This is a genomic window from Ruegeria sp. AG1, assembly GCF_056541705.1.
The window spans coordinates 1-53,062 of record NZ_JBQFYU010000019.1; the positions used below are offsets into that span (position 1 = coordinate 1).

Below are 53,062 nucleotides of genomic sequence, written 5' to 3' on the forward strand. Positions count from 1 at the left end.
CCTGATGATTTTGCCGGACCGGTGGTCTTTCTGGCCTCTGCCGCGTCGGACTTCGTCAACGGTGAAATCCTTGTAGTCGACGGGGGCTGGATGGGGCGGTAGCACCGCCAAAATGCACGGCATTTAATCTGACTGAGCATGCTACCAAGGGGCCTACTTGGCTTAGACTTGGAGGAAGAATTTCCTTCGTTGTTCTGACAGAGGGCCTGTTCGAACAAGTTTGGCCTGACCATCGAAACAATAAATACGCGCAAAACGCTAAGATGTTGAACTCAATGGGAGGCGAGTCTCAACAATTCCATCCCATTATTTACGCATTCCGACAGATGTGTCGGATCACTTAATTGCTGGAACTGTGGTCCCAACAAAATCAGTTACTTAGGGTTTTGAGTTTCTGAGACTCTAGAATTCATGGTTTTCTAGCTACCCCAACGCTTCTCGTAGGGCACCTTTGATGCAAGAACTAAGATCCGAGCTCGAGCCGGAGCAGAACAATGAACTTGATCGGCTGTTGCTACGGTTCCCGGCAAAGTGGTTTTGAAAACAGGGTGGAATTCAGACATACGCCGCCTGCGCTAACCACGCGAACTGTCGCGTCAAATGCCGACGTTCATATCACTAGGAGCGTTCGCCTAAGCTAAATCGCCAATTCCAACGAAAGCACCATCTAAAACTTGCGAAAAAACCAGCCAAACCATCAAAATTTAGTCGCCCGCTCGGTAGAGAATTGTGCCTCTCTGGTTGATCAGGCGCACTTCTCCAGTGGAAGGGTGGAAATAAGCTTCAACACGTTTGCCATCTGGCATGCTTCCATAAACTTCCCAACAACCACCATCCTGTTTCATGCGGTTCACGGTCCAACCGTCCGCAGTGATCTTCTCGGTCAGTTGCTCTTTAGTCAGCCAGTTTTCAGCTTCCACCGGCTCACACTGATACATGCCAGTAGCCTGAACCGTTGTCGGAAGTGCAATCGATATGGCCAGAATCCACGTCTTCATTTGCTGTCCTTTCGTTAAGCAGCGCGTGCGCGTCTGCGACTGAGGTTTTTCCAGATTCTGAACGCTTCGAGTCCAGCCAAGGGCACAAAGTGCACAAGTGCAGGTCCAAGGTTGTTGTGGACGAAAACCCAGTGCAGCAGCGTCGCAACTGCTGCCACATAGACCCAGCGTTGGAGCGATTTCCAAGCCGGGCCTAACCTTCGGACGGACCAGTCATTGGAGGTCACCGCAAGTGGTATAAATACGAAGAAAGCGAGCCAGCCGGTCCAAATCCCCAGAGCCAATGCCTCTCCAAGAATGGCCCGAACACTACCCATATCAAACAGATAGAGAACGGTATGGAACGCCGCATAGGCAAACGCACCCACTCCAAAATACCGGCGTCGTTTCATCATCCATTTCCAGAATCTAGAGGCCGGAAACAGCATACGCATCGGCGTGAGTATCATTGCGACAATCAGAAAACGGGCTGAGAATTCACCAGTCGGATGCAGGAGCAGCTCGGTAACAGGTTCACCTTCTCTTCCAGGTTGACCAGATATCAGGGCAAGAACCATCGGAACTGAAGGCAGCGCGATAAGACCCCAAACAAAGTAACGAGAGTTTAATACTTGCCTAAGCACTGAGAACCTCATTGTTGGAGCGTCCACGTTCTAGTTTGAACCTGTCAATAACAGTGTTCCGTCGAAAATTCGCGCGGCTAGTTTCTTCACTTCAGATTGAAGGGACAGAGGGTCAATTCAGTTTGATGATAAGCCCAGGCCCGTCACAAACTCGTATGATGCCTGGACCAGATCAAAAACCACTTCCAATTCGTCCGTGTTCATCGGCGTGAAGATCATGACAAAGCCGCCCCAACCTGGTCTTTGATCTGCCCAGGGATGGCTGACGGCCCATCCTTTTTCGGCTGCCATCTTAGCGAGCGCCGGTGACAGGGACGCATGAAGGCTGCCGTCGGGATGTATGTGGGCAAACTCGCGACCGCCGACGATGACGTCCGGTCGGGCCAGCTTTGTATCTTCAGTGATCCAAAAGCCCAACGCTCCTGGCAAGGACACGACCGTTTGCCTGATCTCAACACCGGGCAATTCCGACACCTTTCCTAGGAGGGCTTCGGATAACTCGGGGACTGGCTTTACGCCAATCTGAACATGCGGGACGCCGTCCGTTGTCCGCGGAATTGGTGTCTCACGCATTGGCAAGTTCGTGATGTCGGCCAGTGCGTGGGAAGCCCCGAAGGTGCAAACAAAGGAAGCTGTCCAAATCAGGCGGTGAACTTCCATGATCCAATCTCCTTTTGACAAGCTTTATCCATGATAGGCTTGGCTGACCGCGAAACTGTCTTCGAACCAATGCCACAAGACGACTTGCCCGTCGCGAACCTTGGCGCGAAGCGCGAAGGAAAACTCGCCGATGTCCTTGCCGGACTTTGTCGTTTTCCCGTTCATCTTACCGAAAACCGCGACAGTGTCGCCGGACGCGAAAGCGTCGGTATTTTCCCACATTGTGGTTTCAAAGTTTGACGAGAATACACTGAGAAACTCAAAAATCGCCTCTTTTCCCTCGGCGCCGCCTACCCAAGGCAATGTAGTGTCACCTTCGTTGTGCCATACCATGTCATCTGCCATAAGGTTGGCCATGCTCTCCATGTCGCCGCTACCCATAGCGCCCATGAATGCCATCACGGTATCAAAACTTGACTGCGTGTCCGCATCACCATCAGCGGCAGTCACCTGATTGCCCAGGGTGGTTGCCAAAGCAGAGAGCCCCAGAACCTTCAAAGCATTTCTACGTTCCATGTCCATTTTCCCTTCAAGACGTCCTGTCCAATTGCTCAGAACCGGAGCTCAATTGATTGTCAGACTATCGACCCGCGAGTTGCTGCAGCGCACCCGCCCAGTCTTCGACGTGGTAAGAGCGAATGATCTTGCCGTCGTTCAATTCGTGGATATCGATTGTCATGATGTCGAAGCTCCGGCCCTCACCGTCGACACCAAACATTGGTCCAACAGGCGTACCGGTGGCGCGGCTGCGGACGGTCACGAAATCCCCGGCCTGATGCATGGCTTGTACAGACCATTCAAGATCCGGAATCAGTTTCCCGAAACCTCCGATTTGGCTTAGGAAGGCTTCGCTGGACTTGCTGGACCCTGAATAGTCGCCGATGCTTTCCCAATTTTCAGAGACTGACGCCTCAAAGGCTGCCACGTGATCTTGTGACGTTGGATTGCTAAGCAAATCATAGAATTTTTGCACGGTCGCGGTGTCGTCCGCCATTGCTCCACCTGCAACTGAAACGAATGCGGCCGAAAGCGCTAGGTTTTTGATCGTCATGTGATGCTCCAATTTAAGGATGAGGGGTGAATTCACTCGTGGTGTCGGGCTGCGTTCCCGCGGTGTGGATCCATTCCAATTCCGGGTTTTCACGGAATGCGAAACGTTCGAGATGATTGGTGACTACTTGAACCACCCGTTCTAGGTTCGCCTGAGAACTTGCGCTGACCAACACGTGCAGACCCGAAGCATCTTGGTTGAGGTCACATCGACCAAATGGGAATTTCACCCAGCCGGTATCCTCGTCGCAACATGCTTCAACCTTACGACCGAAATGGTGACACAAGGCCGCCATATACCGCCCGCCCCGTTGAGTAATAAATGTCGCGTGCAGTTGCATCGGTTTGCTCCGTCTGACTTGCACACAAAATATTTTCGCCGCACTGTTATGAAAATTGTCTAAACTCCGATAAGATAGTTCTGTTTAGCCGAACAATGATTGAGCATCTTAGACATATGGCTATCTTCGCCCGCGTCGTGGATGAGGGCTCGTTTCGCGCGGCAGCAAAAAGTATTGGCCTGGCGCCGTCACGCATCAGCGAAACGGTAACGGAACTTGAGAACTTTCTGGGTGCTACTTTACTCTATCGCACAACACGCAAGATAGCGCTGACCAATGAAGGCCGAGTGTTCTATGCCCGTGTGGTCGACATGATACGAAGCGCTGAAACCGGTTTGAATGAGTTGAACGCGCTGTCGCTTGAGCCTGTTGGCGCGCTTCGAGTTTCTGTACCGGCCTTCATGTCGTCGTCAGAGCTTTTGACCACCATGGGTGAATTTGCAAGACAGTACCCGCATGTGGCGTTGTCTCTGTCGTTTACCGATCATCCTGTAGATCTGATCGATGACGGGTTTGACCTGAATATTCGGGTAGGTTGGCTTGATGACAGCTCGATGATGTCTCGAAAACTGGGTGAAATTGACCGAGCTCTTGTTGCTGGCGCTGAATATGCTGCGTCTCGACCTGAGCCAAAGCAACCCAATGATTTAGAGGACTGGGATTGGATCAGCTATGCCCAGCGGTCTGACACCATCGAGTTTATCGCTCGAAACGGAAGGATCGCGAAGGTGGCAGGTAACCCTCAGATCCAGGTCGATAACGTTGATGCGTTACACCATCTAACACAACAGAACCTTGGTGTTACTGTGTTGCCTCAATATCTGGCCGAACGTGGCTTGAGATCGGGAAACTTTGCACGACTTCTGCCCGATTGGAGGCTGCGCCCACTCGGGATTTATGCGGTGTGGCCAGATCAGTCACGGCGCGAGAATCTGACCGTGCACTTTGTGCGTTTTCTGGCAGAGAACCACCAATATTGAGATCGTTGCGGAACCGAGCAACCCTACTGCTTCCAAACCCGGCTGGCATAAAAACTGATCTCCAAGCAATATTGGTGGTTCCCCTTCTACTCAAGAGCTTGCAATTGAATCCCTATGCCCCACAGATTCTCGACGGACCAGGACTGCTTCTTCGAGATACCCGCACCTAGGGGCGTCCAGATTTTGTATATGGTCCAAGAGCAGGTTTGCCAGTTTGGAACCAGACTTTCGGTAGTCGACCGAATAACTCGTCAATCCAGGGGAGATGCAATCGATCAAAGTGTGATTTCCGAATCCAATTACCGAGACTTGATCACCAACTGGAATCCCGAGTTCTCGGCACGCCGCATACACCCCGAAGGCAACCGTATCACTTGCACACAGAAAAGCGGTTGGGGGGTTGCTTGACGACAGCAGGACTTGAGCAAATTGTTTAGCATCTTGCACGCTTGAACTGCCGTTACTCTGAAAGCCTGGTACTACGGTCAAATCAGATTGGCTCATCGACCGATGGAAGCCATGCAACCAATGATCGGGTTTGATATTGTTTTTATTGAGCTCTACAAACGCAATTCTGGTATGTCCGCTGTCTTTAAGAATGGACAAAGAGTTTGCGATACAACCATCGATATCGACATCGCAATACAGGCTGTCTAAGCCGTCAACATGGCCATAGGTGACAAAAGGCACCCCAAATTCAGTTAACATCTCAATGCGCGAATCGTTAGTCGCCGGAGCGGGTATGATGCAACCATCGACGCGTTTTTCTTGAATGATTAGGCGCTGAATTTCTGAGAGACTATCAAGACCGTTCGTCGAACAAACAGTCAACGTCCAATCGTTTGACAGGAGCTCATTGCTAATCCCTTCAATCAATTCGAGCGTTGCTAGTGCATTAGCTTCCTCATACCACTGCGGCAAAATAATGGCTGCAGACTGGCTCGTACCTGTCTTAATGGATCTGGCGATTGCTGACGGATGGTAACCAAGTTTTTTCGCAGCATCTTGTACTCTTTGCTTTGTTTCCTTTGATATGTCGGAATAGCCGGAAAGTGCTCGTGAGACGGTGCTCTTGGAAAGTCCAGTATGTTCGGACAGGTCTGCAATGGTTGTTACCCTTTGGCCAACCTTCCTTGAGTGCTTTTTCTTGTTTCCATCTGACATAAGGCTGTTCGATAACTACAGGGAAAACGATGTCGATATGCCAGGGTGCAACGCAACGCAAACTAATCCTTCGTTCCACGCGCTGTACGAGTATCGACCTGCTGCTGTAACAGTCTGAGCTGAAACGTTTTTAAGGGTTGGGCACGACTCCTGAAGTTTCTCGCACTTTCAGCGTTGCGGAGTATTCGAGATGCCGAACGGGGAGATTTGGTGTACGCATTCGGTCCAGCAGGATCTCGGCCAAGCGCGTGCCTAGCATTTTGGGATTGATCGCCATGGTAGTAAGGCCAGGGGTAGAGATACTGGCATCCTCGATGTCATCGAAGCCCACGACCGAAAACTCCTGTCCTGGCGTTAATCCGGACCGGATCAATCCCAAGCAAGCTCCAAGTGCGGCAACATCACCATTGCAGACGATGCTTGTCACCTCGGGGTGCTGCTTGCGGAGTGCAGCGATTGCGTCAAAACCGGCGCGCTTGTTCTCCTCACAAGGCCAAACAATTGGCTGAACGCCATCCAGCTGCTTAAGTGCGTCTAGGTATCCCGATATACGCTCTTCACGTACTGATGTTTGCTCGGTACCGCCAAAATAGGCAATGTGCCTGTGCCCTAAGTCGATCAAATGCTGGGTGGCTTGACTCAGAGCTTCGGTGTTCAGAACGCCGACGTAGTCAAGAGACTTTGATACCTTTCGCATGAAGGTGACCGTGGGTACGCTATGAGCCTTTATAAGCTCTAATGATTCTTCGTTTGTGTCGATCGCCGGAACCCATATCAATCCACCTCGACCGAATCTGATACACGCTTCCATAAGACGAGCCTGGCGTTGAAGTTCGTCTTGCGCATCGAGAATCGAAACCATGAAACCTTCAGTTTCAAGAAGGTCTACAGCGCTGCTGACTACTTCAGAATTAAACGGGTTTGCCAGGGTGTTAAGCATAAACCCTATTTCGCGATTTTCACCTGACCGCATGGTGGCCGCCGCATGGTTTGGAACGTAGCGCAGTCGCTTCGCTGCGCTCAGGACTTTCTGGCGTGTCTTCTCTGAAATCCGACCGGTGTCGCGCATCACCTGACTGACGGTGGGAACCGATACGCCCGCTTCTTTGGCAACGCTGGATAGGGTGGGCTTTTTCATCGTGGCAGCAGTTTCTAGATATAACGTTCTTTTAAAATTGCAGGAGGCTAAAAAAATATCAAGTAAATTAAAGCGAATACGAAATGATCTCAGACTTGACTCGTGATATAACGTTGTATCATAGTGCCTCCATTCGCCATAGGCTAATCCAAGTTCGTCGGCGAGGGAGGGAGGTTGCCAGTTTTCGGTCAACCTCAGGCATAACGGAGGAAAACATGTCTATTCATTCGAAACTGGCGGGTGCCGTATCCGGTGTTGCCATGCTTGTTGGTGCCGCTGCCGCACAAGCGGAAACTCTGTTCTGGTCGACGCAGGCCCGACCTGCTGAAGAAGCGCAGGCGATGCGGACCGAGGTCCTCGGCGGTTTTGATGGCGAAGTTGATTACCAGCCGAACGAAGATGGGCCGTGGTTGACCCGTCTGCAAGCCGAGTTGCAAGCTGGTTCGGGCAGCATTGATTTGCTGGGGTCCTTGCATGGCAACTTCTCAGCGATGAACCCCGAAGACCTGATGGATCTCGGCGATCTGGGCGTCACGTCGGCCTCAGACACTTTTAACGACCTGGCCAAGCTTGGAACCGACAGCCTTCACTACATGCCCTGGATGCAAGCGAGCTATATCATGGCCGCGAACACCGAAGCGCTGCAGTACTTGCCTGACGGTGCTGACATTAATGCGTTGACCTATGACCAATTGATTGCCTGGGCGGCCAATGTTGAAGAAGCGACCGGCCAAAAAAAATTCGGCTTTCCTGCGGGTCCCAAGGGGCTGAAGCACCGGTTCTTCCAGGGCTACCTCTATCCGTCCTACACAGATGGTGTTGTGCGTACTTTTGCGTCGCCGGAGGCCGTGACGGCGTGGGAGAAATTCAAAGAACTGTGGAGCCACACAAACCCTGCATCGACCAACTTTTCTTTCATGCAGGAACAGCTGTTGAATGGCGATGCCTGGATCGTTTTTGATCACACCTCACGTCTGGCGCAAGCCTTCAACGAGCGCCCTGACGACTTCGTTGCCTTCCCGGCACCTGCGGGTCCGACTGGTCGCGGTTTCATGCCTGTTCTGGCAGGTGTTGCCATCCCGCGTACCGCGCCAGATGCCGAAAGCGCGAAAGCTCTGGTAACTTTTCTGATGCAGCCTGAGACGCAGATCGCAACCCTAAAGGCAACCAACTTCTTCCCCGTGGTTGATGTTGAACTGCCAGACGATCTGCCGCCTTCGGTCAAGGCAGCAGGCGAAGCAGTTGCAACAATGAGCGGTTCAGCAGACGCCAATCCTGGACTGCTGCCTGCAGGTTTGGGCAGCATGGGTGGTGATTTCAACCGTGTCTATGTGGACACGTTCGAGCGCATTGTTTTGGCGGGGCAACCCATCGAACAGGTTCTGGAAGATCAAAAGAAACAGCTTGAAAAGATCATGAACGAAACTGGCGCTCCCTGCTGGGCCCCTGATGCGCCTTCAGACGGCCCATGTCCCGTCGAATAAATCCAAACAAATAGCTGGGCCGTTTTGACGGCGGCCCATTTCCCAGCATTTTCCCAATTCTAAGGAGCGGTCCGATGGAAGCGCGGCTATTGCCATACTTTCTGATCCTCCCGGTGACCCTGTTTCTCTGTCTATTTTTCCTCTACCCGTTTGTGCTGGTTGCGCAGGAGGCGTTTGGAACTGAGAACGGTTTTTCACTGGATAACTTTCGTGAGGTTGTGAGCTACTGGAAGTTCCCGATTTCGATGAAGAATACATTCCTTCTGGCCGCCGCTGTCGTGCCAATCCAGCTGGCACTGTCCCTTCTGATGGCCACGATGGTTACAAAGATGCAAAAGGGCCGCGATCTGGTCCTGTACATTTGGACCATACCGCTTGGCATCTCTGACCTTGCCGCCGGTATCATCTGGTTGGCGATCTTCGAGCAATCGGGTTTCCTGAACTCGATGATGGTGGGACTTGGTGTCACGGACCAACCTGTGAGCTTGCTTAGCTATCAATCCCCGTGGATCGTCTTCCTAGCGATCATGCTGGCTGAGATTTGGCGCGCGACCGCGATCATGCTTGTGATCCTGGTGGCGGGCATCGGTTTGATCCCGAAAGAATATTATGAGGCCGCCGATGTGTTTGGAGCCTCCCGGTGGAAGCAATTCACACGGATCACCCTGCCAATGTTGCGTCCTTCGCTGCAAACAGCATTGATCCTGCGCGTCATTCTGGCTTTTGAAGTCTTTGCAGTGGTCGCAGCGCTCGGTGGCACGCTCTTCCCGGTGCTCATGGGCGAAATCTATGCCTACCAATTTGACCTGCAAAATGGCGGTGGAGCAGCTGCACTGGCGATCATCGTTCTGATCATCTCGATCGTCTTTACTCTGCTCATCATGCGCGCACTACGTGTCCCGAAAGGAGCAACGATATGACCGCTGTAGCTGATGTTGTAGCCCCTGACGCCCGCAAGGCGGGCAGGGGGATCTACCGGGCCGGAGTGATCTTGTTGTGTGCCTGGGTGATCGTACCGCTCTACCTATTGTTCGTGAACACGATGTCTTCACCGGAAACGGTGAACAGCTTCCCGAAAAGCTTCATTCCGGAGTTCAATATGGGATCCATAAACTTCTTCATGGGGTTCCAGGGGATGCTGATGGCTTTGTGGAACTCGGTGGTGGTTGCAGTGCTGACGATGGTGATGTCAATCACCATCGGAGCGCCGGCTGGCTACGCCCTCTCTCGGTTTGAGTTTCGCGGGAAAGAGCTGTTCCGGCTGCTGATCTTGCTGACGCGGGCTTTCCCGCTTCCGCTTCTGGCGCTTCCGCTTGCGGTTCTCTTTATCCGCACCGGGCTGGATGACACAGCCTTTGGCCTGTCTCTTGTGCACACGACCCTGGCGATTCCGTTCGCGGTGCTGATCACCTTCTCGCTTTTCTCGGGCATTCCGTTGGAGCTGGAGGAAGCTGCCTGGACATTGGGCTGCACGCGTTTGACCGCATTTACCAAGGTGATCCTGCCTTTGGTGCTGCCAGGTATCACGGCCTCGGCGATCTTTGCCTTCGTGATTTCTTGGAACGAAGTATTCGCGGCCGCCGTGCTGACCATCGAGAACCGGACGCTTCCCGCGTTCCTATTGCAGACATTGGGGGAAGCTCCGTTGCACCTGAAATTCGCAGGCGGCTTCATCCTCGTGGTGCCTGCGCTGATCTTCATCTTCGCTGTGCGCAAATATCTCTTTGCCATGTGGGGCATCGCCAACCGCTGAGCGGTGGCTGAAAGGAAACTGTTATGGCTGAAATTCAGATCAAGAACGTCGCCAAGAGCTTTGGGTCTTACCAAGCTCTTCACGACATCAACCTGACCATCGCAGACCAGGAATTTATGGTTCTTCTTGGGGCCTCGGGCTGTGGTAAGTCTACTCTTTTGCGTATCATCGCCGGACTTGAGACAGCTACTACCGGTGAAGTTTGGATTGGAGGGCGTCGTGTGGATCACCTATCGCCCAAGGATCGCGGCATTTCGATGGTGTTCCAGAATTATGCGGTCTTTCCACACCTGACGGTGTTCGAGAACATTGGCTTTGGTCTGCGGATGCAGAAACTGCCTGATGACGAGGTCAAGCGCCGGGTCGAGCGTACCGCTGGTTTGATGCATATCGAGCAGCTCTTAAAGCGCTATTCGGGCGAGCTGTCAGGCGGACAACGTCAGCGTGTGGCGGTTGCCCGGGCGTTGGCAATGGAACCTGATGTGATCCTGATGGACGAACCGCTTTCGAACCTCGACGCACTGTTGCGGATGGAAATGCGGGCTGAGCTAAAAGGTGTTTTGGCCGAAAGCAAAACCACCGCCATCTACGTGACACACGATCAGGTCGAAGCCATGTCAATGGCTGACCGGATAAGCGTTATGCATCAGGGCAAAATCGTTCAGGCAGCCTCGCCTATCGAGGTGTATAGGGATCCAGCGGCCGAGTTTGTGGCCAGTTTTATCGGCAATCCACCGATGAATTTCCTCCCCGCTGAAGCTGCGGGCTCTGGTCGCTGGACAGTGGCGGGACAGAGCTTTGATGGACCGGCAAGTGGCAAAAATCTGAAGTGGGCCATTCGCCCGGAAGATCTGCGCATCACGGATGCAGGCTTTGCAGCACGCGCCAAGGTTGTTGAGCCCTTGGGCGCACATCTGCTGGTAACCTGTGATGTCGACGGGCACCAGTTCCGCGCTGTTCTGGACAGTGAGCTTAGCGTGAAGCCCGGCGATGTACTTACGCTGGCGCCCCAAGAGGGCAGGGGGCGTTGGTTTGACCCAGAAACCACTTTGGCCGTCGCCTAAAGGAGAAGCACAATGAGCCAAGCGCTGATTGATCAGGCCCGCAAAGTCATGGACGGAAATGACCGGGGCAGCTACACCGTGCCCACCCATGGTCTCTACCCCTTCCAGTGGAATTGGGACAGCGCTCTATCTGCGCTTGGCTTTTCACACTACGATATTGATCGGGCATGGGTCGAAATCGAGACCTTAATGGCTCATCAATGGGCCGACGGTATGGTGCCCCATATCATTTTCCATGAACCTGATGATGGGTATTTCCCTGGCCCCGACGTTTGGGGAACAAACCGAGACGTACCCACGACAGGTATTACGCAGCCAGCCGTCGCTGGCTTTGCCTTGCGCAAGATTTTTGATCGCTCGGAAGACAAAGTTCTAGCGCATAGGCGGCTTGCTAATCTACTGCCCAAGATTCATGCCTGGCATAAATGGTTTTACGAGCATCGTGATCCCGAAGCCTCTGGTCTCGTTGCGATCATCCACCCGTGGGAATCTGGGCGAGATAATTCAGTAGATTGGGACGAGGCGCTAGAAGGCGTTCCCATGGAGGGGGTCGCATCATTTACACGGCGCGATACAACACACGCCAACCCTGATCATCGTCCGACGGACGAGCAGTACCGAAGGTATATCTGGTTGGTCCAAACCTTTCGACGTTTGGGTTGGGACAACGCACTACTTCATGACGCTTCGCCTTTCCGCCTTGTTGATCCGGGGTTTAATGCCATCCTGATACGATCCTGCGACGATGTCGCGGAGCTCGCCGAACTCATAGGTGATCCCGATATGGCCCTTGAAGCACGTGCGATGGCGGCAAAGGGTCGTGCGGCGATGGAAAGTCTTTGGAACCCAAAGCTTGGGCAATACACATGCTACAACCGCGCTGCGGGAATTTTGCAGGACACGCCTACGGTCGGCGGAATACTTGCGGCGTTTGCACAAGTGCCAACTGCACGTGCTGAAGCTTTGGTGGCAAGGATCAACTTGTTGTCCCAGCGGTGTGTTTACTTGGTGCCGAGTCATGATCCTGCGGATAGCTCCTTTGACAGCAGGCGCTATTGGCGAGGACCATCATGGCTCATTGTGAACTATATGATCGCCGATGGTCTGATCCTGGCGGGCCAAGAGGCTATGGCACAACGTCTATTAGCAGATAGCATGCGTCTGATCGAGAAAAGTGGCTTTGCGGAATACTATGATCCGATCAGCGGCGAACCGTGTGGTGGCGGAGACTTCACCTGGACGGCTGCAATGGTAATCGAAACCCTTAAAATTCAAAAAGTTCCCGCATGAAACGCTCGCGCATCAACGAGATTATGGCGCATGCAGACGACGTAATTCGCTCTCACGGTTTCACGTTGCCACCTTTCGCCTATTGGACACCCGAGGAGTTCAAGGCACGCGAACGTGACGCCCGACACGTCATAGACGCGCGTTGCGGCTGGGATATCACTGACTATGGTGACGGTGATTTTGATAGGATGGGCCTGTTTCTCTTTACGCTGCGTAACGGTCTACAGAGCGACTTAGCCAAGGGCGGTGGCATGTGCTACGCCGAGAAACTGTTGATATCACGGCAGGATCAGCTGTCGCCTACGCATACGCATGTTCTGAAAGCCGAAGATATCATCAACCGCGGCGGCGCAACTTTGGTCGTGGAACTTTACGGCTCGGATGATACCGGTGGGTTTGCAGAAGACTGTGGCGGTGTGGTCTGGTTAGACGGCATCCGCCACAACTTTGGTCCGGGTGAGAAACTGCGCTTGGAGCCCGGTGAAAGCGTCACTTTACGCCCTGGTGATTGGCACGCGTTCTGGGGCGAAGGTGGGGATGTTCTGATTGGTGAGGTCTCGACCGTCAATGACGATGAAACAGACAATGTATTTCGTGAGCCCATTGGACGTTTCTCTAAGGTTGAGGAGGATGCTTCACCAACACATCTTTTGGTCAGCGATTACTCAAAATGGCTTGGCTGATTGATGAAACCGACAGCGACGATCTGGCTCTGGAATTGGAGAGTTCCTTATTGAACGATCTGAGCCGCCTGCTGTCACAAGGCGTCAATTTGGCATTTGAACTTGTCTACCAAAAAGATGGAGTTCTGAAAGGCGGGCTTCCGAGTACAACATCTGGCGGTTGATTCTCCGTGCGAAGCCTAAGAGTGCATTGTCGGCTAATCACAACGGATTTGCTGGAGGGTTTAGTAGAGGTGTCTCACATCGCGACTGCAAAGCGCATACAACAGTTATTCGAGAGAGAAACACCGAGGCAGGTTTTGTCCGCAGACCGTTGGTTCGCCGGGCACTCAAGTTTGCAGCTGCGGCGAATGGCGGCTTTGTTGGACCACATTGAAGCGATCACCGATTTTGTTTAGCGGCAGGTTTGGGCCCAGTGCTGGCGCAGAGCATTGTGCTGATCAACCAAACTCAAGTAAGATACACTGCGCCGGTTTCCAGGTTGCTAAGAGGCTCACTGGCGTTCATTTGACTGAGACTTGAAGCGCCTGAACCATCGAAACATTAAACAAGCGAAAAAACCTAAGGTGTTGAATTCAATGGGAGGCGAGTCTCAATAATTCAGTCCCATTATTTACGTACTCCGACAAGATGGTTATGAAAACAACCCAAAACGCAGAAGCTAAATTATGTTAAATATTTAGGAGATATACACCATGCAGGCCGCCCAATGTTTCGGCGCAAGTTTCTATCTCAGGCGGCCTCGTAAAACCGGGATCGAATGACCCCAGCTCCAAAGTATCGAGGCGTAGGAAGAACCAGCCGAGTACATTCTCGCCGGCGGTTTCCGGAGCGCCACTGATACCGCACTTACGGCGATGAATTGAGGTCAGGATTCACCAACTCCAATCTACTTTCATTTCGACGAGGATTCGTCGCCCGTCACCGAAGTCCTTCGGACGTGCGTCACATGGATCTTCGGACCTGCTATCATAGTAACAACTGCTGGGAACAAACCCCGGGACACGGGCGCGCTCAAGTGACATCAAAGTGTCTTCGTGAGGTCTGCTGAGGCCCTGGCGGAAACTTGCGCCAGTCTCCAGGTTATGTCGCAGCCAATATCCGATTTCGGCTTTTTTGCCTGATTTCACATAAGCGTCTATGAGGGGTGCTGGCAGACTGGTGCAATCGGCAAGAATTTTGGTGAACGAAGCTGTCCAATCATCGTTCTCTTCGGACGATTCAGAATGCGAACTCCAGCCCAGATACTTTGACGTATCGAGACGTTCCGACGCGATCCATTCGAGTTCGATCGATTCATCGCCCAAATCGTCATAGGGAGCGATCTCATCATAGATTAGATCATACAGGGCGCTTGTAATTTCATCGAGCGTTGCGCCCGATTGGACGTTCAGTTGTGCCTCATCGAACAAGACGAACTTTGGCGTGTTTGGGTTACCCATCGATTTACACTGTGTATACAAGTGGTTAAGGGTGATTGCAAAGACATGCTCTTTGCTGCAGGAAGAAAGTTGGTGTGTTTGGATTTTCCGGAAATCGATTTCGGAAAAAATTCAACTTTTTTGAACGTGGTCTTACTGGCGGCCACATCGCGCAGATGGCGCAACTGGAAGATTGCAGGAATAGGAAAACGAACTGACCAATCACTGGACCTCACAAAAACGGGGTCAGGTGAATGATCAGTTCGCGTCTCTATCCCTGTCATCCGATCATCAGACAGAACCTCTGATCCGGATCGCAGAAACATCAGACCAATGGCGGGGTTGTCCTAATTCGACCAACCCAAAAAAGCGTCAACGGGCAGCTTTAGATCGGGCAATCCACATCTTCATCCACTTGGGCGATTTCGCTTTCTGAAATGATCTCGCCAATCTTGAGCATTGCGTCCAACGCGGAATCCAGTCGATCGGTCATCTCAGACGGATCATCCGGCAAATTGTGATTGGGGGGCATGGTAGGCGACTGTTGTAAATGGGATAGCCATTCAATTTTTTTCATTTCTTTTCATTAAGTTATCCCTTGTGCTTTCGCCTGAGAGAAATCAATTAGGGGTAAGGGGGAGGATTTTTTGAACCGTCGCGGGTGAGGTTCAAAAAATCCTCCCCCTTACCTCCTTGAGACAAGAGTATCTGATGATGCTTCCTTAGCAGATAAGCAGGTCGCGCTTTTCTGTTCAGGTGTGTTCGAAATCATGGATCCGTGGGCCCCATCGCCCGAGGAGTCGATCAAGCTAACGTTGATCGAACTCTGGCGCGTCAGAAATCCGTGTAATTTCCTGATCGATGTCCAGCAACCATTCTCTAACGACATCGGCACGCCAACCAGGCAATAGGCATGGTAGAGCCGTGTAGATCATGGATCTTTTCGGATCTTGAACCCCTGTCAGATGGATCCCAATTCGCAGGCGTGCAAGCCAGTCAGGTCTTTACAGAAACCTACAGCCGCTCAAGCCAAGCCAGACCGACTTCAATCGGCCAAGACCGGAGAGACTCGAGCTCGAAGGTGCAAAACGATGAAAAGGTTCTTTAGCCAGACACCAGTTCATTCAGCAAATGATACGGTGCTGTTTCGCGGAACTCGGATATGAGATCAGGATCTTTGATGCGACCCCGTCCAGCGGTCTCGAGCAGATGACGCACATAGACGAACCCGGCGATGGTAATGCCGGCACCTGCGATGTTCAGTGCGATTTCTAATACCGTCATCTGACTCTATCCTTCAAAAATGCACGTGCGCATAATTCCCTTGTTGCACCAAGCCCGTAAGGCGTCACCAAATTATTTCTATTTATTATAGCGGCATGACATAGGAGCACAAAGAGAACAGCGTTGTCAGCAAGTGCTTGAAAGCAGCGCTCAAGGGCAAACTGTCGCCAAATGACCTCACCGAGGAGGAACACGGAATATGGGCGGGCGAGTTCATTGAAAAGATGGCATGTCCGAGTTCAGAAGCAATAGTTTTCTACGCCGATCTTCGGCATCGCGGGATCGAAGTCGGGATGGACGGCGACGGAAAGTTCAAACACGGGTTAGATAAATGAACGATCGAGCAAAATGGGTCTCAGAAGCGCGGGCCGGTGTAGAGGCTGAGCACCGACGTCTGGAAAAAGATGGACCCTCACTGGATCGGTATCGACGTCCGGTTGCCGAGATTTCTGCCGCAGATCATAAAAATGGATCTTTGTAGTTCGAATGCTTTGCGCAGCGTTCGTGCATTTATCACTTGAGCCACCCTCTTCACCCTTGGCAGCACCTTCGGCAACGACGCTACGGAGATACTCGATCTCAGCCCCAAGCATCTCATCAGGCAAGTTTGGAAATGCTTCGAATACATTCTCGCCTGTGTCACTCGCAGCAAAGTTCGCCATCTCGTGAATGCCTTTGATAGTTAGAATGTCGCCGCAGGAGGAGTTGTCCTGCGTCTTCAAACCGCCGATCGTTTACTTCGTAAAAAAATTTTGGTGTTGAACCTTGCCCCGACTTGGCCTGGCGCGTTGAGGAAGTTACGGCGGTCAACGGATTTTGTTGAATAGGGGCACCGATCACCCCATGCGGGTGATGTCCTCCCGTTTTCAACAGGGTGCGGAAGATGTGGAAATTCCGGCGATATGCGGCGATGGGCGAAGCGCTAAAACGTTGGCGCGACAGAGGTCCCGGGCAAACATACGAGATCTATGTCCGCGGCTTATCAGCCGTTGGCACAGCGCGAAGCGAAAGTGTTGGAAGATTCTATTTTGACCAATGCTGCACGATGCTCCAATGACAGCAAAGCGCAGAAAGCGGACTTTGCAAAGTCTTGGGTACAGATCGTATTAGAAGTCTATTTTCTCAGAACTCTGGGCCTAAGCATCGATGGCTGGGGATTAGAAGCGCGAACGACGGATTCAGTTTCAAGGTTCAAATCCACCTCAGCGGATCGCCCAGAGACTGTTGATCTTCCCCGAGTTCAGAGCGGAGTGAACAGATAGAATGATGCGGCGTGACGCCAATTTATTTCCTACCGACCCGGAGCGGGCAGGGATTGGCTCAAGGCAGTTCCAGGAAGGGTCAAGATAGACGCAGAAAACAAATGGCTGAACAGAGTTCTGGACTGTGACATAGATGATCTTCGCCGAGGTTGGGTGTGGGTGAACTAGTAGTTGAAACGCAAACCTAAGCCGGCACCTTTATCGTAGGGGCGGTCGGAACCTATACCGATGAGGAAATCAGCATAAATTGCGATGCCAGGACTGAGGTTCTTGCCAATCTGGAACTCAGCGGTCGCTGGCCAAGCATCGTTCTCCCAGTCATATGGTGCTTTGATATCAGCCTTGGCCCAGTACCCATCGCCAAACGGTTGTAGCGCAATCAACCGCATCGCGGTTTGGTTTATGTCCGTCGGGCCATTGTATGATGCAAAATGCTGGAGCAGTGGGATCAGCGTCAGCCCTGATTTCGTGTTTGCAAAGGCGAACCCGCCAAAAGGCGCAATTTGATCGGACCCGGTTCCGATCCCTTTTTCCGGGTCGCCAAAGTCCAGTATCCACTCCAGACCAATGGCCGACTTGATGGCCCACGTTTCGTTGAGCGGTCTCTGAGAAGGGAAATAGATCGCTTTGAGGCTCAATTTCTCAAAGTCAGTGAACCGAGTTCCAGTCACATCCGTTGAGTTGTAGTGCAACTCATATTTCAGTTTCAGATCAGGCCGCAGCATGTATGCGCCATCTATAAAGGCGTCCTGCTTGTCAGCACCGTTGCCCAAATCAAAATACTGATACCGGATGTCCGTGTTATTGACTGCGGCCAAAGGGTTTGAAGCGTTTTCATCGGCGATTGCTGAGGCCGCAACAATGCCAGTCGCCAATGCAAGGACAAGCGCTTGGATTTTCATATTGTTTCCAGAATTTTTGTTGTGGATGCCAAGCCCCACATCAAGCATATTATCATCTGATGCGGGGCTTGCATGACTCTTATCAGCTTCACCTTTTAGTCGGGCTGAATGTCCCGCTTGGCGACAAAGGCATCCACCGCTGCGACGGTTTCAGGACGAAGGTTCACGATACCTTCATAGGGACGTCCAGTCGCGGCCGGTTGATCGGGGTACATTTCCTTGAATTTCAGGTGGCGGGCAATAATGCGGTTAAACTCGTGTCCAGCCCATGCTCCGATCTCGGTCGATACGCTCTGTTCTTCGCGGGGGTCGCGGAACAGGTTGTAGAACTTGGCCACGATAGCATTTTCACCTTTGGCCGGAACTTTGAGTTTGATGTGTTCTTTTACCACCTCTTTCAGCGAATTGATCGAGTAGATCAGTACATGATCCCTGCGCCCATGCGTATCGCCAATAAACATCAGGGACGTCTGATCGACACCGTCAATGATCCGGTCGCGGGGGATGGCATCCATCGCTCCGCCGATACGCGCAATTGACGTGAACAAATCAGAGATATGAATAATGTCAGATACTATCGAGTCTCCCTCGATCAAGCCGGGCAGGCGGGCAAACGCGTCCACCCGAACGCCTCCTTCGGACGTATCGGCCTTGCCGCCGCGGAAGACCAGCGGCGAAAACCCACTGCCGGGGGCATATTTGGTGAAGTGACCGTTGTCGCCCATCAAAACGATTAGGGTATTGTCCCTGAGCCCCAGCGCATCGACTTCGTTCAGAATGACCCCGATCCATTCATCCAGCTCTTCCATGCTTTCAACGAATGTACCGCCGTTGGGTGTCGTGAACGCCTCTCTCGTCGTGCGCGTTGTCGACAGAGGGACAAGCGGCCAGTATTGCAGGAAGAACGGTTCCTCCCGTTCTGCTAGCAGGCGCAACTGTTCCATCGCCTGTGCCTGATAGCGGATGTTCATTTCATTATATTTGTCCTGGGTCCATTTCTCACCCGGTTCCATATGGACTTCGCGGACCTCCCCGCCAATAACAGCTTCAAGGCCGGTAATCATGTGTCCCGGATCAGGGCGAAACCAATCATCCAGCGTGTATTTGGAGTTGTAGTTGTCTTCCCCTATGGCCATGGTGATTTCTTCCTTGGCTGCATCTTCGTTGAAGATGGCCAACTGGCCCTGCTGATGGATGGGGAACGCGGCGTAGTCAAAGCCCTGATAAGTAGGCCAGGATTCCTGAATGTCGCCCATGTGCCATTTGCCAACATGCGAGGTGTTGTAGCCTACGGATTTCAGAACTTCGGCAATTGTGACTTCTTCATCGGCAAGGCCAAAACCTGAAATATCGACGGCGGTATCGCCCATCCCATTGCGATACGGCTGGCGACCCGTCATGAAGGCGACACGCGACGGTGTGCAGGACGGCTCGGTATACATGCGCGCAAACCGCATGCTTTCCTCTGCGAGCGCGTTGATATTGGGCGTCGAATACCCGCGTATCGCGTTCATCTCGGGCATACCCATGTCGCCAAAACCCATATCGTCAATAAGGATGTAGAAGATGTTTGGGGGGTTCCCTCCGTTTTTCTCACGAAAATCGGCCAGCAGTTGGTCAACCTGTGCGTCGTTCTCGACCCAAACGGCTTCGTTTTGCTGCTTCAGCACATAGTATTCCGCATCATGCACGATATTGCTGTTCTGAGCTGCCGCCGTGATAGCGGAGCCGGCAAAGACCAGCGCGGAGAGGAACAGTTTTGATTTCATGAGATACCCCTGTTTCATGATTTACTTGTTTTCAGACCTTCAAGGATCAGATGATGGCAAAAGGTCGAAAGGGAGAGTTCGCTGTCTTCAGCCTGTGAGCGCAACAACTCTTTTTCGCTTTTGGTTAGCAGCGTTACGACGCGTTCGGTGCGCGCAGTATCGTCAGGCAACGATGGGCGTCCGAACCTCTTCCCTCTCGATTTGTCTGCTTTGTCTTGCAATTGTCCAAGCCTACATATTCGAATAACATTTCATGAAAACTACCTGCGGGGCGGAATGGACGACATCAAAAAACGATCAGCCCCCAAAAAAACCTGCGCCCCAAACACACTTTTTTTGCAGGACCCTTCGCAATTCCGCGAGCTGTCCCAATGGGATGTCGAGCTACGCCAAATTGAAGAGGGAACTATGAACTCTTCGGTATCCGTTTGGGCAGGTCTTGACCTTCAAATAATTGATTTGTCGTTTGATAAGGCTGTGTACCAAACCGGTGTTTCTCGCCCTGACATTCTAGCGTTTGGCTTACCAGACAAAGGGAGTGTACGGACTTGGCTTAACGGCTCACCCTCAGACACCGCTCTGATGAATTTTGGTAGCGGAGACCCTTTTGAAGGCGTGAGCAATTCAACGCTCACAGGCCTGACCTTTGGCATCGACATCCGAAGGGCTCAACGGATCGCCGACGATTGCGGTCTTGATATCAGCACCGTGCGAAATGACGCTTTTAGATCTTTCGTTAGCGACGCTGGCAAGCTTCATTCCTTAGTCAAAAACAAAGCGCGCTTTCTAATTGGATCAGCGGCCGGACCAAGCTCTGATAGTGAAGAGAGTGATATGATCTTAGAGCTTCTGGAAATGCTGGTGGTAGGCGAAAAATGGAGTGATCGGCGAAACAGTAAAAACAGAACCCGTTTAGCACAACAAGCCGTTGAGTTCATGCGGGCCCATTTGATGGATAACGTTTCAATCGGTGAAGTATGTGCAGATATTCAGGTATCCGCATGCACTCTTCGTCGCGCGTTTCAGGAAACATATGGGGTGAGCCCCAAGCAGTTTTATCTAAGAGCCCGTCTCGGTGCTGTGCGCCATGAACTGGTATCCTGCTCGCCAGAGGAGAGTATATCAGACATCGCAAACGCTTACGGATTTTGGCATATGGGTCAGTTCGCGCGAGACTACAGAGCACTCTTTGGACAACTGCCGACACAAACGTTGTCAGGCAAAATGAACTGAAACAGAGCTTGGCAGTACGCGGTCTAACTTGTCCGCAATACTAGAATTGCAAAGTCGGATTTTGAAGGTCCGCTTAGGGCTGAGACCGGTCCTCAGCAACCGTTGAGCCTACGGCAACTTTGTCCACGTTTTCCAGTTCGCTCGAGCCGCAGCGAACGCCAGGATTGGGGAATCTGGTTGCAACCGCTCGCTTCTGTTTCCCCACTCATTTGTCACTCCTGGTCAAAAAAGATCACCGCAGGGCGCCGGCGTTTTTGAATGCCGTATCAAAGGTCAAGATCAACGCCCGCTCCTTTATAGGATGACAGTAGAGCACCAAACTCCTCTGCCGCCTGAATGCCTTCCGAATGATCGTAATGTCGCGCCACGGTTGCCTGCGACCTGTGACCGAGCAGCGCGGCGGCGGCACTGCCTGTTGCAGTCATGGTTTCGCTGGCCTGCGTCGCCACGTTGTCGCGCAGCCGATGAATCGATATGCGGGTTCCGAAGGCCTTTTCGGTCATATTGCCGGTCAATCGACCGATCTGTTTTTCACTAACTGCGGTGTTCCGAGATTTGATAGATGGAAACACCGCGCAACCGTCATCGAAGATCGGGCGAAACAACTGACGATACTCCTGCAGAGCTTCCGCCAAACGCGGATTACGCAGGCTGCGTTCATACGGGGCACCCTGTTTTCGATCTTCCGGCAGTTTCAGCATAGACGCCGGAATGCGGATGCAGACGGTCTCGGCATCTTGAAGGCAAAGACTGCTGCCGAAGGAAAGGCACGACAAAGCCCGGGCCCGCTGCGGCAAGGCGGTTCCGATGGCGAGGATCAACCCGTTTCGGAACTGCCGCGCGGCATCCAATCCCCGCATCTGGGAGGACCGGGCGTTTCCGATATGCTGGAACCCGAGATCCCAGATTGCTGTGGCGCCAACGAGTTGCGCACCTGTCTTTGTCACCGCGCCCTCCTGGTCTGCCCGGTTACGCCAATCCGCGACGACAAAACTACAGGCCGCGGAAGAAAATCCCGGCTGAACCAGGCCAATCCCGCTCAGAATGCGCGACTGATAGTCTGCGACTGTGCGTGCAGTCACAGTTCGCCCATCTTCCAGATCAGCAAACAGGTGACGCCCGAAAGCGTCCAATGAGGACCCCGTCGGCGCCAATGAACACCCGCGCTCCGAACAATACGCGGCCCATCGCTTCAAGGAACGGATGACGTTCAATGTGTGAGACGCGCTCCACAACGTCTGGCCCAACACGCGTTTTCCCTGTTTGGACAGCGCTATCTGCCCGGCGATAGGAGAATGCCAGTGTTCGGGCAGCTTTTGAAGCAACGCTGCGGCCTCGGCCCATGCAGTCTTGCGCGGAGGTTTCTGCGACACTCTATGCTGGCGCAAGACCTGACCAAAATGCGCGGTCTGCTCCGGTCCCCACTTGGTCTTGGCCACTTGTTGAACATAGGCGAACTCGGCCAGGGCCGTGTCGCCTATTTCCGACTGCCGTTGCGACAGATGCTCCGAGAGCTCAGAGCGAACGGGAACTGAATCGCTGGGAGATGATCCACGGATATTTGCGAGCAGACGCAGATGAGCGTTGATTATCATCCAAACCTCCTTTTTGTGTCGCGCTTTAACGACTTGTCTTGGGATTTCTCGTTCAGCGTTTCCTGCCATTCGTCCAGCAGCAGGTCTTCATCCAGCTCGGCATAGTAATCGAGCGTAGTTTGCAGGTTTTTGTGCCCCAGCAGACGCTGGACCTTCGGAAGATGATCCGAACTGTCTTTCAGCCAGATCCACCCAATCAGATGGCGATAGAGATGAGGGTGGATCAGAACACCAACGTGCTTCGCCAAAAGTCGCGTAACCCGCTTGAGAAGCGTGCTGTAATGCGTGCCGGTATCCCCCCGCCCTTGGCCCGGAAACAGATAAGGGTTCTGCCTGTCTCCGGATTTTAGGGTGTGGGGACGAAGTTCTTCCAGATACTTCCGGAGCAATCGGCTCGTGCTTTCGCTGAGCAGGATCGGTAGATCCGCATCCCCCTTCCCGCGCATTTTTAACTCGGCCGCAGGCACCGTCAGACGGGCCACATCGCCATGCCAGGAAATCCAGTCCAGCCTTGCACGTAGGACATTGTCGCTGCGTGGGGCCCGGCTCATGAGGATGTCATGCGCCAGCGCGGCCATCACGTCCCGGATCAACTCCGCATCCATGACGTCGATCTTTGTCGGCAACGTACCCGAACTTGCCTTGTGCGCCTTGCGGCGGCGATCAACCTCATCGTTTACCGCAGCGATGATCGATCCCGAGAGCCGGGTTGTCTCGATGACTCGGGTCTCGGTAAACTGCTGGAGTTTCGCTTTGTTGCGCGGTGCGATCCCGGAAATACCGGTATCATGCAGTCTGATGAGATCAGCGATGTCCTTTAGATCTTCAGGGGATCGGCAAATGTATCCGGCCGCGATCTTGCGCATGGATTTGAGAACACTGGCAACATAGTCACTGGGATAATCGCCCTTGTTGCTATCCGCGAGCGCCTCAGCACCAACTTCCAGAAACTCGGGATCGGTCAGCTCTTCGAATGTCTCGGGAACAACGTCCGTTGCGGCGATGATGGCCTTGGCCATGGATTTGACATAGCCACGGCGCCGATAGAGAGTCGAGGCGTTCCAGCAGTCCCTCCCAATCAGAAACCCGGCATCCGCAGCCACCGCGGGCACGGTGTTGCGATTTGATTTCCCAGGTTTCTTCAGGCGATCTTGCTTGGCATTGCGCAGCCGGGCTTTCTTGTCGGAAACCGGAGCTTCCAGCGCATCAAGGGATGCAATGAACTCCGAGCGGGGCTGGCCATCGCGTGACATTTTCCCTGTCACCCAGGGTGCGACGTGGGTTTCAAATTCTGCCAGCAGTGGCGCGATCAACGCCTCATCGACACCGAACTTGTCGCGACTATCTTGAAATGGGTGATCTGCGGCGACGAAACCGAATCGCGAAAGATCTGCATGCGCCGACAGCTTGCCCAGCAAGGTTGAGATTTCGCACACATGTTTTTTGCAACTGTCCTCTCCCTTGGAGGAAACCTCGACCCGGTGACGATAATAGTCTGCCAGGGTGTCAGTGGAAATCGCGCGTGGGTCGATAGTTTCGTCGTGCAGGAAAACCAGGAACGGTCCCGATGCGACCTTGGACGACTTGGGAAGGTCGCTGGCCTGGATGGCTCTGTACGCTTCCCCATACATCCCTCCGATATCATCGATCCGGCGGTGTCGCTGGCGCGATTGACGACCAGCCACGGCGTTCACCAATGCGGATCGATAGGTTGCGAAACTGCCTTTTGTCAGATTGACGCTTGCAGGACCGTTGCGATCGAAAAAGTCGATGACGTCCTGCTTGCAGGCCACTTTCAGCTCCGGTGTCCAACCCGCGTTCCGGCAGAGCCATTTCAGCCGTGAGACGAGGCTGGTGTCGCCTTTGACCTGCGCGTTGGCGATAAGATCGGCATAGGTTCGCGGCGGCTCTTTTCCGAGACTGAGAAAATCACGACCCGTCGCTTCAGACAGCGCCACAAGCGTGGTGTGGCGCGGCCTGAGACCGGGAATATTGAGGATGTCTGCGACCGCCTTCGCGTTCAGCCCTGCGCGCAGCGAAAGCGCCCGTCGGGACTCTCCACTTGTCTCGAGATATGTCTTCAATTCCTGTGCAGGGGTCATGATCCTGGCTCCGTCATATTGTTGGCGACCGGTCATTCGAGTTCGAGATCCGGCCTTCCCTGGTCAGGCCGGACGCGAAGCTCGAAGATCGCGAGCCATTCGTCTTTGATGGTCCAGGATTTCCCCAGCTTTGCGGCTTGCAGCTTGACCGGCCCGTGTGGTGTCGAGCAGCCATGATTGATCCAGTCCCGGATCGTGTGGGGATCGCGCCTGAAGATTTCGGCGATTTCATTCACTGAGTAGTATTTTGGAACCTGCATCCTTTACCTCCTGTTTTATGAGGAGGAATTGTGTCCAATCGGTGCCTGGCGGAAATTTCGAAGGAAAGTTTTTACTGGTGACTTCCCCGATTTCGACGCCATCGGCCCCGGGATCGAACCACCACCAGTTCGACACCTTTTGGGTCACGCCGGTAATAGATGTCTTATTTCCGGTCCGCCCCAAATCTTCCAAACCAAACCTCAATTTCCCAGATTTCCGGTTTAGACACAGGTCATCGCCAGCGACGACAACACGGAGACTGGCGATGACCATCACAGATATCAAACGGGACATTCAAAGAGACGGAACGGGGCGTTTCACCGGGCAAGGCGCGTTCGACACTGACACACCGGCCCCAGCGACGAATTTCACCTCTTTGCAAGATGCAGATCTGGATCTGCGGGAAGCCCTGGAAGGTGCGGACGAGATCTTAACACTGCCGGGTCAAGACAACGCAAACGTCCCGACAGTCGTCTGTCGCGCCAGTCCAGGCGCAGGTAAGAGCCGGCTTGCAAGACTGCTCCTGGCTGAAAAGGAAAGACGCGGCACCGACCAGCATGTGTCCTTTCACCTGCCAACCTTGGCTTTGGCTGAAGAGGCAGCTTCAGACGCCCGCGCTTTAGATTTGGATGCCCAAGCGATCCGGGGGCGTTCGGCCCCGCACTCGGATGGGCGGGGACGCATGTGCGCGCGAGCTGAGCTGGTGGAGCGGGCCAACCGCCTTGGTCTCTCGGCGCAGCAGAACTTCTGCCGACGCGAGGAGAGTGATGGGACCGCAAAGCTTTGCCCACATTTTGAGGAATGTGCTTATCTCAAGCAGTTCAACAACGTGACGAAATACCGTTTCCTTGCAACAAGCTATCTATCCCTGCCTGACCCGGCTGAAAGGTGCGACCTGCGGATCGTCGATGAAACCTTCTGGCAGCAATTCCTGTTGATCCAGGATGTGTCAGCGGCCGCGTTTACAAATCCACGCACCCATTTCCCAGCTGCAATGGCCGGGCAGCACGCCAGCTTGCTGGACGCCGCGAAGCAGGTTGTTGCGGCTTTGATGGATAATGCATCCCCTTTGTCTTTGCCCTTCTCCAGCGAAGACTATCTGCGCTTGAGCGACTTGGAATGGATGGGGAAAGCCCCCTGCCCCGACCTGTCTCCCGACCAGACTGAGGCGTATCAGGCAAAATTACTTGGACAGGCGGAACAGAACCACCGGCATGTTTCCAGGTTCGCTGCACTTTGGCGGGTGCTGGCTGATGCAAAGGCAGCGGGCCTCTGCACGACTGAGCGTTTGAGGCTGATCATCGAGGACGACGCTTTTTTCATCCGCGTGCTGCGTCGAAAACCACTCAGGCATAAGGAACCCATGCTGGTTCTCGATGCCGATGCTGATGTCGGCATCCTGTCCGCGCTTGAATGCAATATCCGCAAGGTTCATGACGTCACGCTGCGCCCAAACGCCCTTGTGACACAGCTGCATGATCGCAGAATGACCAATGGAAGCCTTCTGAGGAATTCCGGGTTGCGTGAGAGCTGGCGGCGGATCATCGCGCGGGAGGTTCTAATGGACCGCCTCGACAAAAACACTGGCGTCCTTGTTGGCGCCACGAGGAAGGTTGTGCGGACCTTCTTCGAGGAGGCAGGTCATGGATTCGAGGGCATGTCCGAAACGGAAATTTCGGAGTTCATGCTGAGCACCAAGCTGCACGGCGCGCATTGGCTGTGGTTCGGTGGCCGGGCCCTGGGGTCCAATCGTTACCAGAATTGCTCTACCGTCATCGTGATCGGGCGGGAAGAACTCCCGGTTTCTGCCCTCGAAGACCAAGCTCGCGCTCTGTGGGGAGACACACCCGGAAACCCGCTAAACCTGCTGACCTCGGACTCACTGGGCCATGCACGCATGCCCGAAGAACCGGTTTCTTACGAGATGACTGATGGCTCGTCGAAAGCCGTTCTGGTGCCGTGCCACCCTGATCAACGCGTGCGTCGCCTGCAGCTGCAAAGCCGTGAGCTGTCGACGCGCCAGCTGATCGAAAGGCTGCGTCTGGCGAGGACGAAATTAACGAAAAAGGTGATCATCGGCTGCAACATCCCGATCCCGGGTATCCCGGTGGACAGGCTGGTGTCGTGGCAGGAACTGACACCAGGCCGCCTCGACGCAGCAATAACAGATGGCTTGCTTGAAACCGGCGCAATCCGGGTGTCACCTCAGGGTTTGACGGATGGTGCGCCGAGGGTGTTTTTGAGTGTGGAAGCCGCGCGCACTTTCCTGAAACGCGGCAATCAGACGCCAAAGTTGCGTAGTTCAGTGACAGCAACCCATCACACCTACGCGCGCATTGTTGTCGCCGAGGTGAAGCGCGCTGCCCGGTACGCGAGAACGGAAGTTGTGGTTTTTCTGGCTAAAGGTGATCCAACAAAGGAGACCGCAGAAAAAATCTGGGGCGAACTCACGCACTTCCGGTGCATGTCGGAATCCGAACTGAGTGTTTAACTGGAACACTTAGGTACATGAAGGGAGCGCGGGACGAAGCGGACCTTCATCCGGCTCGCCCGCCTCTGGTCCCTTAAACTGGAACAGACCCAAGGCACTCACCACATCCCGCTTTGTCATCTCGGTGCGCTCTCGCGCCCGTTCCGTGCCTTCTTTGATCACATCAAGAATGTATCCTTTGTCTTCGGAAAGCTGTGTCCTACGCTCGCGAATTGGGGCGATGAGCTCCTGAAGGATGACTTCCAGACGCGCCTTGATCTTGCTGTCGCCAAGCCCGCCTCGCTGGTACCGTGCCTTGAGCTCGGCAAGTCCGTCCTGGTCTGGATCGAAGGCGTCGAGATAGGTAAAGACGACATTGCCCTCGATGTAGCCCGGGTCTTCGACACGCAGGTGGTTCGGATCGGTGAACATCGCCCTGACTGCATTTCGGATCTCCTCGGACGACGCGGACAGCGCAATGGCGTTGCCACCGGATTTCGACATCTTGGCCTTGCCGTCGATACCGGGCAACCGGCCCGCCCGGGGGATGATCGCCCGCGCCTCGGGCAACACGGCGCAGCCCGCGGTTGCGTTGATGCGCCGCACGATCTCGTTCGTTTGCTCGATCAGCGGGGCCTGATCTTCGCCGACCGGCACGACCGTCGCCTTGAAGGCCGTGATGTCTGCCGCCTGTGCCGCCGGATAACACAGAAACCCGGCAGGAATATCCCGTCCGAACCCGCGCACGCGAATTTCGTCCTTGATCGTCGGGTTGCGTTCGAGCCGCGCGACCGTGACGAAGTTTAGGTAGAGCATCGACAGCTCGGCCAGCGCCGGAAGATGCGATTGCAAGCAGATGGTGGTGCGACCGGGATCAATGCCCACGGCTAAATAGTCCAGCGCGACCTCCATCACACTGCGCCGCACCTTCTCCGGGTCATGGGCGTTGTCGGTTAGGGCTTGGGTATCCGCCAGCAGCAGAAATTGTTCATGGCTGTCCTGATAGCGCAGCCGGTTTGCCAGCGAGCCTGCATAGTGCCCGATGTGAAGCGGCCCCGTGGTGCGGTCACCTGTCAAAATGGTTGGTCTGTTCATTTGCGTCTTCTCATGAAACGGGAGGCGGCGCATCGGGAAGCTCGGAAAACAAAAGACCGCCCATGCGGCGGCCTCGGAATACGTTTGGTCATCCGGCCACCCTGTCAGGAGGCCAGCCACCAAGTCATTGCGATGATCGAAGTGTTTTCCATGGAACACTGGTTATCGTCTGCAAGATTACTCGTCAATCAAATGGTGGAGAGGGTTCATAGCTGCCTCTCTCCTTGGCACGACATTGGACCGAAGGAATCTGACTTTCGACAGTGAAAACTGGAGAATTCAGCAGTGCCCTGCAGGATCGGTGTTGTGACGCAAAGGCCAAATCCGTCTGACGACCGACACCACTGACGGATCAAGGAAGGGGCGACACCGCCGCCCCTCTATGTTCACGTGCGCAGCGATACTGACAGACGGTCGGCCCGCAAATGAAGGTTCACTTCATAAAGCGCGGCATACAGTGCCGCGACTGCCTCCCGCGCGGTTTCGAATTGCTGGCCCAGATCCGAAAGATGCGTGACCTCGTAACCACCACCGGACATGCAATGCTCATCCGCTACGTATCCCGACTGTGTCTCAGCTGCGGCAGCGTCGTGCAGCATCCTCATCAGTAATCCGACATCTTCTATCACATTTAAAGCAATCAGTTCGTTGTCTTCGGATTCGAAGAAACGTTCCGCGACCGCGTGCAGCATCTCCGGACAATCGGAACCCGAAGTTATATCAAACACAGCATTCTTGGCGGTGTCTGTAGCGTTTAGCGCTGTATAAAGCGCCCTATGAAGGGGATCTTCGAAAACGCTCATTGACCGACCTCCACTGCGCTGGCGATGCACTGGAGCAGACCGGTTTCGGTCTTTGGGGAATAGAACATAGTGTTCTCCCTTTATTGCCTGGGGCGGGATGCCACAGGTCCAAGTGCAACCGCTCCTCGCGCGCGGTTGGGGTTGTAGGTTTCGAATTGAAAAAGCCGTTGCCTTTGATGTTGCGGCTCTCAACCAAAAGAGCTGCAACGCCAAATGGGAACGCTCGGCACGTCATGATCAGGTAATTATTGAAGCGGTCTATTATCGGCGGGATCGTCCCCCGCACATTGGGTTCACAGGCCCTGCAAGAGGCCAGCAGGTGCGACCCGCACCCTATACGGAGCGGTGTAACATCATCGCTGAAATCGGGTTAAATTTTCGCAACAGGGGTTTGGTTCTCGCACGCGCACCGATTTTCTTGTACCCGGGCATTTCCACCGTTTTTATACAGGTATTCCGCCGATGATCTTCACCCGGGTATTTACGTGTATGTCGCTGTTGGGGTCCCTTTCGGGTGCGGCCCTGGCCGACGACATGAACGCCCTGACATGGACCGAGCAGAAATGCGTCCTTTATCAACGTGCCTGGGATTGGGCCTATGTCAGTGTCGACCCCGATGGCATCGGTGAAGAGTTCATCGCCGACAATACCGCATTTGTTTCATCAGGCTGCACCGGGAACATCGCCGTCTGCCCCCGAAGCGACGCTGAACGTGAGATGGCGAACATGCTGACGGTGATGACAATGAGCGAAGGTATGGCAAGCACGTTTGTCCCGTTCGCATGCCCGGAAAGGCTGGAGTAGGTTTCGGCGCAGCGGCGGTGAAGGGGTGGAGGCGACAACAGGACCTGCTGCCTCCCGACTGGGGGGGTGGATATTGCCCAGACGTTGGAAACAGTCCGTAAGGTTCTCTGCCCGTCAGAAAAAGAAGGTACAAAACACAGACGTGGATATCGAGGTAAAATGGCCACAAGCTGCGTGACGCTTGCCGGTTACAAAGTGGAGGTGGTTTCGAGCAGATCCACCTCCACCAGCCGGGGTCACCGCGCGTAGCCCACTCACCTAACCACGCATGCATGCGGCGACGGCTTCTCGCCAGCCGGGCAACCGACCCTCAGGCTGCACCAGCGTGCCATCAGACCAGATGAGTCGTCAACGGCGGGTAGCTGCAGAGCTTAGCGGCCATTCCAAGCTTCAACTTAGGCTTTGCACGCCGCCCCTGTCCACGGAGGGATCACGATACCCTCAGAAGGCCGTTCCCCTCGGGCCGTCGCGCTCGCGGCTATCCCCACACATAGGCAATCTCAACAATCACCCTCTTTCCAGGCCCACGATTGCGGCCACGGCAATCGTGTGCGTCGTCGTCCCCGCCCAATGTCAGGTCCCCAGCGCTTCGAAAACACGGCAATCCGGCGTCTTTCAGGTTTTCCAGAGAAGAAATACGCCGCCTCGCGTTGAAAAAGTCTTGCTGCTCAACATCTCGCTTGAGGTCTTCAATAATGCTGGAAACCAACACACCTGTGTCTTCCGACCTGAGAAAGCGCGCACTCAGATCTTCATTGATGCCACCCAGTTTTCGGAAGAGGCAGGACAATGTCTTGTTCCAGCCCTTACCTGTCTCCACCCATTCCGTGCGATAGTCCTGGTTCTGGATATCCGCCCGGTCGAAACGCTCGGAGCAAACGCCAAGGACTTCCAACCTTGGATATTCACTGTCTCCGAGCTCGCCACGAACCCCGTATTCCGCCATATCTACAAACTCGTCGAAATCTTCCGGCTCAAATGCGAAGCGCGCGACCAGTTCCGCTTCGTCCAGCAGGATCGCTTTGTTTACATAGTGCTCGCTCATCAGGTTGCCCTTTTGTTGTTTTTTGGGACGACGCCCGGTTTCCGCACCCGCCCGATCACCTTGATCGCCCAGTGCGATCATAAGGTTCGGTCGGTATCGGATTTTGCAAAGCCGGTTTGGTGGGTTTTTCTGAAAAAGATTTTGTGCGCCAAGAATCCTGCCGTCTGAACCCCGACCTACCTCTCCAGGCTGCGGCGCGCAGCAGCGTGAGGCAAGTACTCAACACTGTTCCAAAACACAGATGTGACACATCGAAGATCGTGAAACGGGTGGAAGCCGGCGCTGCCAATCTTCCCGGATCCGTCTCCCCTGCCCTTTTCATCAGATTTCTCGGGTCAGCGATTTCACAATTCGCGAACTTGTTCCCACGTTGCTTCCACAGCAGCCTTGCCCGATCCGCTTTGCCTGGATTTGGAAGCTCGTTTTACGCATCAACAAAAGAGACCCCTATGACCCTGTCCAAAGACACCGAACTGACCAACCTCATCAACCAGGCGCAAAAGGGGCACGCCATGCTTTGCTACGCAAACGACGGCCTCCCGAAATCATCATTTGCTGTGACACAGCAATTGCAATGGCGCGCCAGGCTGATGAATCTCTTCGCCGATTGGCCGGACACCACCACCTCCATCCGCGCCATCTCTTACGTGTTCAAAGATGCTCCATTTGAATTGAGCCGCTTCGTGTTTGACGCCGTTGTTGTCTGGGATGGTACACGGTTTCTTCGGATCGAAGCAGACGACCTGCCAAGTGGCTTCCCCAAAAAGCTTGCTGGCTTCAAAAATGACGTCCAAGAGGCGTTGTTGTGCAACACGGGAGACGCCGTTCAGAGAATGTCTGAGCTGTATCACCACCAGCTTTTGATGGGACAAGCTTACCTAACGTCAGAAACCCTGACCGTGATGAACGTCAAAGGCGAAACCATGACATCGACACCCGAGTTGACACCCCGCCTGCCCTACGCGATCACCCTGTTGCTGACAGGGAAGTTTGGCAAGGTTTCCGAATGCCGCCCTGAAACGAATGCTCCAGGCGGTGCCTACCATGTCCCGGTCTGGGCCACAGCTGAGCAGAAGCACAGCCGGGTATCCCAGGCCCACTGCAAACGTCATCTTCCTGACCGCCTGCTTCCGACAGCGACGGACATCAGTAGTTATCTTGAGCTCACCCGAAAACACGAAGCCAAGCAGTTGAACAGGTAAGTCACCGGGGTATCTCCGCGAAGCGATTGGCGCGCGCATGGGTTCAGGATTTCCCACATCCTGACCTTCTCATGCGCCGTCGCCCTATCCTTTCGGAGCGGAATGTCCATGACATCCCTGCCCTCCCAAATAATCGCAACGCTAATTCGTGACAGCGCGTCCTTCACGAAGGCCTTCACGGTGGCTCGGGAGTCCGGGTCCTCGTGAAACACCGAGAATGTACAAATCGTATCGAGCCTTCCACTATAGTGCTGCCCGAACAGGACCACGGCATCGAACGTGTCTTTGACTATATCGTGCAGAATCCGGAGTTTTTCTGCACGCGCCTCGGTCATTTGGCGGTCGCGCTCGATCAGATCTTCGACCGCTTTTCTGTAGCTTTCATTTCCGCCAGAATCCGCACGACAATTGGGCACGCACCCGTCTGTTTCGGTCTCTTTGCTTTTCTTCATTTCTTATTCCTGTTGAGTGTGTGCAGGCGTTGGCCGGAACACCCGAGTAAGGACTTGAGTTGGCTCTTTTGATGCCCACCGCGTTCCGGGAAGCCTGACATCAGGCGGCGGCGGAACCCGCATTGTGCCGTACGGACCGGCGACCGAGAAACGATCGGCGGCCGTTGTGCACCTGCGGTATCGGGTGGATGCCCAGCCGTTCCTGTACGCGAGAAACGGGGTTCAAACGGCTGTAGCATGTCATTAACTGCTGGATCCGGCTTGGAAGCAACCGACCAACCTTGGCCGTCCCCAGGGATCGGTTCTGCTTGAACCGCATATCATCCATTGCGACGCGAATGCGGCGATCCACCTGGAACCGGGTTGCCCGATGCAGGCCCGCCGCCGACCAATCCGATTGCATATTCAGGATCACAGCGTGTCTTCGTTCAAGATTGAGATGCAGGTTCGTTGTCCCATAAGCGACAACAACCTCGTTCAGATCGGTATCTTCAGCGACAATCAGGCAGACGCGGGTCTTTGCACCACCGTCGCTGAATGGGAAATCAAAGGCGACAAGATCACCAGTGGAGAAACGTTCGCGGGCGGGAGTGTTGGGCATGATGGCTTCCTTCTTGTGTTGAAGGCAACCAGATTTCATTGAACCTCGATTGGCTCATTTTGTCCGGGTGCCATCGCAGACACGCGGACCAAATGAGAGCGACGAGGGACAAATATCACCCATATGAGTTCTTTGAGAAAACTCACGTCAGCGACGCAGTTTCAATTTAAAAAAAGTTAGTGAGAAATCGGCGTCGCTTAGACACTCGGGGCGGTTTCAGTTTCTCCGAGCTTTCGATGTTCCAGCAACTCATTCATTCAAGCGGGCAAAGCCCCATGAGAATTGCGTCCGCTTTGAAAGCGATCAACAAACCCTGTCCACGCGGCGGGAGATGGTAAGCTACGAACCGCGTCTCATACTCCGGTTTCCTCATCGCCACCTTCCCAAAGGTGCAAGTCCTCGTCGGACATCGGGGCCAGAAAATCCGGCGATGCCGTCTTCGGCAGTCCGGATCGGAAGGCATACGCTAAATCGGCTGCATCCGCACCGGCGCGATGGGTCGTGCCTCGATTGGTCTTGGTCTTATACACCCGGCCAATTTGACCAGGCGCGAGAACGCCCTCTTCCCGCGAAAACGCAATCCACGCTATCCGATCGAAGTCCTGAATCTCCAGCCTCGCGGACTCGTTGACTGTGCTCAACAGTCGCTCGAGCCAACGCTGATCGAACTCGGGACAATCACTCACAAGAATGTTGTCCCCGACACTCTCAATCAGCCAATGCGCAACCTCATCGGCAGGCATCGCAGTCTCCAATTCGGAGAAGGGAATGTTGTGCACGGCAGCGCTTTTGTCCGACCATTCGTCGAGAGACCAGGTTTCGTGTGGCCGAACCAGTTTGCTCTCGACCACCACGCGGCGATCTTTGAGTTGGGCGATACCCACTTCGATCGGCCAGCTCTTCGGGCTCATGGACGAGGCCTCGAAGTCAATGAAGATGAGGCTTTTCGACCGGGCAGGCTTTCCTTCTGCGTCAACCCCAACACCAAGGCCAAGTTCCTGGCGTCTTGCAAAGAAAGCTTCCTCTTCCGCCCCCGGTTTCGCCATCTTCTCCACGAATTTATCGGCGTCCAAATCAGACATGGGGTACAGCCCTGTTACCTTTGAACATGATCACCACTATCGGCACACGTCCATAAAGCGCATCACGGTCGACCTGTCCGGAAAGCGCCCTGATGGTGCCTCCAGGCCATCAATGTCAGCCAGCGACAGACCAGAGCGCTCCGCCACCTGCTCTCGTGTCATCCCGGCTGTCTTGCGCGCTGCGCGACATGTAAGCGCCAGGTTTCTCTTGGGTGCATTCCGGTCGAGGTGATCCTTCAGACCGGGACGGAGTTCCGTAAGTTTCTCAATCAATTCATCAGGCCTCATTTGTGGACCTCCCGCAGAATGAATGTACCAAAGTCAATGACTTACGGCAATATCTCCGGGACAGGTTTGCTCCGGATGAGACAGTCAAAGATCGGCTGATCGAACTTTTTCAAAAAAGTTCAACAAACCCGCTTTGACGCTTTCAATTTGTTCCCAGGTCATTCTCACACCGGGAGACATTCCCTCAATCAAACACAAAAAACAAAGGCTTCGATATGATCCCATACACAGAAAAACCCGGAGACGATTTCGGTGTGATGAATTTTGTTCTTCGGGCACTCTACGCCACCGGTCGCTTGACAGGGCCCCAACCTGAGGCGAGCGATCCGCCATTTGCCACACGCAATAACCTACTCGGATTATACATCGACGAGCGCCCCAACGGCTGGGTCGCAAACATCACCTTCAAGCATGTACCTCCAGGAATGCCCAACTGCGTCGGAACACCAGAGCGCACGCCGTTTCCTGACAGACGCACCGCCTTCCTGGCCGGCGCGGCGCTTGTTTGCGAAATCGCCACCGGCTCCCGCGAGCTGCCATTCCTTATTGTCGGTGACCGATTAGTCTACACGGCATAGCGAGCATAACGTGTACGAAGTCTGGGGTGTTCCCGGTATCTAGCCGGGTCCACCTCGCCATCCATGCAGATCACGTGTCGGCTGGCTCGGGATTTGCATGGGGGTAAAGTCGCATCGCGCTTTCTCGCTTCGAACAGAACGTCAAGCGCCCATCTTCGCAGGTTCCCCTCAAGCTAAGCTCCACAATTGACCCCGGAATTCCGATCGTGCCTACTGTGCGGGTTGAGGAGAACTGATGCATGCAAGAACCCGTAGTTCGTGAACTGCTGGGCCGGATGCTGGCCCATCGTTTGCTCATTGAACGTTTGATTTACCGCCTTCGAGAAGTCGATGCTTTCCAATCCATGGGACTGGAATCTGACTTGAGAAAGATCGAAGCAGATATTGAAGCATACAATTTGCCAGAGGGAATTTCTGAAGCCTGTCAGGACGAGCTGGAAAATCTTGGTGATCATGTCCAGTCTGGCCGGGTGGCCAAAGAATAGATCGCTCAACCGGGTTGAGAGAGGAAAGATCTACGATCACTGGTGGGTGATACTAACCACCGACGGGCACATACCCTCGACGGAGCTTTTGTGTCTCAAGTTTTCGGAGCGCTTCACTAGCCTGGGCTTCGTCATCATACGTCACCCTCATAGCTTGACCGGTTGTGCCAATACGCCCCCAGGTCCGAAGGACAGACACTTCCCCAAACAGCGTCGGTTGCAGTTCAATCCCATAGAACCGCGCCATGTTGAGGTCAGGGTCCACGTGGATCAGGTGGACAGGTATGGCTGCGTTCAGCTCCATGCCATCACTATCCTTTGCTACAGAGCTTCTGTCCAATGACTTTGAGAGATGAATTCTTCAAAAAGGATTCAGAACCTGAATGCGCCTTGATGTCGACTTTACCTACCCGCCGCACATTCACTTCTGAAAATTTCGATAAATACATTCGATTGGATACGTAAAACTCGCCGGCCGAGCGTCCCATTTGATTTACCGATGCGGCCATCGGCAAACTGTCCGATCCTCAGGATCGGATCCAAACCGTTTTGTCAGACTTGCTCGCTTGGACCAAGTCAGGGGTGGCGCGCAAGAAGCCACTCATGGCATCCACCGATCGCCCAACGGATATCAACTTACTGGAATCCGGAGCTGAAGAGGCGTTCGCCCTGTTCGTCAATTACCTGCTTCGCCTTGGCGATACTGAAGCTTTCGGCCTGATCCCGGCTTTCAAACACATCCGCCCGGACCACCGAATGGGTCTTACGATCTCCGTCGATGGTCTTTTCGATACGGGCCAGCAAACGGTATTTGCCGCCCTCGGGCATCAGGTCAGGGAAAATCTCGAACCCTTTGTACAAGACTGGCTCCGGTTCAGACTCTTCGCCGCCACCGAAGAGTTTGGAGAAGAGGGACATGGGGCGCCTCCTTTCAATGTTGCTCGGACCGGAGATTAACGCCGCCAAGAACTGGGGTGAAGCGGGTCGCGAGATTAGATCACCGTCCGTCGACCCGAAAGTGCGCTCCGCGCATGAACTGAAGGTCCCGATCCACGGCGAAAGCTCGGTCCTCCGCACCACTCTCCCTTGTACGGAACGGCCCAAAGCGGCCGTTTGCGTCGGTGTCATCGAAGGTCTGGTTGGAGCCCATGGCAGACATTGTTCAATGTGTTCGACAACCTCACGTTTTACGAAAGTGACAAGTCACCGCGTTGGTACTAAGTTGAGACATAAATATTCAAATATTTGACTGCCCAGTTTCTCAGCTTCACCCAGCGCGAGTTTCATATGTCCAAGTTCAAATTTCCTACCGCCTTTACCATTCTGTTCATACTGATTGCCGTCGTGGCCGCCCTTACGTGGGTTATTCCGGCCGGTGAGTACGACCGTCAGATGAACGAAGCTCTGGGCAGCGAAGCGCCTGTCCCGGGCACCTACCACGAAGTCGAGCCGAACCCCCAAGGACTTACGGCAGTTATCCTTGCCCCGATTGCAGGTATGTACGATCCTGGTCTTCTGGGAAGTTCATCCAGCGCGGCGATTGATGTCGCTTTGTTTGTTTTAGTCATCGGCGGTTTCCTGATGGTTGTCACCAAGACAGGAGCTATCGACGCCGGCATCGGTTGGTTGCTGCACAGGTTGGCAGGGCGGGAAATCCTGATGATCCCAATCCTGATGATCGCCTTTGCCTTTGGCGGGACAAGCTATGGCATGGCCGAAGAATCCCTCGCGTTCTACGCTCTGATCATTCCGGTTTTTATTCGGGCAGGGTACGACTCCTTGACCGGGGTTGCGGTGATCATGCTAGGCGCAGGCATTGGGACCCTGGGCTCAACCTTCAACGCATTTGCGACAGTTGTTGCCTCGCAAGGTGCGGGTATTCCGTTCACGAACGGGATCGTTCTTAGGTTCATTATCCTTGTCCTTTGTCTTGCTGCGGGCATCGCATTCGTCATGCGATACGCATCACGCGTGAAAGCCGACCCGTCATTGTCCGTGGTGGCCGATCAGGCCGAGGAAAACCGGGCGCATTTCCTAAAGAGTTCGGAAGGCGATGATACGTTCCCCGACATGACCAAGACGCGTTCGATCATTCTGGTTCTTTTCGGGATTACCTTCGCCATCATGATCTATGGTGTTGTCGCGCTGGGGTGGTGGATGGCCGAGATGTCCGGTCTCTTCCTGGTGATGTCCATCATCGTTTGGTGGGTCGGGAAAACGGATGAAGGGTCCAGAATGGACGAAGGGACCTTTGTGGAAACCTTCGTTGATGGCGCGCGCGATTTGCTGGGCGTTGCCCTGATCATTGGCGTCGCGCGCGGTGTTGTCGTCATTATGGACGCGGGCAAAATCACCGACACAATCCTCGCCGGAGCCGAGGGGTTTGTCTCGGGGCTGAGCGAGTTTGCTTTTATCAACGCGATGTTTGGCATTCAGATCTTGATGTCATTCCTGGTGCCGTCCTCGTCAGGGCTGGCCACGCTTTCGATGCCGATCATGGCACCACTGGCAGACTTTGCGGGCGTCGGTCGTGACCTGGTGGTTACAGCGTATCAGTCAGCAAACGGATGGGTGAACCTGTTCAACCCGACATTTGCCGTCGTCATGGGAGGGCTAGCCATTGGTCGTGTGTCATATGACCGGTGGCTGCGCTTTGTTTTCCCGCTGCTCGTAATTCTAGCCGTGATCATCTGCGCCGCACTTACCGTTGGGGCCATAACTGATCCGGGGATCGACGGGCCGGCAACCGAGACTTCAGACACAACATCGAACTGAGCCGTCGCAATGACCGATCGCTCCGCTCCAGAGACGACTTCGACATCAGGTGCCCTAGGGCTGACGGCCTGTATCGCTTTGGTTGTTGGAAACATGATCGGGTCGGGAGTGTTCCTTCTACCAGCGTCACTTGCACCGTTTGGGCCAATCGCAATTGGTGGGTGGATTCTGACTTCGGCAGGGGCGCTTGTTCTCGCGATCATTTTCGGAAGGCTGTCACGCGTCGTTTCGAAACCCGGTGGCCCCTACGCCTATTCGCAAGAAGCATTCGGAGACTTTGCAGGCTTCATTATTGCCTGGGGGTACTGGATCGCACTTTGGACCGGGAACGCAGCTGTTGCTGTCGCGTTGGTGGGATATCTGGGTTTCCTGTTCCCAATTATCATCGAAGTGCCAATGTACGGCCTATCGACCGCGTTGGTTGCAATCTGGACGCTCACCTTGGTCAACATCCGAGGGGTCGAAGGGGCTGGTTTGGTTCAGATCGTGACCACCGTGCTCAAGCTAGCTCCGCTGATATTGATTGGCACATTGGGTATCTTCTGGATCAACACCGAGAACTATGTTCCGGTCAATCAAAGCGGCACCACGGCGTTTACGGCGATTTCTGCCGCGGCTGCTCTGACGCTTTGGGCCTACCTGGGTCTTGAATCTGCGACGGTTCCCTCTGGTGATGTTATCGAGCCGGAAAAGACTATCCCGCGCGCCACCGTGATCGGCGTGATTATCGCCGCAAGCGTCTATATCTCGGTAACCGCCGTTTCGATGGGCGTCATTCCTGCCGAGTTGCTCGCTGTTTCCGCCGCACCTCTGGCAGCCGTCGGTGAGGTGATGTTTGGTCCCGTTGGCGGCGTCCTTGTTGCTGTGGGTGCGGTGATTTCGACCTTTGGCACTTTGAACGGCTTTACACTGCTCAGTGGCCAGGTCCCTTACGGTGCTGCCTTGGATCGCGTCTTTCCTGCAGCCTTGGGCCAAAAATCCAAATTTGGAACGCCTGCCAATGCGTTAATCCTGTCGAATGCGCTGGCTTCGGTTCTGATCATCATGAACTATGCGCAAGGGCTGGTCGCCGCATTCAACTTTGTCATTTTGCTCGCCGTTGTCGCAAGCCTGTTGCCCTATGCCATTTGTTCCGTAGCCGAGATCATGATCCGGCTGAAAGGCGGGCAGGTCCTGCATGGCCCGGAACTGGCGAAGGTCATCGTACTGGGCGCGCTTGGGTTCATTTATTCGGTCTGGGCCTTCATCGGCTCAGGCGCCGAAACTGTTTTGGTTGGCTCGGTCCTGCTGCTTATGGGCGTGCCTATCCATGTCTGGGTTCGCTGGGGCCAGGCCAATGACATTGAAGAGATTCAGAAAACGGATAGTTCGAAAGGAGAGTTGCCATGAAGCTCGGCGTTCATTCCGAGATCGGAAAGCTCAACAAGGTGATCGTCTCGCGCCCTTCACTGGCGCATGATCGTCTGACACCACGAAATTGCGAAGAGCTTTTGTTCGATGACGTGATCTGGGTCGAGCAGGCCCGCAAGGACCACGCAGAATTCTGTTCCCTGATGCGAGAACGCGGGGTCGAGGTCTACGACATTCAGGATCTGCTGGCTCAAGCCATCGCAGACGACCCCGCAGCGCGCGCCTTCCTTCTGGACCGCCTGATCACGCCCAACATGGTCGGTCTGGGCTTCTCCGTCGAAATGCGCGCATGGCTGGACGAGATGGATGCTAAGCTGCTTGCTCGGCATATGCTCGGCGGCATCGTCTTCGCAGACCTTCCCAAAGGCATGATTGATGAGCAGTTCGGCGATCTTGTTTCGCTGGGTGATTTCATTCTTCCGGCCATCCCTAACGCCCAGTTTCAACGAGACCCCTCCTGCTGGATTTTCGATGGTGTGACCACGAATCCAATGTTCTGGCCTGCTCGTAAGCCGGAAACCTTGATCATGCGAACTGTGTACCGGCACCACAAGATGTTCAAAGACGCCGAGTTTGAGTTCTGGTGGGGCGACAGCGACGACGATTTCGGCCTCGCTTCGGTTGAGGGCGGAGATGTTCAGCCAGTTGGCAATGGAACGGTTTTCATCGGGATGGGTGAGCGTACGACCCGGCAGGCTGTCGCACAGGTCGCAGAAGCGCTGTTCAGCAAGGGCGGCGCCGAGCGTGTTGTCGCCTGTGCAATGCCCAAGAGCCGCGCGGCCATGCATCTGGATACAGTGTTTACATGCCTCGACCATGACAAGGTCACCGCATTTTCTGAAGTGGCGGATCAGATCACATGTATCTCGATCCGTCCCGGCGATCGTGGGGATTTGGATATCCACGTGGAAAAAGGGCACCTGTTTGACGTCTACAAGGAAGCCTTGGGGCTGAATTCGCTCAAGGTGATTTCTACAGGTGGCAACGAATTCCAGGCCGAGCGCGAACAATGGGATGACGGTAATAACGTCGTCGCCCTCTCGCCAGGTGTTGTTGTCGGCTATGCGCGCAACACGTTCACGAATGGCAAGATGCGCGCAGCCGGCGTCGAGGTGATCGAAATCTCGGGTCAAGAACTTGGGCGCGGCCGTGGTGGCGGCCACTGTATGACCTGCCCGATCGACCGCGACCCCGCCTATTGAATTTACCATGGGCGCAGCCCCCTGCGCCCTCTGATTTTTGTTAGGGAGAGATAAAATGGCATTCAATCTCAAAGGCCGTAGCTATCTGAAAATTGCCGATTTCAGCCAGCGTGAAATGCTGTATCTGCTGGATCTGGCCCGCGACCTGAAGCGCGCGAAATACGCCCGCGCCGAGCAGCCGTCGCTGACCGGCAAGAACATCTGCCTGATCTTCGAGAAAACCTCGACACGCACCCGCTGCGCATTTGAAGTGGCCGCCTACGATCAGGGTGCGAACATCACCTATCTCGATCCGTCGGGCTCGCAAATCGGGCACAAGGAGTCGATGAAAGACACCGCCCGTGTTCTGGGACGTATGTTCGACGGGATTGAATTCCGCGGTGCGGGACAGGACATGGTCGAGACACTGTCAGACTATGCCGGCGTCCCGGTCTATAACGGCCTGACGGACGATTGGCATCCAACACAGATGCTGGCCGATATGCAGACCATGATCGAGCACGCTGACAAGCCCCGCAAGGACATTGTCTATGCCTATTCGGGTGACTGCCGATCGAACATGGGCAATTCGCTTTTGATGCTGGGCGCGATCATGGGCTGCGATGTTCGAATGATCTCGCCAAAAGAAACCCAGCCCCATGACGACGTACGCGAATTGGCGATGGAGCGGGCCGAAAAGACAGGCGCACGTGTGACCATCACGGACGATACGTCTGCGGTCGAAGGCGCGGACTTCATTCATACCGACGTCTGGGTATCAATGGGTGAGCCGAAAGAGGTTTGGGCAGAGCGCATCAAACTGCTGAGCCCATATCAGGTAAACATGGATCTGATGAAGAAAACGGGCAACCCGAGCGTCAAGTTCATGCACTGTCTGCCAGCCTTCCACAATCTTGAGACCAAGGTCGGTCAGGACATTCACGAACAATTTGGCATCACCGAGATGGAAGTGACCGAGGAGGTCTTCGAAAGCGATATGAACATCGCGTTCGAGCAAGCCGAAAACCGGATGCACACGATCAAGGCGATCCTCGTCGCGACATTGGGAGCCTGAACCATGGGACGCGTTGTTGTAGCACTTGGCGGCAACGCGCTTCTCAAACGGGGGGAGGCGATGACAGCGGACAATCAGCGCAAGAACGCGAAGATTGCCGCCGAAGCCCTCGCCCCGCTCTGCGAAGCGCACGAAACCGTCATCACTCATGGCAATGGCCCGCAGGTCGGGATGCTGGCCCTGCAAGAGATCATGTATACGGATGTCGAGGAGTACCCGCTGGACGTTTTGGTCGGCGAAACGATGGGCATGATCGGCTACATGATCGAGCAGGAGCTTGGTAACATTCTGCCTTTCGAGCATCATATCGCCACCCTGTTGACCATGATCGAGGTAGACCCAAGCGACCCGGCCTTCGACAACCCTACCAAGTTCATCGGGCAGGTTTATTCCGAAGCGGACGCCAAGAAAGAGGCGGCTGACAAGGGCTGGACGGTGAAACCGGATGGCGAGTACTGGCGGCGCGTGGTGCCCTCGCCGCGCCCGAAACGTATCTTTCAGGTCGAACCGATCCGTTGGATCCTGGAAAAGGGCGCGACCGTGATCGCTGCTGGCGGAGGCGGCATCCCGACGATGTACGAGGCAGGCGCTGAAAGGAAACTGGTCGGGGTCGAAGCCGTCATCGACAAGGATTTCGCGTCCTGTTTGCTGGCACAGAATCTTGGTGCAGACTTCTTTGTTGTTGCAACGGACGCCGAGGCTGTGTTCCTCAATTGGGGAACGCCCGATCAGAAGGGCATTCGGTCCATCACGCCAGATGCTTTGGACGAATACGACTTCCCCGCCGGGTCAATGGGCCCCAAGGTTCAGGCGGCACAAGACTTTGTGCGATCCTCGGGCGGTCGTGCGATCATTTGCGCCCTAGCCGATGTTCCTGCAGCCGTTCGCGGTGAAAAAGGTACGACAGTATCGCTAGAGGCGGGGGAAACACAGTTTCACTAGGCCCGAAGAATAGGCTTTGTTGATTGTAATGCCTTCTATGGGACACCGGGGTCGACACTGCGCGCTGCGCGTCACTAGATCGTGCGTATGGGTTATCAGGCCATAAAATTTAACTTCCTCTGACATCCTTGTGGGCGGAATGCTGGCCAGGCACAATGCAGACCCTCTGCCAAGAAGTTGACAACGAATGGGTGCTTCAGGATGTCCATTCTAGCACCTTCAGTGCCGTTCTAAGCAAAGGTAGCGTCAGAGCCATTTCAGTCCGAACATTTCCTTCAGCGCAGACAACAGAAGCGTGGGCAGTGCGGCGATGAAGAACACTCCGAGCAAATGCGACAGAGGCAGGGAAACTGTTCCAAGCACGAAATGTCCAGCGCCGGTATAAATGGCGAGAAGAGACAGCAATATGGAAATGCTCACCGCTCCAAGCAAGGTGCGGTTGCCGAGCGGCGACTTGCGGTAGAGCGTGGAGGTCGTTCGGGCGTCGAAAATATGCCAGATCTGGGCAAAGATCAGTGTCATGAACGCTGCTGTCTGGGCGTGTTCCAAGGAGGCGCCTCGTTCGAGAAACTCCTGGAAGACATAAAAGGTCAGCAGGCCGAGCAGCGTTCCCCGGATCAGGATCCGCTCCTTCATTCCGCCGCCGAACAGATTATCGTCGCGCGGGCGCGGTGGGCGCTGCATCAGGTCGGGTTCCGCTTTCTCGAAGCCGAGTGTCAGAGCCGGTAGCCCATCCGATACAAGATTCACCCAGAGGATCATCAGCGGTGTGATCGGCAGGAGCGGGTCTGCCCCCATCAGTAGGAAGGCGAACAGGATCGTTGAGACCTCGGCCACGTTGGCGGTGAGCGCCTGCCGAATGAATTTCAAAAGATTGTCGAAGATGCGCCGGCCTTCGCGGACTGCCGTCACGATGGTGGAGAAATTGTCATCGAGCAGCACGAGGGCAGCGCTGTCCTTGGCGACCTGCGTGCCGGTGATGCCCATGGCGACACCAATATCTGCCGCTCGCAGAGCGGGCGCGTCGTTGACGCCATCCCCGGTCATTGCCGCCACCTCGCCATTCTCCTGCATGGCATTGACGATGCGCAGCTTGTGCTCCGGGGTCACCCGGGCAAAGACGGCCGCGTGCTGCACCATCTCTTTCAAATCCTGATCGCTCATCTGGTCGAGCTCGACCCCGGTATGAACCGTCTGCGTGTCGCTGGTGCGAATGCCGATCTGTTCCGCAATCGCTTGGGCGGTCACGGCGTGGTCGCCGGTGATCATCACCGTTCGGATGCCGGCCCCGGTTGCCTCCGAAACGGCGATGGGTACTTCGCTGCGCGGCGGGTCCATGATGCCGTGAATGCCAAGCAGTACGATCCGCTGCTCGGGATCGGCATGGTCCAGATCCTCTTCTGCCACCTCCCGATAAGCCACGGCGAGGGTCCGGAGCGCCTTCTCGCCGAAACTGTCGATCACCGCCTCGATCTCTTCCCGCAAAGCCGGGGAGATCTCAAGCGTTTCCCCGGCCATGCGGACATGGCTCGCCCTTGACAGGATCACATCAGGCGCCCCCTTGGCGCCGAGTACAGTGCGCCCATCCGGCAATCGAGCGAAGACAGACATCATCTTGCGCGTTGAATCGAAGGGGAATTGCCGAAGCGCCTCGACCCGCGCTTCTGTCAACTTCTCGCGGGAAATCCCGACCTTGGCCGCGGCCACGACCAGAGCGCCCTCAGTCGGGTTGCCCTGGATCGCCGGGCGCCCGTCAGCCTCGACCATACGCGCATCGTTGCAATAGGCGGAGACGGCCAGCATCTGCCGAAGATCCGTTTCGGCCTCGATCTCGGCCACGCTGCCGTCTTCGGAACGGAACTCACCATGCGGATCGAACCCCTCGCCGGTCACTTCCCAGTCCTTGCCACCGGCCCAGCATTGCATCACCTGCATTTGGTTCTGCGTGAGCGTGCCGGTCTTGTCTGAACAGATCACCGAGGTCGCGCCGAGCGTTTCTACAGAGGAAAGCCGTCGTGCCAAGGCGTTGCTGGCAACCATGTTTTGTGATCCCAGCGTCAGAACGATGGTGACTACTGTCGGCAGGCCCTCCGGGATCGCCGCGACCGACAGCGAGATTGCCGTGTTCAGCATCTCAGCCGCATCCATTCCATTGACCACGCCAATGCCGATCACGATGGCGACCACGATCAGGGCCGCCGTGATCAGCACCTTGGAAAGGCCCTCGATCTTGAGTTGCAGCGGGGTTTTTGGCTCTTTCGCAGAGGACATGAGGGCAGCGATGTGACCGACCTCGGTCTCCATTCCGGTGCCCACGACAATGCCTTCACCAGCGCCGCCAGTGACCTGCGTGCTCATGAAGCCCATATTCAGACGATCGGCCAAAACGACGTCTTCGTCCTCGATCGGATCGGCATGTTTGTCGACCGGTTCGGATTCTCCCGTCAACGCGGCTTCGTCGACCTGCATCCGGCTGGCGGTGACAAAGCGAATGTCGGCGGCCAGAATGTCACCGGCTTTTACTCGCAGAATATCGCCCGGCACGAGATCCGCCGCCGGTACCTCGACGATCTCGCCGCCGCGGCGCACGAAGGCCTGCGGTGCAGACATCTCCCGCAGGGCTGCCAAGGACTGCTCGGCCTTATATTCCTGCCAGAAGGAGATGAAGGCGTTAAAGACGGCGATCGCGAATATCGCAATCGCATCAACCCAATGCCCCGTATAGGCCGAGACAAGAGCACCTGCTATCAGGATGATCAGCAGCGGGCTTGCGAATTGCCGCAGGAGCATCTTCCATGGCGGAACTGTTGCAGTCTCTTCCAAGCGGTTTGTACCGTGTGTTGAAAGCCGCTTGGCCACCTCGTCCGGATTCAATCCCGTCTCAGGGTTCACGCCGAGGTTTTCGGCGACCGCTCTACCGTCCAACACCCAAGGTGCGTTCGCGTTTCCAAGAACCGATGGGGTTGTCTGTGCGAAACCTGACATTCTCAACTCCGAATGAGCAATTGCGTGACCGGATAAGTCTTGGGGTGCCAGTGCCCATTCTCAGCCAATGAGCCAACCTGCGCAGTTCATTGACGGTTCTCCAATTTGTGATGCGCACGCCTTTATCCAGATACCAGCAGCGACGGAGCTTTGTCATCTGCAAAATCGAGAAAGGTAAGAAAAGCAGATGTCCGCCATTGAATGGAATACGCCCAGCCTAGAGAGACCGCGGTTAGCCGACATTTAGGCTCTTCCTGTCAAGGGCAGCAATGTCCGCATTGCGGTCATTGGCACTAAGCGCAGCGAAGGTCAGGTTCCCGCCCTTCGTGTCGTACTTCACCCCCCTAACCTTCCCAATCCAACTTTAACCAATAGCGGGTGTATCTGAGTTCACCTGTTCGGCTCAGCGCCCCCTTTTCTACCAGGTCCTGCAGATCCCGCGTCGCCGTGGCGCGCGACGTTCCCGTGATAGAGATATAGTTCTCGGCGCTGAGCCCCCCTTTGAACCCGTCCTGTCCAGCCTTGAACAAACGGGCGACTACCTTGCTTTGGCGGGCGTTAAACTGATCACGATACCGATCGTAAAAATGCGTCTTGGTAATAAAGAAGCCGACCCGCTCAAGCGTCACCTGCTGTGCTGTAAGGGCTGTCTCGGCAAACCAAACGAGCCATGGCGTGACGTCCAGCGTCCTTTGATGGCGTTCAAGCTGATCATAATATGCCTTCCGCTCTCGCTCGATCGTGAAAGCAAGTGCAATCAGACTCGGCTGACCAATGTTTTGTGCCAGGGACTTTTCAGCCAGCGCCCTACCCAACCGGCCATTGCCGTCTTCAAAGGGGTGAATGCTCTCGAAATAAAGATGACTCAATCCTGCCCGGATCAGTGCACGCAATGGTTCGGGACCATCCGGTGCGGTCCGGTTGAACCAGGTTACGAACTGGTCCATTTCAGCCGGAACCTGACGTGAAGGTGGCGCTTCGAAATGAACCGTTGGACGGTCTAGCCTGCCTGAGACGATTTGCATCGCATCCTCATGGCTCCGGTATGATCCAATCGATTCCAGATGCCTGTCATGGGACAGAAGCATGTCATGCCACTGAAACAGGGTGTCGTGTGACAGTGGTTCTGAATAGTTGGAATAAACGTCCACCATCATTTCGGAAACGCCCTGCTCGCGCGGTTTGGACGGATAGCTGTCGGGAGCCAGTCCAAGATGTCGGCGCAGGGATGATTGCACGCTGAGCCGATCCAGCATCTCACCTTCGATCGCGCTGGTTTTCATCGCCTCTTCGCTCAGCAGGTCGATACGCAATTGATCACGATCTGCCCGGTTCACATGATGTACCGCTCCAAGCACTTCCCCTGAGGACAACAGGAACTGTTGCTCGTATGGTTCGAGTCTTGAGGCATCGTAACGAAATGTCGGCCAATCAGGGCTCTGCCAGTTCCACATCGTGAGGTATAAGAATCCAGTCTATAACTCATTATTTATTACTTTATGATCCATAGAGGTCAATCCTATAGCTCACTTCTTCCCGAACCGTTCAATCCAAACATTGGATTGAAGTATAAGCTGACGACAGAAAATCTCTTCCTGTTTCAAAAAACCTACGAACCATTGGAGGTCCGCGTCAGCATTGCGCTTGGAGATAGTTCTCCCTTTTCAATCTTGGCCAGTAGTGAAATCAGATAAGCCCCTGGAGACTGTATGTTCTCAGCACGCTGACAGATGTACCCGAGAACGATGAAGCGAATAGCTGGGCCAAACGTTGATTTCATTGCATACCAGGTTTGGCCAAGCCGTAGATACTCTGCGATATCATCCATAAGCCGATCACAGTGGTGCTGATCTTTTGCAAAGCGTAGCTCTGAGCATAGCCGTGGAAAACTGCGCTCCATTTGGTCTGGAGAAACCTGAATCTGAGAAAGTTTTTCTTTCTTAACTTCCGGATTCAAAGAGTCCTCTTTGTGCCCCTCAATTTCATTGTCACTGTCCCTCAATTTTTCTGTATCTGTCTGTGTTATTTCTGAGATTTCCACAGAGATTTCTGCCAATAGCTCGCAGAGTACATTCGCATCTGGTTTGCGACGCAGAGCATTGCGTACGGTGGTCATCAAATCGGAGACCGCGGTGTCATTTGCTACGAGTTCCCTAAGGCGTGCCAGAGCGGCGGAAACCTTGTCACGGAGTACAGTGAACTCCAGAACTCGATCAGCGTGCCTCTGGGCTTCCTGGATGAACTCAGGGTGCCGTTCAGACAAGGGCATCAAGGAGAGCCCAGTTGCGGTGACCACCCTGCCCTGTCGATCCCGGCGCGCCCATCGCTTACCGTTTGCGCTCATTACGCGGCGGATAAGTCCAAGCTCAACCAGCGTCGAGATATGACGCTCAACTGTCTGCACGCTGACATGCGTCCGTTTGGCGATCGCCGCGTTGGAAGCGAAGCAGATGTGATGATCATCTTGGTCCGCAGTAATCTGATCACCGCCCACAAAAGAAATCATGGCTCTCAGGACATTGAGAGTTGTGGATTTCAACCCAAGAGGTTCTCTGGCCTCTTCAACGGCGCGAAGAAGTATCCATTTTTTGGGTGTACTACTCCCCTGCCCTGCCGTCCCCGACAAGGTTGCTCCATTTGGAGCCAATGCTGCTACTGTTTTCATGATTATCTATCGGCAGACAAAAATTACCCGTTCGCTCAAGAGCGTTTTTTCTTGTGTGGCGATTCGGGTGCTGCTAGATTCTAGGTGTCTAATCTAAGAATTGCGCTTTGCGCAGCAGCCCTCGAAGCTCCGGTTTCGGGGGTTTTGTTTGTTTGCCTTCCTCCTTTCTGCTCGTCCTCAGTTCTTTTTCTCGGCGTTTACAGCTGTAAACTCAGCGTGTGAGCGCTTGATGATTTCAGCCATGTTTTTGTCCAACCAGCTAGCGAAGTCAGCGTTAGCTCCGGTCCTTTTGACCGAAACTGTTAGTGATCCGTTGGTGGATCTGATTGTAACTCCTTCAATTGGGCTGAGTTCGGCGGCACCTTCTCTTTGTCGTGCACCACGTTTGGCAGCTGCTTTTAGGAGCATTTCCAGCCGATCATCTGACGACATTGATGGCTCAATGGTTGCAAGCAGGTTTGCCGCTTCATCTCCCGCCAGCTTGCCTGCAACGAAGTGTTCTGCAAGCATGGTCCATTTTGGGCGGCCTGATTTTGGGGCTGCGCCGATCATGTCACCAATCTTTGCAGGAACATGTTGCGTAACTTTTGTCAGGTGAGACAGCCCTGATTTCGAAAGGTTCAATACTTGCCGCACCGTTGCAGAGTCATGCCCGGAAGTCAGGATCGCCTCGGCGAAACGTGCTTTCTCGTAGAAGGAAAGATTGCGCCTCGCAGCATTCTCAAGCCCTTTGGCGAGAAGCGCTGAAGCGTCGTCGATATCCTGAACATTGGCGCGGACTCTAATACCGAGTTCACGACAGGCTTTGAGCCTCCTCCTCCCATAAATTGCTTCGTATCGACCGTCGGATTTCGATTTTCTGACAAGAATGGGAACTTGTTGGCCACCGTCTTGGATACTCGACATCAAGCTTTCAAAGCTATCGTCTTCTTCGTCAGTGTTTACAGCTGTAAACTCACCAAGCCTATCGGCTGGCCCCCAATCGTCGATCAGAGCAGGGTCAATTTCCCTGATTGCGGCCAAGGAGCCCTGAAGCGCGCCAAGTGCAGGCGCATTGGGTTTTGGGGCTTTGTCAATGGTCTTGGGGCTAGAGCGCGCGATGGTGTTTGCGATCCCAGACATCTCCTGAAGCGATTTTCTAGCCATTAGCTGCGTCCCCATGCTTGATGGATCATTTGCTGTACCTCAGAACCGATCGCATCCATTGAGTTCTTTGCTCGATCATAAGTTGCGCGTGTCATTTCCGACCGCACGACCTCGTAAATTGATTGTTTGAGCATTGTGGCGTCACTGATTGCGGTGCTCTTGAGGGCCGTAGCTGACATAACGCGATCCTGAAACAGTGCTCGCATGAACGAAGCCAGTTGTTGAGACGGTACGTCTGTCGGCTCGTCGCGCGTTATCAGGAATTTGAAGTTGTCGTATTCGAGCGTCGCGCCGGCATCTTCAATGACTGCCATGTAAGCACCAGCGAGTTCGAGAAATTGAGCCGTAGAAGACACGTCCAGCATCGAAGGTGTCAGTGGCACAAGCAATGAACTGGCGGCGGCCATCCCGGCTATTGTCAAGAATCCGAGTTGAGGTGGGCTATCAATCAGAACAAGGTCAAAATCGCCTTCTACCTGGGCCAAGGCATTCCGTATTCTCGTAAAGAACGGATGGTCCGGGTTGGAGTGAACGGCAGATTCTGTCTCAAATTCGGAAAGAACAAGCCGTGACGGTGCTACAGACAGACCGGGGAAGTATGTCGGAAGCACAACGTCCGACATATCTACCGGATCTTCATACCGAATGGCATCGTAAATCGTCAGCCCGTCAAACTCTATTTCAGGGCTGATGCCGCACATGGATGTAAGCGAGCCTTGTGGATCCAGGTCAACGGCCAGTACACGGTAACCTCGAAGCGCAAAATAATGAGCCAAGTGAATTGTTGTGGTGCTCTTGCTGCTCCCACCTTTGAAGTTCATCAACTGCCAGACTTGGAGTTTCTCTCCTTCAGTCCGACGAGGGATATAGCGCCCCTTTTTGCGAGAAGTTTTCTCAAGCGTTTCGCGAGCCTCCCAAAGCTCATGCGCGGTATAGTAACGTCGACCGCTGCGCACGTCTTTTGGTTCCGGAATCGTTCCTTCTGCGTGGACCTTACGCATGAATTGACCTGAGACACCTAAGAGTTCGGCCGCCTCTGGGGCTGCAAAGTTGCGTAATGATTTGGTGTTGTCAGGGGCGAATGCCGCAAGAAGATGTTCCCGGATAGCCGAGTTTAATCTCTCAGAAATTTCCGTGGCGAGAGCTGATGGTCGTTCTGCCGCAAGTGGTGTCACGGGAATCATGTAGTTGCCTCAAATTAACGAATGTGGTCATTTTTGCGCCACTTGAGACAAACAGCCGTGATTCATTGCCCTAAGTCAAGGATTTTCGCTTATATTGTGGGTTCTACAAAGCTGCAAACTACATACGCTTTGCATCAGAGCAAATTGGTTTACAGCTGTAAACCTTGTTGAAGCGGTTCCCGGGCTACTATTGCCGATGAAGTTCTGCGTGCAAAAAAGTAGGCGCGTGCACAAAACCCTTCTGAATGCTCCGCCTCGAGTTGAGCTTTTCCCAGCGAGTAGTTGGCGCAAGGAAGTAGCGGCTTGAGCACCAAGACAAGTAATTGGGAAGGGCAGGGAGCCAATGGAGCTGATGACGTATTTCCTCAACCCAACAAATCTGCCGCCGGGTTTTCCGCGATATCGACATCGTCGTAATATTTCTGCGCCTGGGCCATGGAGCGATGCAAGGAAAGGCGCATGGCAGCCTGGATCGGGGCGCCATCCAATGCGGCCTGTGTCAGAAAACCCGAGCGCAACCCGTGGGGCGAGGCGAAGTCCTCGGGCAGTCCAGCCAGTCTTAACCGGTGCTTGACGATCTGATAGATCGCATCCGGACTCAGGCGGCGCTTCAGAACGTTATCGGCTTTGGAGATGGGGCGGAACAGGGGGCCATCCTCTATCCCGCCCACCTCGATCCAATGCACCAGCGCCAGCGCCGCGCGGCCCTTGAGCACCAGTCGGGGTGTCTCGCCCTTTTGCGTGGTCTTAGTCTCCATCAGGGAGATCCAGATCACGCCTGATGTGTCAAACTCCGTCAGCGCCACATCCGCGCGCATCAGTCCGGTGATCTCCGAGCGACGCCGTCCGCCCGAGGCCCAGCCCAGCATCAGCAGCGCCCGGTCGCGGCAATCGCGGCGCGAGCCGCGGCAGGTGGCCAGCAGCTGTTCGAGCACCTCGCGAGTGATCGGATGGGCGGATTTCGGGGCAGGGGGCCGGGCGGCGGCGCGGCGGGCCTTGGCCCGGGCCTGTTTCACCTGTGGCGCATCGAACGGGGAGGGCAGATTTTTCATCCGGTGGAAGGCCAGCCAGGAGGCGATGCGCCGGTCCAGCGTCGAAGGGGCAGGGCAGGCGAGGGACTTGCGCAATCCCTGAGCAATCAACGCTTCTGCGGTTTCGCGCGCCACATCCGTTTCTGGTGCGTCATTCAGATCGCGGGCGTGATCGAGAATGAAGGCGAGCGCTGTGGCCTCGCTCTCGGGCCAGCGCAGCGCCAGCTCGAACCGGGCCGTCTTCCACGCTGTCACATAAAGCAGATCGCGCTCATAAGCCCGCAGCGTGTTGGCAGGTGTGCCGCGGATATAGAGATCGGTCAGGGCGTCCTGATCTGCCTGCGACAGGGCAGGGGAGGCAGCTGGAAGATAGGGGGTAGGCGGCTTCATGGGGCACATTCTGCACCGCTTCGCGGCAAATTTCAATCATTCATGATAAGTGATACTTATCAGATGTGATAGCGATTTGAGTGTGTCTTCAGGGTAAGGCGCAAAAGTTTTTGATTATGAGCGTAAAGAGGGCAGGGTACCAAATATCACTACCCTTTGAAGGTGTAGACGCCCCCACTGGCCTCAATGTGCCATTGTGGGTTTGGGTTTCGTTGCAAAGTTTTAGGTCAGCCAAATAGTTCTGCGATCGCTTCAGTTCAGGTTGCCAACTCGGAGAATTGACGAAACGGGCAGATTCCGGGCGTGAACTGGCCTT

At 54.6% G+C, this 53,062-nt stretch carries 53 protein-coding genes; 21 read left to right on the forward strand and 32 right to left on the reverse strand.

Translation table 11 applies throughout. The features are described 5' to 3' along the window. Nucleotides 1-102, forward strand: a 102-nt coding sequence (locus ACR0B5_RS21750; protein ID WP_480539838.1) for an SDR family oxidoreductase, incomplete at its 5' end; no start/stop codon positions are given. Between the two features lie 602 nt (nucleotides 103-704). On the opposite strand, the gene ACR0B5_RS21755 is transcribed toward ACR0B5_RS21750, so the two are convergent. The 6 genes from ACR0B5_RS21755 to ACR0B5_RS21780 all read right to left on the reverse strand — a co-directional run bounded on the left by ACR0B5_RS21755 (nucleotide 705) and on the right by ACR0B5_RS21780 (nucleotide 3,672). Continuing rightward, on the reverse strand, nucleotides 705-998 hold the full coding sequence (locus tag ACR0B5_RS21755; RefSeq protein WP_170663350.1) for a PepSY domain-containing protein: 294 nt from the start codon (nucleotides 996-998) through the stop codon (nucleotides 705-707). 14 nt (nucleotides 999-1,012) lie between these two features. Then, nucleotides 1,013-1,555 (reverse strand): protein-methionine-sulfoxide reductase heme-binding subunit MsrQ, encoded by a 543-nt coding sequence (locus ACR0B5_RS21760; protein WP_480543409.1) that lies wholly within the window; start codon nucleotides 1,553-1,555, stop codon nucleotides 1,013-1,015. A 183-nt stretch (nucleotides 1,556-1,738) separates the two neighbouring features. Next, a complete protein-coding gene (locus ACR0B5_RS21765) occupies nucleotides 1,739-2,281 on the reverse strand; it encodes a luciferase domain-containing protein (protein WP_425085870.1) in 543 nt (180 codons plus the stop codon). A 24-nt stretch (nucleotides 2,282-2,305) separates the two neighbouring features. Beyond that, complete coding sequence (locus ACR0B5_RS21770) at nucleotides 2,306-2,797, reverse strand: nuclear transport factor 2 family protein (protein ID WP_425085869.1); 492 nt, start codon at nucleotides 2,795-2,797, stop codon at nucleotides 2,306-2,308. A 64-nt stretch (nucleotides 2,798-2,861) separates the two neighbouring features. Further along, nucleotides 2,862-3,332, reverse strand: coding sequence for an ester cyclase (locus tag ACR0B5_RS21775; protein ID WP_170663356.1), 471 nt, complete (start codon nucleotides 3,330-3,332; stop codon nucleotides 2,862-2,864). Between the two features lie 13 nt (nucleotides 3,333-3,345). Beyond that, nucleotides 3,346-3,672, reverse strand: a complete 327-nt coding sequence (locus ACR0B5_RS21780) for a DUF2218 domain-containing protein (RefSeq protein ID WP_170556216.1) — start codon at nucleotides 3,670-3,672, stop codon at nucleotides 3,346-3,348. A 95-nt stretch (nucleotides 3,673-3,767) separates the two neighbouring features. Between ACR0B5_RS21780 and ACR0B5_RS21785 the strand changes: the two genes are divergently transcribed. Further along, complete coding sequence (locus ACR0B5_RS21785; RefSeq protein ID WP_170556215.1) at nucleotides 3,768-4,652, forward strand: LysR family transcriptional regulator; 885 nt, start codon at nucleotides 3,768-3,770, stop codon at nucleotides 4,650-4,652. A gap of 90 nt (nucleotides 4,653-4,742) precedes the next feature. Here the strand turns inward: ACR0B5_RS21785 and ACR0B5_RS21790 are convergent, their stop codons facing one another. Together ACR0B5_RS21790 and ACR0B5_RS21795 are read right to left on the reverse strand one after the other, a co-directional pair. Further along, a complete protein-coding gene (locus ACR0B5_RS21790) occupies nucleotides 4,743-5,816 on the reverse strand; it encodes a LacI family DNA-binding transcriptional regulator (protein ID WP_170663358.1) in 1,074 nt (357 codons plus the stop codon). A gap of 130 nt (nucleotides 5,817-5,946) precedes the next feature. Continuing rightward, nucleotides 5,947-7,146 carry a LacI family DNA-binding transcriptional regulator gene (locus ACR0B5_RS21795; RefSeq protein ID WP_425085866.1) on the reverse strand — a complete coding sequence of 400 codons (1,200 nt, stop codon included), beginning with the start codon at nucleotides 7,144-7,146 and terminating at the stop codon, nucleotides 5,947-5,949. Nucleotides 7,147-7,169: 23 nt separating this feature from the next. Here ACR0B5_RS21795 and ACR0B5_RS21800 point away from each other — a divergent pair, with 23 nt between their 5' ends. The 7 genes from ACR0B5_RS21800 to ACR0B5_RS21830 all read left to right on the forward strand — a co-directional run bounded on the left by ACR0B5_RS21800 (nucleotide 7,170) and on the right by ACR0B5_RS21830 (nucleotide 13,392). After that, nucleotides 7,170-8,438 carry an ABC transporter substrate-binding protein gene (locus ACR0B5_RS21800; protein WP_170556213.1) on the forward strand — a complete coding sequence of 423 codons (1,269 nt, stop codon included), beginning with the start codon at nucleotides 7,170-7,172 and terminating at the stop codon, nucleotides 8,436-8,438. A gap of 74 nt (nucleotides 8,439-8,512) precedes the next feature. Beyond that, on the forward strand, nucleotides 8,513-9,358 hold the full coding sequence (locus tag ACR0B5_RS21805; protein WP_170556212.1) for a carbohydrate ABC transporter permease: 846 nt from the start codon (nucleotides 8,513-8,515) through the stop codon (nucleotides 9,356-9,358). Further along, nucleotides 9,355-10,191, forward strand: a complete 837-nt coding sequence (locus tag ACR0B5_RS21810; protein ID WP_170336599.1) for a carbohydrate ABC transporter permease — start codon at nucleotides 9,355-9,357, stop codon at nucleotides 10,189-10,191. The genes ACR0B5_RS21805 and ACR0B5_RS21810 overlap by 4 nt, the downstream gene beginning before the upstream one ends. 23 nt (nucleotides 10,192-10,214) lie before the next feature. Then, nucleotides 10,215-11,255 carry an ABC transporter ATP-binding protein gene (locus tag ACR0B5_RS21815; protein WP_170556211.1) on the forward strand — a complete coding sequence of 347 codons (1,041 nt, stop codon included), beginning with the start codon at nucleotides 10,215-10,217 and terminating at the stop codon, nucleotides 11,253-11,255. 12 nt (nucleotides 11,256-11,267) lie between these two features. Then, nucleotides 11,268-12,545, forward strand: coding sequence for an MGH1-like glycoside hydrolase domain-containing protein (locus ACR0B5_RS21820; RefSeq protein WP_170556210.1), 1,278 nt, complete (start codon nucleotides 11,268-11,270; stop codon nucleotides 12,543-12,545). Beyond that, a complete protein-coding gene (locus tag ACR0B5_RS21825) occupies nucleotides 12,542-13,228 on the forward strand; it encodes a D-lyxose/D-mannose family sugar isomerase (RefSeq protein ID WP_170659192.1) in 687 nt (228 codons plus the stop codon). The genes ACR0B5_RS21820 and ACR0B5_RS21825 overlap by 4 nt, the downstream gene beginning before the upstream one ends. Beyond that, nucleotides 13,216-13,392, forward strand: a complete 177-nt coding sequence (locus ACR0B5_RS21830) for a hypothetical protein (protein ID WP_170556208.1) — start codon at nucleotides 13,216-13,218, stop codon at nucleotides 13,390-13,392. The genes ACR0B5_RS21825 and ACR0B5_RS21830 overlap by 13 nt, the downstream gene beginning before the upstream one ends. A gap of 711 nt (nucleotides 13,393-14,103) precedes the next feature. On the opposite strand, the gene ACR0B5_RS21835 is transcribed toward ACR0B5_RS21830, so the two are convergent. From ACR0B5_RS21835 to ACR0B5_RS21845, 3 genes are all read right to left on the reverse strand, one after another. Beyond that, nucleotides 14,104-14,670, reverse strand: coding sequence for a hypothetical protein (locus tag ACR0B5_RS21835; protein ID WP_170662940.1), 567 nt, complete (start codon nucleotides 14,668-14,670; stop codon nucleotides 14,104-14,106). Between the two features lie 364 nt (nucleotides 14,671-15,034). Next, entirely contained in the window at nucleotides 15,035-15,181 is a 147-nt protein-coding gene (locus ACR0B5_RS21840; RefSeq protein WP_480543415.1) for a hypothetical protein, read from the reverse strand. Between the two features lie 572 nt (nucleotides 15,182-15,753). Then, nucleotides 15,754-15,933, reverse strand: coding sequence for a hypothetical protein (locus ACR0B5_RS21845; RefSeq protein WP_170662936.1), 180 nt, complete (start codon nucleotides 15,931-15,933; stop codon nucleotides 15,754-15,756). 137 nt (nucleotides 15,934-16,070) lie between these two features. Between ACR0B5_RS21845 and ACR0B5_RS21850 the strand changes: the two genes are divergently transcribed. Further along, nucleotides 16,071-16,268 (forward strand): hypothetical protein, encoded by a 198-nt coding sequence (locus ACR0B5_RS21850; RefSeq protein ID WP_480543417.1) that lies wholly within the window; start codon nucleotides 16,071-16,073, stop codon nucleotides 16,266-16,268. Here ACR0B5_RS21850 and ACR0B5_RS21855 read toward each other — a convergent pair. From ACR0B5_RS21855 to ACR0B5_RS21865, 3 genes are all read right to left on the reverse strand, one after another. After that, nucleotides 16,257-16,655 (reverse strand): hypothetical protein, encoded by a 399-nt coding sequence (locus ACR0B5_RS21855; RefSeq protein WP_480543419.1) that lies wholly within the window; start codon nucleotides 16,653-16,655, stop codon nucleotides 16,257-16,259. The genes ACR0B5_RS21850 and ACR0B5_RS21855 overlap by 12 nt on opposite strands. A gap of 704 nt (nucleotides 16,656-17,359) precedes the next feature. After that, nucleotides 17,360-18,145, reverse strand: coding sequence for a hypothetical protein (locus tag ACR0B5_RS21860; protein ID WP_170334740.1), 786 nt, complete (start codon nucleotides 18,143-18,145; stop codon nucleotides 17,360-17,362). Between the two features lie 47 nt (nucleotides 18,146-18,192). Beyond that, the gene (locus tag ACR0B5_RS21865) at nucleotides 18,193-19,866 is read right to left on the reverse strand and encodes a sulfatase-like hydrolase/transferase (protein ID WP_480543421.1); all 1,674 of its coding nucleotides are present in this window, start codon (nucleotides 19,864-19,866) and stop codon (nucleotides 18,193-18,195) included. A gap of 276 nt (nucleotides 19,867-20,142) precedes the next feature. On the opposite strand from ACR0B5_RS21865, the gene ACR0B5_RS21870 reads away from it, so the two are divergent. Continuing rightward, complete coding sequence (locus ACR0B5_RS21870; protein WP_480543423.1) at nucleotides 20,143-21,099, forward strand: helix-turn-helix domain-containing protein; 957 nt, start codon at nucleotides 20,143-20,145, stop codon at nucleotides 21,097-21,099. Nucleotides 21,100-21,365: 266 nt separating this feature from the next. On the opposite strand, the gene ACR0B5_RS21875 is transcribed toward ACR0B5_RS21870, so the two are convergent. The 3 genes from ACR0B5_RS21875 to ACR0B5_RS21885 are packed head-to-tail and all read right to left on the reverse strand — an operon-like array spanning nucleotide 21,366 to nucleotide 25,056. Then, a complete protein-coding gene (locus ACR0B5_RS21875) occupies nucleotides 21,366-22,694 on the reverse strand; it encodes a hypothetical protein (protein WP_480543425.1) in 1,329 nt (442 codons plus the stop codon). After that, nucleotides 22,691-24,796, reverse strand: a complete 2,106-nt coding sequence (locus ACR0B5_RS21880; protein WP_480543427.1) for a site-specific integrase — start codon at nucleotides 24,794-24,796, stop codon at nucleotides 22,691-22,693. Before ACR0B5_RS21880 ends, ACR0B5_RS21875 begins: the two co-directional genes overlap by 4 nt. Nucleotides 24,797-24,828: 32 nt before the next feature. Then, nucleotides 24,829-25,056: a helix-turn-helix domain-containing protein gene (locus ACR0B5_RS21885; RefSeq protein ID WP_480543429.1), complete on the reverse strand. Its 228-nt coding sequence runs from the start codon at nucleotides 25,054-25,056 to the stop codon at nucleotides 24,829-24,831. A 266-nt stretch (nucleotides 25,057-25,322) separates the two neighbouring features. Between ACR0B5_RS21885 and ACR0B5_RS21890 the strand changes: the two genes are divergently transcribed. Then, on the forward strand, nucleotides 25,323-27,548 hold the full coding sequence (locus ACR0B5_RS21890; RefSeq protein WP_480543431.1) for a hypothetical protein: 2,226 nt from the start codon (nucleotides 25,323-25,325) through the stop codon (nucleotides 27,546-27,548). Nucleotides 27,549-27,557: 9 nt separating this feature from the next. Here ACR0B5_RS21890 and trpS read toward each other — a convergent pair whose 3' ends face one another. Both trpS and ACR0B5_RS21900 read right to left on the reverse strand, forming a co-directional pair. Further along, nucleotides 27,558-28,622, reverse strand: coding sequence for a tryptophan--tRNA ligase (gene trpS / locus ACR0B5_RS21895; RefSeq protein ID WP_480543433.1), 1,065 nt, complete (start codon nucleotides 28,620-28,622; stop codon nucleotides 27,558-27,560). 386 nt (nucleotides 28,623-29,008) lie between these two features. Continuing rightward, nucleotides 29,009-29,425 (reverse strand): hypothetical protein, encoded by a 417-nt coding sequence (locus ACR0B5_RS21900; protein ID WP_480543435.1) that lies wholly within the window; start codon nucleotides 29,423-29,425, stop codon nucleotides 29,009-29,011. Nucleotides 29,426-29,914: 489 nt separating this feature from the next. Here ACR0B5_RS21900 and ACR0B5_RS21905 point away from each other — a divergent pair, with 489 nt between their 5' ends. Continuing rightward, on the forward strand, nucleotides 29,915-30,229 hold the full coding sequence (locus tag ACR0B5_RS21905) for a hypothetical protein (RefSeq protein ID WP_480543437.1): 315 nt from the start codon (nucleotides 29,915-29,917) through the stop codon (nucleotides 30,227-30,229). Between the two features lie 478 nt (nucleotides 30,230-30,707). Here ACR0B5_RS21905 and ACR0B5_RS21910 read toward each other — a convergent pair whose 3' ends face one another. Next, complete coding sequence (locus ACR0B5_RS21910) at nucleotides 30,708-31,355, reverse strand: hypothetical protein (RefSeq protein WP_480543438.1); 648 nt, start codon at nucleotides 31,353-31,355, stop codon at nucleotides 30,708-30,710. 368 nt (nucleotides 31,356-31,723) lie between these two features. Here ACR0B5_RS21910 and ACR0B5_RS21915 point away from each other — a divergent pair, with 368 nt between their 5' ends. Beyond that, nucleotides 31,724-32,476, forward strand: a complete 753-nt coding sequence (locus ACR0B5_RS21915) for a hypothetical protein (protein ID WP_480543440.1) — start codon at nucleotides 31,724-31,726, stop codon at nucleotides 32,474-32,476. Here ACR0B5_RS21915 and ACR0B5_RS21920 read toward each other — a convergent pair. The 4 genes from ACR0B5_RS21920 to ACR0B5_RS21935 form a co-directional block, all read right to left on the reverse strand. Beyond that, complete coding sequence (locus tag ACR0B5_RS21920) at nucleotides 32,428-32,928, reverse strand: hypothetical protein (protein ID WP_480543442.1); 501 nt, start codon at nucleotides 32,926-32,928, stop codon at nucleotides 32,428-32,430. The genes ACR0B5_RS21915 and ACR0B5_RS21920 overlap by 49 nt on opposite strands. 100 nt (nucleotides 32,929-33,028) lie before the next feature. Then, entirely contained in the window at nucleotides 33,029-33,529 is a 501-nt protein-coding gene (locus ACR0B5_RS21925) for a hypothetical protein (RefSeq protein ID WP_480543444.1), read from the reverse strand. Between the two features lie 353 nt (nucleotides 33,530-33,882). After that, nucleotides 33,883-34,611, reverse strand: a complete 729-nt coding sequence (locus ACR0B5_RS21930) for a 3'-5' exonuclease (RefSeq protein WP_480543446.1) — start codon at nucleotides 34,609-34,611, stop codon at nucleotides 33,883-33,885. Nucleotides 34,612-34,647: 36 nt separating this feature from the next. After that, nucleotides 34,648-34,899: a helix-turn-helix domain-containing protein gene (locus ACR0B5_RS21935; RefSeq protein WP_480543448.1), complete on the reverse strand. Its 252-nt coding sequence runs from the start codon at nucleotides 34,897-34,899 to the stop codon at nucleotides 34,648-34,650. A gap of 215 nt (nucleotides 34,900-35,114) precedes the next feature. On the opposite strand from ACR0B5_RS21935, the gene ACR0B5_RS21940 reads away from it, so the two are divergent. Together ACR0B5_RS21940 and ACR0B5_RS21945 are read left to right on the forward strand one after the other, a co-directional pair. Further along, nucleotides 35,115-35,477: a hypothetical protein gene (locus tag ACR0B5_RS21940; RefSeq protein ID WP_480543450.1), complete on the forward strand. Its 363-nt coding sequence runs from the start codon at nucleotides 35,115-35,117 to the stop codon at nucleotides 35,475-35,477. A gap of 239 nt (nucleotides 35,478-35,716) precedes the next feature. Further along, nucleotides 35,717-35,962: a hypothetical protein gene (locus ACR0B5_RS21945; protein WP_170662866.1), complete on the forward strand. Its 246-nt coding sequence runs from the start codon at nucleotides 35,717-35,719 to the stop codon at nucleotides 35,960-35,962. Nucleotides 35,963-36,014: 52 nt separating this feature from the next. Here ACR0B5_RS21945 and ACR0B5_RS21950 read toward each other — a convergent pair whose 3' ends face one another. After that, complete coding sequence (locus tag ACR0B5_RS21950) at nucleotides 36,015-36,266, reverse strand: WGR domain-containing protein (RefSeq protein WP_170662864.1); 252 nt, start codon at nucleotides 36,264-36,266, stop codon at nucleotides 36,015-36,017. Nucleotides 36,267-36,598: 332 nt separating this feature from the next. After that, on the reverse strand, nucleotides 36,599-36,880 hold the full coding sequence (locus tag ACR0B5_RS21955; RefSeq protein WP_480543452.1) for an HlyU family transcriptional regulator: 282 nt from the start codon (nucleotides 36,878-36,880) through the stop codon (nucleotides 36,599-36,601). Between the two features lie 369 nt (nucleotides 36,881-37,249). On the opposite strand from ACR0B5_RS21955, the gene ACR0B5_RS21960 reads away from it, so the two are divergent. The 5 genes from ACR0B5_RS21960 to arcC are packed head-to-tail and all read left to right on the forward strand — an operon-like array spanning nucleotide 37,250 to nucleotide 43,345. After that, a complete protein-coding gene (locus ACR0B5_RS21960) occupies nucleotides 37,250-38,737 on the forward strand; it encodes a YfcC family protein (protein WP_480543454.1) in 1,488 nt (495 codons plus the stop codon). Nucleotides 38,738-38,746: 9 nt separating this feature from the next. Continuing rightward, nucleotides 38,747-40,126: an amino acid permease gene (locus ACR0B5_RS21965; protein ID WP_480526518.1), complete on the forward strand. Its 1,380-nt coding sequence runs from the start codon at nucleotides 38,747-38,749 to the stop codon at nucleotides 40,124-40,126. Next, on the forward strand, nucleotides 40,123-41,349 hold the full coding sequence (locus ACR0B5_RS21970; RefSeq protein ID WP_480543456.1) for an arginine deiminase: 1,227 nt from the start codon (nucleotides 40,123-40,125) through the stop codon (nucleotides 41,347-41,349). The genes ACR0B5_RS21965 and ACR0B5_RS21970 overlap by 4 nt, the downstream gene beginning before the upstream one ends. Nucleotides 41,350-41,404: 55 nt before the next feature. After that, complete coding sequence (gene argF / locus ACR0B5_RS21975; protein ID WP_480543458.1) at nucleotides 41,405-42,403, forward strand: ornithine carbamoyltransferase; 999 nt, start codon at nucleotides 41,405-41,407, stop codon at nucleotides 42,401-42,403. Between the two features lie 3 nt (nucleotides 42,404-42,406). After that, on the forward strand, nucleotides 42,407-43,345 hold the full coding sequence (gene arcC, locus ACR0B5_RS21980; RefSeq protein ID WP_480543460.1) for a carbamate kinase: 939 nt from the start codon (nucleotides 42,407-42,409) through the stop codon (nucleotides 43,343-43,345). Nucleotides 43,346-43,591: 246 nt separating this feature from the next. Here the strand turns inward: arcC and ACR0B5_RS21985 are convergent, their stop codons facing one another. The 6 genes from ACR0B5_RS21985 to ACR0B5_RS22010 all read right to left on the reverse strand — a co-directional run bounded on the left by ACR0B5_RS21985 (nucleotide 43,592) and on the right by ACR0B5_RS22010 (nucleotide 52,746). Then, the gene (locus tag ACR0B5_RS21985; protein ID WP_480543462.1) at nucleotides 43,592-46,330 is read right to left on the reverse strand and encodes a cation-translocating P-type ATPase; all 2,739 of its coding nucleotides are present in this window, start codon (nucleotides 46,328-46,330) and stop codon (nucleotides 43,592-43,594) included. Between the two features lie 344 nt (nucleotides 46,331-46,674). Next, a complete protein-coding gene (locus ACR0B5_RS21990; RefSeq protein WP_029622280.1) occupies nucleotides 46,675-47,784 on the reverse strand; it encodes a Fic family protein in 1,110 nt (369 codons plus the stop codon). A 155-nt stretch (nucleotides 47,785-47,939) separates the two neighbouring features. After that, nucleotides 47,940-48,995 (reverse strand): helix-turn-helix domain-containing protein, encoded by a 1,056-nt coding sequence (locus ACR0B5_RS21995; RefSeq protein WP_083445375.1) that lies wholly within the window; start codon nucleotides 48,993-48,995, stop codon nucleotides 47,940-47,942. A gap of 177 nt (nucleotides 48,996-49,172) precedes the next feature. Further along, the gene (gene repB, locus ACR0B5_RS22000) at nucleotides 49,173-50,141 is read right to left on the reverse strand and encodes a plasmid partitioning protein RepB (protein WP_480543465.1); all 969 of its coding nucleotides are present in this window, start codon (nucleotides 50,139-50,141) and stop codon (nucleotides 49,173-49,175) included. Beyond that, nucleotides 50,141-51,325 carry a plasmid partitioning protein RepA gene (gene repA / locus ACR0B5_RS22005; RefSeq protein WP_480543467.1) on the reverse strand — a complete coding sequence of 395 codons (1,185 nt, stop codon included), beginning with the start codon at nucleotides 51,323-51,325 and terminating at the stop codon, nucleotides 50,141-50,143. The genes repB and repA overlap by 1 nt, the downstream gene beginning before the upstream one ends. A 365-nt stretch (nucleotides 51,326-51,690) precedes the next feature. Then, entirely contained in the window at nucleotides 51,691-52,746 is a 1,056-nt protein-coding gene (locus ACR0B5_RS22010) for a tyrosine-type recombinase/integrase (RefSeq protein ID WP_480543469.1), read from the reverse strand. Nucleotides 52,747-53,062: the final 316 nt, after the last annotated feature.

Excerpts from the sequence above, each read along its gene's own strand:
- ACR0B5_RS21970 (WP_480543456.1), top strand. The coding sequence starts at position 40,123 with ATGAAGCTCGGCGTTCATTCCGAGATCGGAAAGCTCAACAAGGTGATC.
- ACR0B5_RS21885 (WP_480543429.1), bottom strand. The coding sequence starts at position 25,056 with ATGCAGGTTCCAAAATACTACTCAGTGAATGAAATCGCCGAAATCTTC.
- arcC (WP_480543460.1), top strand. The coding sequence starts at position 42,407 with ATGGGACGCGTTGTTGTAGCACTTGGCGGCAACGCGCTTCTCAAACGG.
- ACR0B5_RS21775 (WP_170663356.1), bottom strand. The coding sequence starts at position 3,332 with ATGACGATCAAAAACCTAGCGCTTTCGGCCGCATTCGTTTCAGTTGCA.
- ACR0B5_RS21940 (WP_480543450.1), top strand. The coding sequence starts at position 35,115 with ATGATCCCATACACAGAAAAACCCGGAGACGATTTCGGTGTGATGAAT.
- ACR0B5_RS21995 (WP_083445375.1), bottom strand. The coding sequence starts at position 48,995 with ATGAAAACAGTAGCAGCATTGGCTCCAAATGGAGCAACCTTGTCGGGG.
- trpS (WP_480543433.1), bottom strand. The coding sequence starts at position 28,622 with ATGAACAGACCAACCATTTTGACAGGTGACCGCACCACGGGGCCGCTT.
- repA (WP_480543467.1), bottom strand. The coding sequence starts at position 51,325 with ATGATTCCCGTGACACCACTTGCGGCAGAACGACCATCAGCTCTCGCC.
- ACR0B5_RS21910 (WP_480543438.1), bottom strand. The coding sequence starts at position 31,355 with ATGATCGCACTGGGCGATCAAGGTGATCGGGCGGGTGCGGAAACCGGG.
- ACR0B5_RS21905 (WP_480543437.1), top strand. The coding sequence starts at position 29,915 with ATGTCGCTGTTGGGGTCCCTTTCGGGTGCGGCCCTGGCCGACGACATG.
- ACR0B5_RS21765 (WP_425085870.1), bottom strand. The coding sequence starts at position 2,281 with ATGGAAGTTCACCGCCTGATTTGGACAGCTTCCTTTGTTTGCACCTTC.
- ACR0B5_RS21875 (WP_480543425.1), bottom strand. The coding sequence starts at position 22,694 with ATGATAATCAACGCTCATCTGCGTCTGCTCGCAAATATCCGTGGATCA.
- ACR0B5_RS21815 (WP_170556211.1), top strand. The coding sequence starts at position 10,215 with ATGGCTGAAATTCAGATCAAGAACGTCGCCAAGAGCTTTGGGTCTTAC.
- ACR0B5_RS21835 (WP_170662940.1), bottom strand. The coding sequence starts at position 14,670 with ATGGGTAACCCAAACACGCCAAAGTTCGTCTTGTTCGATGAGGCACAA.
- ACR0B5_RS21965 (WP_480526518.1), top strand. The coding sequence starts at position 38,747 with ATGACCGATCGCTCCGCTCCAGAGACGACTTCGACATCAGGTGCCCTA.
- ACR0B5_RS21770 (WP_425085869.1), bottom strand. The coding sequence starts at position 2,797 with ATGGAACGTAGAAATGCTTTGAAGGTTCTGGGGCTCTCTGCTTTGGCA.
- ACR0B5_RS21790 (WP_170663358.1), bottom strand. The coding sequence starts at position 5,816 with ATGTCAGATGGAAACAAGAAAAAGCACTCAAGGAAGGTTGGCCAAAGG.
- ACR0B5_RS21805 (WP_170556212.1), top strand. The coding sequence starts at position 8,513 with ATGGAAGCGCGGCTATTGCCATACTTTCTGATCCTCCCGGTGACCCTG.
- ACR0B5_RS21755 (WP_170663350.1), bottom strand. The coding sequence starts at position 998 with ATGAAGACGTGGATTCTGGCCATATCGATTGCACTTCCGACAACGGTT.
- ACR0B5_RS21915 (WP_480543440.1), top strand. The coding sequence starts at position 31,724 with ATGACCCTGTCCAAAGACACCGAACTGACCAACCTCATCAACCAGGCG.
- ACR0B5_RS21955 (WP_480543452.1), bottom strand. The coding sequence starts at position 36,880 with ATGTCCCTCTTCTCCAAACTCTTCGGTGGCGGCGAAGAGTCTGAACCG.
- ACR0B5_RS21840 (WP_480543415.1), bottom strand. The coding sequence starts at position 15,181 with ATGCCCCCCAATCACAATTTGCCGGATGATCCGTCTGAGATGACCGAT.
- ACR0B5_RS21960 (WP_480543454.1), top strand. The coding sequence starts at position 37,250 with ATGTCCAAGTTCAAATTTCCTACCGCCTTTACCATTCTGTTCATACTG.
- argF (WP_480543458.1), top strand. The coding sequence starts at position 41,405 with ATGGCATTCAATCTCAAAGGCCGTAGCTATCTGAAAATTGCCGATTTC.
- ACR0B5_RS21880 (WP_480543427.1), bottom strand. The coding sequence starts at position 24,796 with ATGACCCCTGCACAGGAATTGAAGACATATCTCGAGACAAGTGGAGAG.
- ACR0B5_RS21920 (WP_480543442.1), bottom strand. The coding sequence starts at position 32,928 with ATGAAGAAAAGCAAAGAGACCGAAACAGACGGGTGCGTGCCCAATTGT.
- ACR0B5_RS21830 (WP_170556208.1), top strand. The coding sequence starts at position 13,216 with ATGGCTTGGCTGATTGATGAAACCGACAGCGACGATCTGGCTCTGGAA.
- ACR0B5_RS21800 (WP_170556213.1), top strand. The coding sequence starts at position 7,170 with ATGTCTATTCATTCGAAACTGGCGGGTGCCGTATCCGGTGTTGCCATG.
- ACR0B5_RS21820 (WP_170556210.1), top strand. The coding sequence starts at position 11,268 with ATGAGCCAAGCGCTGATTGATCAGGCCCGCAAAGTCATGGACGGAAAT.
- ACR0B5_RS21845 (WP_170662936.1), bottom strand. The coding sequence starts at position 15,933 with ATGACGGTATTAGAAATCGCACTGAACATCGCAGGTGCCGGCATTACC.
- ACR0B5_RS21760 (WP_480543409.1), bottom strand. The coding sequence starts at position 1,555 with ATGGTTCTTGCCCTGATATCTGGTCAACCTGGAAGAGAAGGTGAACCT.
- ACR0B5_RS21925 (WP_480543444.1), bottom strand. The coding sequence starts at position 33,529 with ATGCCCAACACTCCCGCCCGCGAACGTTTCTCCACTGGTGATCTTGTC.
- ACR0B5_RS21780 (WP_170556216.1), bottom strand. The coding sequence starts at position 3,672 with ATGCAACTGCACGCGACATTTATTACTCAACGGGGCGGGCGGTATATG.
- ACR0B5_RS21985 (WP_480543462.1), bottom strand. The coding sequence starts at position 46,330 with ATGTCAGGTTTCGCACAGACAACCCCATCGGTTCTTGGAAACGCGAAC.
- ACR0B5_RS21900 (WP_480543435.1), bottom strand. The coding sequence starts at position 29,425 with ATGAGCGTTTTCGAAGATCCCCTTCATAGGGCGCTTTATACAGCGCTA.
- ACR0B5_RS21865 (WP_480543421.1), bottom strand. The coding sequence starts at position 19,866 with ATGAAATCAAAACTGTTCCTCTCCGCGCTGGTCTTTGCCGGCTCCGCT.
- ACR0B5_RS21990 (WP_029622280.1), bottom strand. The coding sequence starts at position 47,784 with ATGTGGAACTGGCAGAGCCCTGATTGGCCGACATTTCGTTACGATGCC.
- ACR0B5_RS21935 (WP_480543448.1), bottom strand. The coding sequence starts at position 34,899 with ATGAGGCCTGATGAATTGATTGAGAAACTTACGGAACTCCGTCCCGGT.
- ACR0B5_RS21890 (WP_480543431.1), top strand. The coding sequence starts at position 25,323 with ATGACCATCACAGATATCAAACGGGACATTCAAAGAGACGGAACGGGG.
- ACR0B5_RS21785 (WP_170556215.1), top strand. The coding sequence starts at position 3,768 with ATGATTGAGCATCTTAGACATATGGCTATCTTCGCCCGCGTCGTGGAT.
- ACR0B5_RS21825 (WP_170659192.1), top strand. The coding sequence starts at position 12,542 with ATGAAACGCTCGCGCATCAACGAGATTATGGCGCATGCAGACGACGTA.
- repB (WP_480543465.1), bottom strand. The coding sequence starts at position 50,141 with ATGGCTAGAAAATCGCTTCAGGAGATGTCTGGGATCGCAAACACCATC.
- ACR0B5_RS21930 (WP_480543446.1), bottom strand. The coding sequence starts at position 34,611 with ATGTCTGATTTGGACGCCGATAAATTCGTGGAGAAGATGGCGAAACCG.
- ACR0B5_RS21860 (WP_170334740.1), bottom strand. The coding sequence starts at position 18,145 with ATGCTTGATGTGGGGCTTGGCATCCACAACAAAAATTCTGGAAACAAT.
- ACR0B5_RS21950 (WP_170662864.1), bottom strand. The coding sequence starts at position 36,266 with ATGGAGCTGAACGCAGCCATACCTGTCCACCTGATCCACGTGGACCCT.
- ACR0B5_RS21870 (WP_480543423.1), top strand. The coding sequence starts at position 20,143 with ATGGACGACATCAAAAAACGATCAGCCCCCAAAAAAACCTGCGCCCCA.
- ACR0B5_RS21945 (WP_170662866.1), top strand. The coding sequence starts at position 35,717 with ATGCAAGAACCCGTAGTTCGTGAACTGCTGGGCCGGATGCTGGCCCAT.
- ACR0B5_RS21810 (WP_170336599.1), top strand. The coding sequence starts at position 9,355 with ATGACCGCTGTAGCTGATGTTGTAGCCCCTGACGCCCGCAAGGCGGGC.
- ACR0B5_RS22010 (WP_480543469.1), bottom strand. The coding sequence starts at position 52,746 with ATGAAGCCGCCTACCCCCTATCTTCCAGCTGCCTCCCCTGCCCTGTCG.